The organism is Streptosporangium roseum DSM 43021 (assembly GCF_000024865.1).
GTDB lineage: Bacteria > Actinomycetota > Actinomycetes > Streptosporangiales > Streptosporangiaceae > Streptosporangium > Streptosporangium roseum.
In genome coordinates this window covers 2222300-2278361 of record NC_013595.1, presented here as the reverse complement: position 1 = coordinate 2278361, position 56062 = coordinate 2222300, and the positions used below count along the sequence as shown (strand labels likewise).

Annotated in this window: 55 protein-coding genes and 1 pseudogene (2 of these 56 cut by a window edge); 27 read left to right on the top strand and 29 right to left on the bottom strand. The window is 71.1% G+C overall.

Features of this window, described 5'->3' with window-relative positions; translation table 11 throughout:
* A protein-coding gene (locus SROS_RS10260; RefSeq protein WP_218919827.1) for a FadR/GntR family transcriptional regulator crosses the window boundary here: on the top strand, positions 1 to 295 show its end. 518 nt of this gene lie to the left of the window's left edge; 295 of the gene's 813 nt are visible here — the last part of the coding sequence; its start codon lies off the left edge, out of view; the stop codon is at positions 293 to 295.
* Positions 296 to 349: 54 nt separating this feature from the next.
* On the opposite strand, the gene SROS_RS10255 is transcribed toward SROS_RS10260, so the two are convergent.
* The 9 genes from SROS_RS10255 to rimP all read right to left on the bottom strand — a co-directional run bounded on the left by SROS_RS10255 (position 350) and on the right by rimP (position 9877).
* A complete protein-coding gene (locus SROS_RS10255; protein WP_012888851.1) occupies positions 350 to 1747 on the bottom strand; it encodes a leucyl aminopeptidase in 1398 nt (465 codons plus the stop codon).
* A 75-nt stretch (positions 1748 to 1822) separates the two neighbouring features.
* The gene (gene truB, locus SROS_RS10250; protein WP_012888850.1) at positions 1823 to 2722 is read right to left on the bottom strand and encodes a tRNA pseudouridine(55) synthase TruB; all 900 of its coding nucleotides are present in this window, start codon (positions 2720 to 2722) and stop codon (positions 1823 to 1825) included.
* 82 nt (positions 2723 to 2804) lie between these two features.
* A complete protein-coding gene (locus SROS_RS10245; RefSeq protein WP_012888849.1) occupies positions 2805 to 3803 on the bottom strand; it encodes a DHH family phosphoesterase in 999 nt (332 codons plus the stop codon).
* Complete coding sequence (gene rbfA / locus SROS_RS10240) at positions 3800 to 4282, bottom strand: 30S ribosome-binding factor RbfA (RefSeq protein WP_012888848.1); 483 nt, start codon at positions 4280 to 4282, stop codon at positions 3800 to 3802. The genes SROS_RS10245 and rbfA overlap by 4 nt, the downstream gene beginning before the upstream one ends.
* A 69-nt stretch (positions 4283 to 4351) precedes the next feature.
* Positions 4352 to 4651 carry a DUF503 domain-containing protein gene (locus SROS_RS10235; RefSeq protein WP_012888847.1) on the bottom strand — a complete coding sequence of 100 codons (300 nt, stop codon included), beginning with the start codon at positions 4649 to 4651 and terminating at the stop codon, positions 4352 to 4354.
* A gap of 124 nt (positions 4652 to 4775) precedes the next feature.
* Positions 4776 to 7931, bottom strand: coding sequence for a translation initiation factor IF-2 (gene infB, locus SROS_RS45850; RefSeq protein WP_012888846.1), 3156 nt, complete (start codon positions 7929 to 7931; stop codon positions 4776 to 4778).
* Positions 7932 to 8073: 142 nt separating this feature from the next.
* Entirely contained in the window at positions 8074 to 8373 is a 300-nt protein-coding gene (locus SROS_RS47310) for a YlxR family protein (protein ID WP_081453080.1), read from the bottom strand.
* Positions 8357 to 9352: a transcription termination factor NusA gene (gene nusA / locus SROS_RS10220; RefSeq protein WP_012888845.1), complete on the bottom strand. Its 996-nt coding sequence runs from the start codon at positions 9350 to 9352 to the stop codon at positions 8357 to 8359. Before nusA ends, SROS_RS47310 begins: the two co-directional genes overlap by 17 nt.
* Before the next feature lie 24 nt (positions 9353 to 9376).
* Entirely contained in the window at positions 9377 to 9877 is a 501-nt protein-coding gene (gene rimP / locus SROS_RS10215) for a ribosome maturation factor RimP (protein ID WP_012888844.1), read from the bottom strand.
* Positions 9878 to 10067: 190 nt separating this feature from the next.
* Between rimP and SROS_RS10210 the strand changes: the two genes are divergently transcribed.
* The 4 genes and pseudogenes from SROS_RS10210 to SROS_RS54190 form a co-directional block, all read left to right on the top strand.
* The gene (locus tag SROS_RS10210) at positions 10068 to 10556 is read left to right on the top strand and encodes an exonuclease SbcC (protein ID WP_012888843.1); all 489 of its coding nucleotides are present in this window, start codon (positions 10068 to 10070) and stop codon (positions 10554 to 10556) included.
* Positions 10553 to 11002 (top strand): ferritin-like domain-containing protein, encoded by a 450-nt coding sequence (locus SROS_RS10205; RefSeq protein ID WP_012888842.1) that lies wholly within the window; start codon positions 10553 to 10555, stop codon positions 11000 to 11002. The genes SROS_RS10210 and SROS_RS10205 overlap by 4 nt, the downstream gene beginning before the upstream one ends.
* Positions 11003 to 11087: 85 nt before the next feature.
* The gene (locus tag SROS_RS10200; RefSeq protein WP_012888841.1) at positions 11088 to 11279 is read left to right on the top strand and encodes a DUF4236 domain-containing protein; all 192 of its coding nucleotides are present in this window, start codon (positions 11088 to 11090) and stop codon (positions 11277 to 11279) included.
* A gap of 169 nt (positions 11280 to 11448) precedes the next feature.
* Positions 11449 to 11571, top strand: a pseudogene (locus tag SROS_RS54190) (hypothetical protein); the annotation flags it as partial.
* On the opposite strand, the gene SROS_RS54185 reads toward SROS_RS54190, so the two are convergent.
* From SROS_RS54185 to SROS_RS10175, 5 genes are all read right to left on the bottom strand, one after another.
* Positions 11535 to 12629, bottom strand: a complete 1095-nt coding sequence (locus SROS_RS54185; RefSeq protein WP_012888840.1) for a glycosyltransferase family 2 protein — start codon at positions 12627 to 12629, stop codon at positions 11535 to 11537. The pseudogene SROS_RS54190 and the gene SROS_RS54185 overlap by 37 nt on opposite strands.
* The gene (locus SROS_RS10190) at positions 12626 to 13642 is read right to left on the bottom strand and encodes an iron-containing redox enzyme family protein (RefSeq protein WP_012888839.1); all 1017 of its coding nucleotides are present in this window, start codon (positions 13640 to 13642) and stop codon (positions 12626 to 12628) included. Before SROS_RS10190 ends, SROS_RS54185 begins: the two co-directional genes overlap by 4 nt.
* A gap of 160 nt (positions 13643 to 13802) precedes the next feature.
* A complete protein-coding gene (locus SROS_RS10185) occupies positions 13803 to 14546 on the bottom strand; it encodes a class I SAM-dependent DNA methyltransferase (RefSeq protein ID WP_012888838.1) in 744 nt (247 codons plus the stop codon).
* A gap of 108 nt (positions 14547 to 14654) precedes the next feature.
* A complete protein-coding gene (locus SROS_RS10180; RefSeq protein WP_012888837.1) occupies positions 14655 to 16397 on the bottom strand; it encodes a proline--tRNA ligase in 1743 nt (580 codons plus the stop codon).
* A 67-nt stretch (positions 16398 to 16464) separates the two neighbouring features.
* Positions 16465 to 17097, bottom strand: a complete 633-nt coding sequence (locus SROS_RS10175; protein WP_043651721.1) for a hypothetical protein — start codon at positions 17095 to 17097, stop codon at positions 16465 to 16467.
* A 140-nt stretch (positions 17098 to 17237) separates the two neighbouring features.
* Between SROS_RS10175 and SROS_RS10170 the strand changes: the two genes are divergently transcribed.
* Positions 17238 to 18209, top strand: coding sequence for an acyl-CoA dehydrogenase family protein (locus SROS_RS10170; RefSeq protein ID WP_012888835.1), 972 nt, complete (start codon positions 17238 to 17240; stop codon positions 18207 to 18209).
* 51 nt (positions 18210 to 18260) lie between these two features.
* Here the strand turns inward: SROS_RS10170 and SROS_RS49405 are convergent, their stop codons facing one another.
* Positions 18261 to 18836 (bottom strand): hypothetical protein, encoded by a 576-nt coding sequence (locus SROS_RS49405; RefSeq protein WP_148269008.1) that lies wholly within the window; start codon positions 18834 to 18836, stop codon positions 18261 to 18263.
* 238 nt (positions 18837 to 19074) lie between these two features.
* On the opposite strand from SROS_RS49405, the gene SROS_RS10160 reads away from it, so the two are divergent.
* The 5 genes from SROS_RS10160 (at position 19075) to SROS_RS10140 (ending at position 25693) form a co-directional block, all read left to right on the top strand.
* Complete coding sequence (locus SROS_RS10160) at positions 19075 to 20142, top strand: LLM class flavin-dependent oxidoreductase (protein WP_012888833.1); 1068 nt, start codon at positions 19075 to 19077, stop codon at positions 20140 to 20142.
* Positions 20139 to 21242, top strand: a complete 1104-nt coding sequence (locus SROS_RS10155) for a class I adenylate-forming enzyme family protein (RefSeq protein ID WP_012888832.1) — start codon at positions 20139 to 20141, stop codon at positions 21240 to 21242. Before SROS_RS10160 ends, SROS_RS10155 begins: the two co-directional genes overlap by 4 nt.
* Positions 21243 to 21265: 23 nt before the next feature.
* The gene (locus tag SROS_RS10150) at positions 21266 to 22897 is read left to right on the top strand and encodes an AMP-binding protein (RefSeq protein WP_012888831.1); all 1632 of its coding nucleotides are present in this window, start codon (positions 21266 to 21268) and stop codon (positions 22895 to 22897) included.
* Positions 22898 to 23071: 174 nt separating this feature from the next.
* Entirely contained in the window at positions 23072 to 24370 is a 1299-nt protein-coding gene (locus SROS_RS10145; RefSeq protein WP_012888830.1) for an FAD-dependent oxidoreductase, read from the top strand.
* Between the two features lie 150 nt (positions 24371 to 24520).
* Positions 24521 to 25693, top strand: a complete 1173-nt coding sequence (locus SROS_RS10140) for a DUF6986 family protein (RefSeq protein ID WP_012888829.1) — start codon at positions 24521 to 24523, stop codon at positions 25691 to 25693.
* A gap of 22 nt (positions 25694 to 25715) precedes the next feature.
* Here SROS_RS10140 and SROS_RS10135 read toward each other — a convergent pair whose 3' ends face one another.
* The 3 genes from SROS_RS10135 to SROS_RS10125 form a co-directional block, all read right to left on the bottom strand.
* Positions 25716 to 26390, bottom strand: a complete 675-nt coding sequence (locus SROS_RS10135) for a copper homeostasis protein CutC (RefSeq protein ID WP_012888828.1) — start codon at positions 26388 to 26390, stop codon at positions 25716 to 25718.
* 43 nt (positions 26391 to 26433) lie between these two features.
* Positions 26434 to 27036: a GNAT family N-acetyltransferase gene (locus SROS_RS10130; RefSeq protein ID WP_012888827.1), complete on the bottom strand. Its 603-nt coding sequence runs from the start codon at positions 27034 to 27036 to the stop codon at positions 26434 to 26436.
* A gap of 213 nt (positions 27037 to 27249) precedes the next feature.
* Entirely contained in the window at positions 27250 to 27996 is a 747-nt protein-coding gene (locus tag SROS_RS10125) for a GntR family transcriptional regulator (RefSeq protein ID WP_012888826.1), read from the bottom strand.
* 135 nt (positions 27997 to 28131) lie between these two features.
* On the opposite strand from SROS_RS10125, the gene SROS_RS50865 reads away from it, so the two are divergent.
* Entirely contained in the window at positions 28132 to 28485 is a 354-nt protein-coding gene (locus SROS_RS50865) for a hypothetical protein (RefSeq protein ID WP_012888825.1), read from the top strand.
* Between the two features lie 281 nt (positions 28486 to 28766).
* On the opposite strand, the gene SROS_RS10115 is transcribed toward SROS_RS50865, so the two are convergent.
* Positions 28767 to 29144, bottom strand: a complete 378-nt coding sequence (locus SROS_RS10115) for a Zn-ribbon domain-containing OB-fold protein (RefSeq protein WP_245564599.1) — start codon at positions 29142 to 29144, stop codon at positions 28767 to 28769.
* 12 nt (positions 29145 to 29156) lie between these two features.
* Entirely contained in the window at positions 29157 to 30314 is a 1158-nt protein-coding gene (locus SROS_RS10110) for a thiolase C-terminal domain-containing protein (RefSeq protein ID WP_012888823.1), read from the bottom strand.
* A 213-nt stretch (positions 30315 to 30527) separates the two neighbouring features.
* Between SROS_RS10110 and SROS_RS10105 the strand changes: the two genes are divergently transcribed.
* From SROS_RS10105 to SROS_RS10080, 6 genes are all read left to right on the top strand, one after another.
* Positions 30528 to 31151 carry a flavin reductase family protein gene (locus SROS_RS10105; protein WP_012888822.1) on the top strand — a complete coding sequence of 208 codons (624 nt, stop codon included), beginning with the start codon at positions 30528 to 30530 and terminating at the stop codon, positions 31149 to 31151.
* On the top strand, positions 31148 to 32293 hold the full coding sequence (locus SROS_RS10100; protein WP_012888821.1) for an acyl-CoA dehydrogenase family protein: 1146 nt from the start codon (positions 31148 to 31150) through the stop codon (positions 32291 to 32293). The genes SROS_RS10105 and SROS_RS10100 overlap by 4 nt, the downstream gene beginning before the upstream one ends.
* 56 nt (positions 32294 to 32349) lie before the next feature.
* Positions 32350 to 33129 (top strand): SDR family oxidoreductase, encoded by a 780-nt coding sequence (locus SROS_RS10095; protein WP_012888820.1) that lies wholly within the window; start codon positions 32350 to 32352, stop codon positions 33127 to 33129.
* Positions 33130 to 33358: 229 nt separating this feature from the next.
* Positions 33359 to 34471 (top strand): hypothetical protein, encoded by a 1113-nt coding sequence (locus SROS_RS10090; protein WP_012888819.1) that lies wholly within the window; start codon positions 33359 to 33361, stop codon positions 34469 to 34471.
* Between the two features lie 194 nt (positions 34472 to 34665).
* Positions 34666 to 35400 (top strand): AfsR/SARP family transcriptional regulator, encoded by a 735-nt coding sequence (locus tag SROS_RS10085; RefSeq protein ID WP_012888818.1) that lies wholly within the window; start codon positions 34666 to 34668, stop codon positions 35398 to 35400.
* A 168-nt stretch (positions 35401 to 35568) separates the two neighbouring features.
* Entirely contained in the window at positions 35569 to 36867 is a 1299-nt protein-coding gene (locus SROS_RS10080; protein WP_012888817.1) for a DUF2252 domain-containing protein, read from the top strand.
* Between the two features lie 71 nt (positions 36868 to 36938).
* Here the strand turns inward: SROS_RS10080 and SROS_RS10075 are convergent, their stop codons facing one another.
* The 5 genes from SROS_RS10075 to SROS_RS10055 are packed head-to-tail and all read right to left on the bottom strand — an operon-like array spanning position 36939 to position 42681.
* On the bottom strand, positions 36939 to 37901 hold the full coding sequence (locus tag SROS_RS10075; protein ID WP_012888816.1) for an ABC transporter ATP-binding protein: 963 nt from the start codon (positions 37899 to 37901) through the stop codon (positions 36939 to 36941).
* Positions 37898 to 38917: an ABC transporter ATP-binding protein gene (locus SROS_RS10070; RefSeq protein ID WP_012888815.1), complete on the bottom strand. Its 1020-nt coding sequence runs from the start codon at positions 38915 to 38917 to the stop codon at positions 37898 to 37900. Before SROS_RS10070 ends, SROS_RS10075 begins: the two co-directional genes overlap by 4 nt.
* A complete protein-coding gene (locus tag SROS_RS10065; protein WP_012888814.1) occupies positions 38914 to 39795 on the bottom strand; it encodes an ABC transporter permease in 882 nt (293 codons plus the stop codon). Before SROS_RS10065 ends, SROS_RS10070 begins: the two co-directional genes overlap by 4 nt.
* A complete protein-coding gene (locus tag SROS_RS10060; RefSeq protein ID WP_012888813.1) occupies positions 39792 to 40856 on the bottom strand; it encodes an ABC transporter permease in 1065 nt (354 codons plus the stop codon). Before SROS_RS10060 ends, SROS_RS10065 begins: the two co-directional genes overlap by 4 nt.
* Positions 40857 to 40863: 7 nt before the next feature.
* On the bottom strand, positions 40864 to 42681 hold the full coding sequence (locus SROS_RS10055) for an ABC transporter substrate-binding protein (RefSeq protein ID WP_012888812.1): 1818 nt from the start codon (positions 42679 to 42681) through the stop codon (positions 40864 to 40866).
* A 174-nt stretch (positions 42682 to 42855) separates the two neighbouring features.
* Here SROS_RS10055 and SROS_RS10050 point away from each other — a divergent pair, with 174 nt between their 5' ends.
* The 3 genes from SROS_RS10050 (at position 42856) to SROS_RS10040 (ending at position 48673) form a co-directional block, all read left to right on the top strand.
* Entirely contained in the window at positions 42856 to 43626 is a 771-nt protein-coding gene (locus tag SROS_RS10050) for an SDR family oxidoreductase (RefSeq protein WP_043655184.1), read from the top strand.
* A 321-nt stretch (positions 43627 to 43947) separates the two neighbouring features.
* Positions 43948 to 45774, top strand: coding sequence for a sugar transferase (locus tag SROS_RS45840; RefSeq protein WP_052316909.1), 1827 nt, complete (start codon positions 43948 to 43950; stop codon positions 45772 to 45774).
* Between the two features lie 376 nt (positions 45775 to 46150).
* Positions 46151 to 48673, top strand: coding sequence for a M14 family zinc carboxypeptidase (locus SROS_RS10040; protein ID WP_012888808.1), 2523 nt, complete (start codon positions 46151 to 46153; stop codon positions 48671 to 48673).
* 294 nt (positions 48674 to 48967) lie between these two features.
* On the opposite strand, the gene SROS_RS10035 is transcribed toward SROS_RS10040, so the two are convergent.
* On the bottom strand, positions 48968 to 49801 hold the full coding sequence (locus SROS_RS10035) for an ATP-grasp domain-containing protein (RefSeq protein ID WP_012888807.1): 834 nt from the start codon (positions 49799 to 49801) through the stop codon (positions 48968 to 48970).
* A gap of 446 nt (positions 49802 to 50247) precedes the next feature.
* On the opposite strand from SROS_RS10035, the gene SROS_RS50860 reads away from it, so the two are divergent.
* The gene (locus SROS_RS50860) at positions 50248 to 50616 is read left to right on the top strand and encodes an STAS domain-containing protein (protein WP_169369279.1); all 369 of its coding nucleotides are present in this window, start codon (positions 50248 to 50250) and stop codon (positions 50614 to 50616) included.
* A gap of 776 nt (positions 50617 to 51392) precedes the next feature.
* A complete protein-coding gene (locus SROS_RS54390; RefSeq protein WP_043655176.1) occupies positions 51393 to 51659 on the top strand; it encodes a MerR family transcriptional regulator in 267 nt (88 codons plus the stop codon).
* A 450-nt stretch (positions 51660 to 52109) separates the two neighbouring features.
* On the opposite strand, the gene SROS_RS10020 is transcribed toward SROS_RS54390, so the two are convergent.
* Both SROS_RS10020 and SROS_RS10015 read right to left on the bottom strand, forming a co-directional pair.
* Positions 52110 to 52520, bottom strand: coding sequence for an ATP-binding protein (locus SROS_RS10020; RefSeq protein WP_012888804.1), 411 nt, complete (start codon positions 52518 to 52520; stop codon positions 52110 to 52112).
* Positions 52517 to 52804 carry a hypothetical protein gene (locus SROS_RS10015; protein ID WP_012888803.1) on the bottom strand — a complete coding sequence of 96 codons (288 nt, stop codon included), beginning with the start codon at positions 52802 to 52804 and terminating at the stop codon, positions 52517 to 52519. The genes SROS_RS10020 and SROS_RS10015 overlap by 4 nt, the downstream gene beginning before the upstream one ends.
* Before the next feature lie 172 nt (positions 52805 to 52976).
* On the opposite strand from SROS_RS10015, the gene SROS_RS10010 reads away from it, so the two are divergent.
* The gene (locus SROS_RS10010; RefSeq protein WP_012888802.1) at positions 52977 to 53825 is read left to right on the top strand and encodes a helix-turn-helix domain-containing protein; all 849 of its coding nucleotides are present in this window, start codon (positions 52977 to 52979) and stop codon (positions 53823 to 53825) included.
* A 12-nt stretch (positions 53826 to 53837) separates the two neighbouring features.
* Entirely contained in the window at positions 53838 to 54041 is a 204-nt protein-coding gene (locus SROS_RS10005; protein ID WP_012888801.1) for a DUF397 domain-containing protein, read from the top strand.
* Positions 54042 to 54151: 110 nt separating this feature from the next.
* Here SROS_RS10005 and SROS_RS10000 read toward each other — a convergent pair whose 3' ends face one another.
* Positions 54152 to 54562 carry a hypothetical protein gene (locus tag SROS_RS10000; RefSeq protein ID WP_148269006.1) on the bottom strand — a complete coding sequence of 137 codons (411 nt, stop codon included), beginning with the start codon at positions 54560 to 54562 and terminating at the stop codon, positions 54152 to 54154.
* 236 nt (positions 54563 to 54798) lie between these two features.
* On the opposite strand from SROS_RS10000, the gene SROS_RS09995 reads away from it, so the two are divergent.
* Both SROS_RS09995 and SROS_RS09990 read left to right on the top strand, forming a co-directional pair.
* On the top strand, positions 54799 to 55299 hold the full coding sequence (locus SROS_RS09995; RefSeq protein WP_012888799.1) for a SigE family RNA polymerase sigma factor: 501 nt from the start codon (positions 54799 to 54801) through the stop codon (positions 55297 to 55299).
* A 1-nt stretch (position 55300) separates the two neighbouring features.
* Positions 55301 to 56062: the 5' portion of a hypothetical protein gene (locus tag SROS_RS09990; protein WP_012888798.1), read on the top strand. 123 nt of this gene lie beyond the right edge of the window; only the first 762 of its 885 coding nucleotides appear in the window; the start codon lies at positions 55301 to 55303; the stop codon falls past the right edge of the window.

Sequence of the window (56062 nt, the reverse complement as noted above, 5' to 3'; positions counted from 1 at the left end):
GGCCGCCGACGCGGCCTTCCACGGCGCCGTGCTGGCCGCGACGGGCAACCCGAAGATCAGCGCGCTCAGCAGGGACATGCTGATGCGGGTGAGCCTCGGATTCCCCGTCGAACCGTACGGGGAGGACGACCCGGAGGACTACCAGCGGGCGCTGATCGAACACCGGAAGATCTACGAAGCGATCGCGGCCCGCGACGCCGAGCAGGCGGGCTCGCTGGCGGAGGAGCACTTCACGCTCACCTCCGACATGATGCGCGCCATGCTCGAACGCGCCCAGGAGCGGGCCGCCAGGTAACCCCGCCCGGCGAGGCCGGGCAGCCCCGGAAACGGGCCGCCCGGACGCCTCCGTCTAGGAGCGGCTCTCCAGGTAGCCGATCAGCGTGCGGACCATCGCCCCCGTCGCCCCCGCCGGGCCCAGGTCGGTGGCCCTGTCCAGGTAGGCGGTCGTGGCGAAGTCCAGGTGGGCCCAGGGCAGCCCGGCGGTGAACGGCCGCAGGAACAGCGCGGCGATCGTCGCGTCGGCCAGGCTGCCGCCCTCGTTCTTCGCGTCGGCCATCTCGGATTCGAGCCGGGCGGCGTACGGCTCCCAGAGCGGCAGCTCCCACATCGGCTCACCGGCCCGCGCGCCGGCCGCGATCAGCTCGCCGACCAGTCCCCGGTCGCTGCCGATCACCCCGGTGATGTCCTCGCCTAGGGCGTGCATCACCGAGTAGGTCAGCGTGGCCGCGTCGATCAGCACGTCCGGAGAGCCCTCAGCCAGGTAGGCGAGCGCGTCGGCCAGCACCAGGCGGCCCTCGCTGTCGGTGTCGGTCACCTCGGTGGTCCGCCCGTTGCGGTGCGTGAGAACGTCCCCGGGCCGGGTCGCGGAGCCGCTGACCATGTTCTCGGCGGCGGGCACCACCGCGGTGACCCCCACCGGCAGCCCCAGCCGGGCTGCGGCCTGGACGACCGCGAGCATGGTCGCGCCGCCCGCCATGTCGCATTTCATGGTGGACATCGCCCCGAGGCCCTTGATGGCGAGACCGCCGGAGTCGAAGGTGATGCCCTTGCCCGCCAGGCCCACCCTGCCGCTCACGCCGTCACCGGGGTGGCTCACCTCGATCAGGCAGGGCGGGTTCGCGCTGGCCGCGCCGACGCCGAGGATGCCGCCGAAGCCGCCCTCGCGGAGCGCGCCGGCGTCCAGCACCCGCACGCCCAGCCCGCACGCCTCGGCCATCGCCCGCGCCCGCTCGGCCAGGTCCATCGGGACCAGGTCGCCGGCCGGGGTGTTGACCAGGTCGCGGGCGAACGTCACCGCGTCGGCGACGATCCCGGCCCGCGCGACCCCCTCGGGGTCCTCACCGGCCAGGATGACCAGTTCGCGGAAGGCCCGCCCGCGCGGCTCGCTCTTGTAGCCGTCGAACCGGTAGCCGCCCAGCCGCACGCCCTCGATGACCGCCCGGACGTCGGGGAAGGCGATCGCCACGGTGGGGAAGTCGGCGAGCCGGGGCGCGACGCGGCCCACCGCCCGCCGTACGGCGTGCTCGTCGTCGGCGTCGCCGAGCCCGACCAGCAGGACCGCCGCGGCGCGGAAGGCGTCGCCGTCCCGGCGGGGCAGCAGCAGGTCCTGACCGGCCCCGCCGGTGAACCTGACCTGGCCGAGCACGCCGCCCAGGCCGAGTCCGGGGTCGTGCCCCTCGCGCACCGGCAGGACGAGCAGGTCTGCGGCGATCTCGGCGGCGGGGAGGGGGGAGAGGGAGACCTCCATGAGGCGACTCCTAACAGAGCTAAATGGTCCGGTTAACGCACCTTAAAGCACTGCCATGTCACATCGAACATCGGGTCAGGAGACGAACACCGCCAGCGACTTGGTGATCTTGCCGTGCTCCTCGACCAGCGCCAGCAGGGTGCCGTCCGGGCCGAACACGCCGATCGGGCCCTTGCCCAGCCCCAGCGAGGGCAGCCGCCCGCCGTGCGCGACGGCGCCCGCCTCCTCGGCGGTCACGTCGCGGCGCGGGAAGGCCGCCGCGACCGCCTCGGCCATCGGCAGGATCGTGCACTCGGCGGAGAGCTGCTCGATGGTGCGCGCCATCGACAGGTCGTAGGGCCCCACGCGGGTGCGGCGCAGGTAGGTCAGGTGACCGCCGGTGCCCAGGTCGGCCCCCAGGTCACGGGCCAGCGCGCGGATGTAGGTGCCGCTGGAACAGGTCACCGAGGCGTCGACGTCGATCAGGTCGCCGTCACGGCGGATGCCGGTGATCTCGAAGCCCGACACGGTCACCGGGCGCGCCTTGAGCTCGACCTCCTCCCCCGCCCTGGCCCGCTTGTAGGCGCGCTCGCCGTTCACCTTGATGGCGCTGACCTGCGGCGGGACCTGCATGATCTGGCCGGTCAGGGCGGCGACGCCCTTCCTGATCGCCTCCTCGGCGACCCCTGCCGCCGAGGAGGCCGAGATGATCTCACCCTCGGCGTCGTCGGTGTTGGTGGACTGCCCGAGCCGGATCGTGGCGTCGTAGCCCTTCTCGGTGAGCGCGAGATGCCCCAGGAGGCGGGTGGCCTTCTCCACCCCGACCACCAGCACCCCGGTGGCCATCGGGTCCAGCGTGCCCGCGTGACCGACCCTGCGGGTGCCCGCGATCCCGCGGAGCTTGCCGACGACGTCGTGCGAGGTCCACTCGGCGGGCTTGTCGACGATGACCAGCCCGCTCGGCGGCGGGGTGCGCTTGGCGCGAGCCGTGCTCATTCGAACAGTCTTTCTACGAGAGGGCGCGGAGATTACAGGGCGCCCGCGAGAGGGCGCGGACGCCACAGGCGAGCGCCGAAGACTACAGGAGTGCGCGGAGGCTCGCCATCGTCTGCTCGACGGGCAGATGGGAGGTGAAGCCCGCCGCCTTGGTGTGCCCGCCGCCGCCCAGCGCGGTGGCGATGCGGGAGACGTCCACCGCGCCCTTGGAACGGGTGGAGACCTGCCAGGCGCCGTCGTCGTCCTCCTTGAGGATCACGGCCATGTCCGCCTCGTCGGTGCGCCGGATCACGTCGATGATCCCCTCCACCTCGTCGTACGGCAGGCCGTACGCCGCCCGGTCGGCACGGGTGACGAACGTCCAGACCAGCCCCTCGCCCACCTCCGGCTCCAGCGTCACCCGGTCCAGGACGGCGCCGAGCACCCTGAGGTAGCCGAACGGGGAACGGTCCCACAGCTCCCGGGCGATCTCCTCCGGGTTCAGCCCGGTGGCGACCAGCCTCGCGGCCATGAGATGCACCCCGGGAGTGGTGGAGGAGTGCCGGAACGAGCCCGTGTCGGTGACCAGCCCGGCGTACAGGCAGGTCGCGATGGCCCGGTCGAGCGGCAGGCCGAGCCGGCGGATCAGCTCCTCGGCGAGCACCGCGGTGGCCGCGGCGGCCGGGTCGACGAGGTTGAGCGTGCCGAACCCGGTGTTGGACGGGTGATGGTCCACCACGATCAGCTCGCGGGCCTTGACCGCGTTGCCGGCGAGCATGCCGAGCCGGTCGACGATGGGGACGTCGAAAGTGATCATCAGCTCGGGCACGGCCGGGTAGTCGCCGGGCTCGGCCAGGAGCTCCTGCCCGGGCAGGAAACGCAGTAGCCGTGGCACTCTGAAGCGGCGTTCCCCGAAGGAGGCCGTGACCCGCTTGCCCGCCGCGCGCAGTGCCAGGCCGAGGGCCAGCATCGAGCCGAGCGCGTCACCGTCCGGCGAGATGTGACAGGCCAGCGCGATCTCGTCGGCGGACGAGATCAGGCCGACGGCCCGGTCCCAGTCACGGACCGGGACCGGGCCACCGCCAGGCAGGTCGGGCGTCACTTTGCGCGGTGTCCCGCGCGCTCTGACGGTTCGTCGTCGCTGTCGTCGAATTCGCCGTCGTCCTCGTCGGGCTTGCGGTACGGGTCCGCGTCCCCGGCGTGCTGCGCGCCCTCGGCCCGCTTGGCGATCTCGGCGTCTCTGGCCTTCGCCTCGGCGAGCAGCCCGTCGAGGTGGCGGGCGCTGTCAGGGAGCGGGTCGTGGGTGAACGTCAGCGTCGGGGTGTGGCGCAGGCCCGTCTGGCGGCCCACCTCCGAGCGGATCAGTCCCTTGGCGCTCTCCAGCGCCGTGGCGGAGTCGGCCCGCTCCGCCTCCGAGCCGAACACGGTGTAGAACACCGTGGCCTCGCTCAGGTCATTGGTGATCCGCGTGTCCGTCACGGTCACGAAACCCAGCCGCGGATCCTTGATGCGGCGCTCCAGCATCTCGGCCACGACCTGCTGGATCCGATCGGCGATCTTACGTGCGCGCGCGGCGTCCATATTCGCTCCCCCCTTCTCACAGTAACGACCGGACACGAAGGGCGGCTCCGCGACCGGTCGTATCTGTAACTAGTCCTCGTCCTCGTTGTAGAGCCGATGCCGGGCGGACAGCAGCTCGATCTCCGGGTGGAAGGCGATCAGGCGCTCGCAGTCGTCCAGCACCGCGCCGCAGTTGGCGGCGGTGGCGGAGACGACCGCGATCCCGATCTCGGTACGGCGGTGCAGGTCCAGATGGCCGGTCTCGGCGACGGCCACACCCGGGAACCGTCGTTGCACCTCGGCGATGATGGGACGCACCACGGAGCGCTTCTGCTTCAGCGAGTGAACGTCGCCGAGCAGGATGTCCATTGTCAGGGCACCTACGTACATATTGAGTCACTCGCCACGGATGTCGCCGTGCGCCGGCGGTGCCGGGGCCGCCTCCGGCCGGAGGGCCCACCCCGTGGGGTGGACGTCTCCGGCCGGCGAGCGGCCCCGGCACCGGACCAGAGCATCAGACGCGCGGCTTCTCCCGCATCTCGAACGTCTCGATGACGTCGTCGATCTTGATGTCGTTGTAGCCGACACCGATACCGCACTCGTAACCGTCACGGACCTCGGTCGCGTCCTCCTTGAAGCGACGCAGCGAGGACACGGTGAGGTTGTCGGAGATGACGACACCGCCACGGATGATCCGGGCCTTGCTGTTGCGGACGATCGTGCCCGAACGGACCAGCGCACCGGCGATGTTGCCGATCTTCGGCACCTTGAAGACCTCGCGGACTTCGGCGGTGCCCATCTGGACCTCTTCGAACTCCGGCTTGAGCATGCCCTTGAGGGCCGCCTCGATCTCCTCGATCGCCTGGTAGATGACCGAGTAGTAGCGGATGTCGACGCCCTCGCGCTCGGCCAGGTCGCGCGCCCGGACTTCGGGGCGCACGTTGAAACCGATGATGACGGCGTTGTCGTCGGCGACAGCCAGGTTGACGTCGTACTCGGTGATCGCACCGACGGCACGGTGGAGCACCCGCAGGCGCACCTCCTCACCGACGTCGATCTTGAGCAGCGCGTCCTCGAGGGCCTCGACCGAACCGGAGACGTCACCCTTGATGATGAGCTTGAGCTCGTCGACCTGGCCCTTCTCCATCTCGCTGAAGAGCTCTTCGAGGGTGCGGCGACGGCCGGACTTGGCCATGTCCGCGATGCGCTTGCGGGCCGCACGCTGCTGGGCGATCTGGCGCGCCATCCGGTCGTCGGTGACGACGATGAAGTTGTCACCGGCACCCGGCACCGCGGTCAGACCGAGGACCAGCACCGGACGCGACGGGTCGGCTTCCTGAATCGCCTCGCCGTTGTCGTCCAGCATCGCCCGGACGCGGCCGAAGGCCTCGCCACAGACGATCGAGTCGCCGACACGGAGCGTGCCGCGCTGGACCAGCACGGTCGCGACCGGGCCGCGGCCCTTGTCGAGGTGCGCCTCGATGGCGACGCCCTGGGCGTCCATCGTGGCGTTGGCCCGCAGGTCGAGCTCGGCGTCCGCGGTGAGCAGGATGGCCTCGAGCAGGTTCTCGATGCCGATCCCGTTCTTGGCGGAGATGTCGACGAACATCGTGGTGCCGCCGTACTCCTCGGCGACGAGGCCGTACTCGGTGAGCTGTGCCCGGACCTTGCCCGGGTCGGCGCCCTCCTTGTCGACCTTGTTGACCGCGACCACGATCGGCACGTCGGCCGCCTGGGCGTGGTTCAGCGCCTCGATGGTCTGCGGCTTCACACCGTCGTCGGCCGCGACCACCAGGACGGCGATGTCGGTGACCTTGGCACCACGGGCACGCATGGCGGTGAACGCCTCGTGACCCGGGGTGTCGATGAAGGTGATCTTCCGGTCTTCGCCCTCGTGCTCGGTGGCGATCTGGTAGGCACCGATGTGCTGGGTGATGCCACCGGCCTCGCGCGCCACCTCGTTGGTGTTGCGGATGGCGTCGAGCAGCTTGGTCTTACCGTGGTCGACGTGACCCATGACGGTCACCACCGGCGGACGCGCGACGAGGTCGGACTCGTCGCCCTCGTCCTCGCCGAACTCGATGTCGAAGGTCTCGAGAAGCTCGCGGTCCTCCTCCTCCGGGCTGACCACAAGCAGGTTGTAGTCGAGCTCGGCGGCCAGAAGCTGGAGCGTCTCCTCGTTGACCGACTGCGTGGCGGTCACCATCTCGCCGAGGTGCAGCATGATCTGCACCAGGGACGCCGGGATCGCGCCGATCTTGTCGGCGAAGTCCGCCAGGGAGGCACCGCGCGACAGACGGATCGTCTGACCGTTGCCGCGAGGAGCCTGCACGCCACCGATCGCCGGGGCCTGCATGTTGTCGAACTCTTGACGCCGCTGGCGCTTGGACTTGCGACCGCGGGTCGGGCGTCCGCCCGGACGTCCGAAGGCGCCCGCCGTACCGCCGCCGCGGCCACGGCCGCCGCCACCGGGACGACCGGCGAAACCGCCGCCGCCACCACCGGGACCACCGGTTCCGGTGCCGGGACGGCCTGCGCCGCCGCCACCACCGGGACGACCGGCGAAACCGCCGCCACCACCGGGACGGCCACCGCCGCCACCGGGACGACCGCCACCGCCGCCGGGACGGCCTGCGCCGCCACCCGGGCCGGGACGGCCCGCGCCGCCGCCGGGACCGGCGGGACGGCCCTGGGGCATCATCATCGGGCTGGGACGGGGACCACCGGGACGCGGACCGCCGGCACCGGCGCCACCGCCGGGACGGGGACCACCCGCACCGGGACCCGGACGCGGACCGGCCGCACCGGGCGGGCCGGAGCGGGCCGCGGGCGGACGGGGACCGGCGTTGTCACGCTGCCCCTGCTCGCGGGGACCGCGGTCCTCGCGGGGACCGGGACGCGGACCCCTGTCACCGGGGCCACCTTCACGGCCGCCGGGACCGCCGGGACGCGGCGGACGGGCCTGGCCCATGCCGCTGGCGTTCGACGAGAACGGGTTGTTGCCGGGACGCGGCCCACGCGGGCCCGGACGCGGACCCGGCTTGGGGCCGGGAGCGCCGGGAGCACCGGCACCGGGGCGGGGACCCGAGGGGGCTCCGCCCGGACCGCCGGAGGGACGGCCCTCCGGACGCGCGGCCTCGGGACGGGCCGCCGGACCCGGACGCGGAGCCGGGCGAGGACCCGGCTTGGGGCCGGGACCCGCGGGGCGTCCCGCGTCGGAGCGGGGGGCCTCGAAGCGCGGCGGCTGAACCGGTGAGGGCTGCTGCTGCTGCGGTTGCTGCGGAGCCTGCTGGGGCTGGGGCGCCGCGGGCGGCGGGGCCTGCGGCGCGGGGGCCGCGGGACGTGCCGCTGCGGGCCCAGGCCTCGGACCCGGCTTGGGGGCCGGTCCCGGCTTGGGAATCGAGGACGGCGCCGCGGGGGCACCGTTTCCGGCCTGGCTGTCAGCCGGCCGGGGGGCCGCCTGCGGCGGCCTGGGTGACCTGTTGCCACCCCTGTCGGACGATCCCCTGGGGGGACCGCCCAAAGCTTCCGTGAGCCTGCGGACTACCGGTGCTTCGATAGTCGAGGACGCCGAACGCACGAACTCGCCCATCTCCTGGAGCTTGGCCATGACGACCTTGCTCTCCACACCGAACTCCTTGGCGAGCTCGTATACCCGGACCTTCGCCACTGCACTCCCTTACTCGGCCCGGGAGGCAGTGCCGCCGGACCGTCGTTACGTAGACGTACTCATCGCCGCATGCTCATCAGGCGCTCATAGCTATCTGACCAGCCCATCAACTCGGCGTCCTACATGACAGTTGGTAACCATTTCACCCGATCCTTTCGTGATCCTCTTCCAGGTGCCCTCGCACTCGCGACGAGTCAAGCGGGCCCGCGACACGAAACGCGCGCGGAAACGCTCGGCGACGCTCGGCGAGATCGAGACAGCTCAGGGAGGGATGCAGTGAAGCACCACGCCCTGGGAGCCGTCGTCGCAGGTCAGGGACGATAACGCCCTCGACCACCACCAGGCGGAGCAGCTCGGAGGAGACCGTGCGAACCCGGCACCCCACACACGTTCTCAGTGGGGTGTCCTGGCCACCATATTCCAGCTTACCGTGTGGACGCATCTGCGGAACCGGCCGCATCCCCCGCTTGTGTGTCCGGACGGATGTCGATGCGCCATCCGGTGAGGCGATTGGCCAGCCGGGCGTTCTGCCCCTCCTTGCCGATCGCGAGGGAGAGCTGGTAGTCCGGCACGGTCACCCGCGCGGCCCGGCCCTCGGCGTCGATCACCTCGACATGGGAAACACGGGAGGGAGAGAGGGCATTCCCCACGAATTCCGCGGGGTCCTCCGACCAGTCGATGATGTCGATCTTCTCGCCGTGCAGCTCCGCCATCACGTTGCGCACCCGCGACCCCATCGGGCCGATGCAGGCGCCCTTGGCGTTCACGCCGGGACGCCGCGACCGCACCGCGATCTTGGTCCGGTGGCCGGCCTCGCGCGCGATGGCGGCGATCTCGACCGTCCCGTCGGCGATCTCCGGAACCTCCAGGGCGAAGAGCTTCTTCACCAGGCCCGGGTGGGTGCGCGACAGGGTCACCGAGGGGCCCTTGTGGCCCTTCTTGACCTGGACCACGTAGCAGCGGAGGCGCTCGCCGTGGACGTATTCCTCGCCGGGGACCTGCTCGTTGTGCGGGAGCACGGCCTCGATCTTGCCGAGATCCACCAGGACGACCCTCGGGTCCTTGCCCTGCTGGATCACACCGGCCACGAGCTCGCCCTCACGGCTGGCGAACTCACCGAAGTTGATCTCGTCCTCGGCGTCCCTGAGCTGCTGCAGGATGACCTGCTTGGCGGTCGTCGCGGCGATGCGGCTGAAGTTGCCCGGGGTGTCGTCGAACTCCCTGAGCACCTCCCCGCTCTCGTCGTCGATCTCGGCAGCGAAGATGGTCACGTGCCCGGACTGCCGGTCGAGCTCGGCCCGCGCCTTGGCGGCGGCGCCCTCGCTCCGGAAGTATGCGATCAGTAGCGCGTCCTCGATCGCCTTGACGACCAGGTCGAAGGAGATGTCCTTCTCCCGCTCCAGGCTGCGCAGGACGCTCATGTCGATGTCCACGAGGCTCCCCCCTTAGCCTTCGTCGCCGTCTTCGCCGTCGTCTTCGGCGTCGTCCAACCGGCGGAATTCCACCTGCACCCGGCCTCGGGTCAGGTCCTCATAATCAATGCGGCGCGGTGCGCCCGCAATGTCCAGCTCCACACCGGTCTCGTCGGTGGCGACGATCCGGCCCTCCACGGAGGTGCCGTCCCGAAGGTCGGCCTTGACCAGCCGCTTCACCGCGCGGCGCCAGTGACGCGGCTCGGTGAGCGGGCGGTCGACCCCCGGAGAGGAGACCTCCAGCACATACGGGGTGGCACCCATCGCGTCGTCGGCGTCGAGCGTGGCGGAGACGGCGAGGCTGACCTCGGCGACATCGTCCAGGCTCACGCCGCCGTCACGGTCGACGACGACACGCAGCAACCGCCGCTTGCCCGCCGGTGTGACCGTGACGTCCTCCAAGTCGAGCCCTTCGGCTCCGACGACAGGTTCCAGAAGCTTTATCAGGCGGTCGCGGGATGTGGCGCTGCCCATGCCGACCTCCTATTGTCACGATCTCAAGCCGGGCGGACCTCGCCCATGTGGTTCACCAGCCTATCCACACCAGGGCGTAGAAAGAGCGCCACTCGGCACGGCGAGCCCGTCCGAGAAGCGCGGTGAGTGCGATTCCAAGCCCGTACGATGCTAGAGGCGTCAGCAGCCCACCCATAACCGGAGGTCGTCCGTGCGTTCCCTGTCCCGGCGCGCCCTGTTGCGGGGCGGAGCTCTCGGGGTGGCGGCCGTGGTGGCCGCGGGATGCGCCGCCGAGGAGCCCGAGCGTCTCCGGGCCGAGCCGCCCGATCCGGAGACCGTGCTGCTCAGGCAGCTGATCGCGGGCAAGGAGCAGGCCGTCGCGCTCTACTCGTCGGCCGCCTCCGCCAAGCTGGCGCCCTTCAGGGAGAGGCACGAGGCCCACCTCGCCGAGCTCCGTAGAAGGCTGCCTCCCGACGCCACGCCCGCCCCGGCGTCCCCGGGCACCCCGTCCCCCTCGGCCTCCGGCACCCCGGCGCCGGGCGCGAAGGCGTCGCTGCGGAGCCTGCAGAGGCTGGAGCAGAAGGCGGCGGCGCTCCGTCCCCGCCAGCTCGACGGGGTCTCCCCGGCCCTGGCCCAGCTGATCGCCTCCATCGGCGCCTGTGAGGCCGCGCACGCCGTGGCCCTGTCGAGGCTGCTGTGAGTGCCGACCAGGGGCTCGGCACCGCCCTGGCGGCCGAGCACGCCGCCGTCTACGCCTACGGGGTCATCGGCGCCAGGTCCACGGGGAACCTCCGCGCCGTCGCGACGGACGCCTTCGACGCCCACCGCGCCCGCCGCGACCGGCTCCGCACGCTGATCATCTCGCGCGGCGGCACCCCGGTCGAGCCGAACGCGAGCTACGAGCTGCCGGTCACCCCGTCCACCGCCGCCCAGGCCGTGGAGCTGGCCGTGCTGGTCGAGCAGGGGGTGACCAGCGCCTACCTGGAGCTGACCGCGTCCGGCGACCCGGACCTGCGAAAGATGGCCGCGCTGGCCATGCAGGAGTGCGTGGTCCGCGCGTACGGCCTGCGTCCGGAGATCGAGGCCTTCCCCGGCATGCCCGCGCGGCCCGCTCCCACCCCCTCGGCGACGACCTCGTCACCGTAGTCGCGCGACCCATCCCCGTTTGCCCACGTTTGGACCGGCGCTGACGGGTAGCTGAACCTCCGCTGACACGTCAAGGGAGGAAGCAATGGGCTGGGGATACAGGAAGTCTCTGAAGTTCGGTCCGTTCCGTCTGAACCTGTCACGGAGTGGGGTCGGCCACAGCTGGGGCAACCGCGCCTTCCGGGTCACAAAGACCGCCGACGGCCGCCGCACCCTGAGCGTGAACCTGCCGGGCGGCTTCCACTGGCGCAAGACTCTCGGCAGCGGCTCCCGGTAGCCGGCAGCCCTCCCGCCGGGGCGGGAGGGCGCCACCGGCAGTACGCGCGGCGCTCCGGGAGCGTCCCGGAGGTCGCGTACGGCTCGCGGGAGCCCTCAGCCGGATCGCATGCGGCTCGGGCCGGCGGCGGGCGGCGTTTCTCGCCCGTGACGCCGGGCACAGTCTCCATGTGCGACACAAAACGGACAATCCGGTCACGGTGACCCCATGTGAAGACGGGCCGTTGCTGCTGCGGGGCCCGTTCACTCTGACGACTCAGGACGGGGTCGTCATCGATCCCGGCAGGGCCACGGTGGCGCTGTGCCGCTGCGGGCGCTCGTCGTCCAAGCCGTTCTGCGACGGCTCACACAGACCGGCCGGGTTCCAGGCCCGGAGCGAGCCCGACGCCCCGCCCTGACGGCGTGCTCTGAGCCGGCGGACCGAATGGGCGGAGACGCGCATCCGGCGCCCGGCGTAGGGCACCCCGCCGCGCAGGAACCGGGCCCCCAGCGCCAGCCAGCTGCAGGTGGCCCGCTCCAGCAGCCACACCGGGGCGAACAGCGCGGTGACGGCGGGGAAGACTCGCCGGCCGCCTGCCCTGCGGCGGCCGATCTCGGCCAGCCCCACCGACAGCCCCGCGCAGGCGAGGATCGTCCCGTACCGCCGCCGTGGCAGCCCGGCGGCCAGCGCGGGCAGGACGGCCAGGAAGAGCGCCATCCGGGCGGGCTGCGCCAGGTCGTCATAGGCCTGCCGTACGCGCTGGGACCAGAACCTCTCCGGATCGGGCGGAAGGCGGCGGACGTAGAGACCGCGCGGGCGGCGTTCGCACCCGCCGTGGGCGCGGACCGTGCGGATGAGCTCCAGGTTCTCGAACAGCACGTCCCCGTCGTATCCCCCCATCTCCAGGAAGGTCGACCGGCGCACCCCGAACGTGCCCGGGTAGTCCGCGCCGAAGCTGCGGTTGAGCAGCGCGCGGGCGGTGTCCCAGCGGGCGTGCCAGGGCAGCGGGTCGAAGTAGTTCTGCGGCCGGACCAGGTCGGCCCCGCACAGCAGGGCGTCGATCCCGGCCAGCTCGGCCTCGCCGTAGCGGACGTCGTCGTCGGCGATGATCACGTGTTCCGCGCGGGCCCGGCGCATTCCGGTGATCACCCCGTTGACCTTGCCGTTGGCGTAGGCGAGGTCGCCGTCGGGCCTCACATGCCGGATCGAACCGCTCCAGAGGGCGGCGTGCCGGTCGAAGAGCTCGGCCGGGGAGCCGTCGACCACGATGACCCGCACGCTCCGGCAGAGCCGGCGCAGGTAGCCGGTCAGCTCCTCCAGGCCCGAGTCGTCGTCCCAGCGCAGCGGCAGCACGTAGTCGAGGTCCATCATCGGCCGCCCACCGCCGGAGCGGCCGCGCGCAGCGAGGTGGTCCCGCGCGCCCAGCGGTCCAGGAGGCGCTCGGCGAAGATCCGGTCGAGTGCGAGGGCGCAGGCCGCCCCGTACAGGACGTCACCGGCCAGGGCGGGGTGCTCGGCGGCGAACCCGCCACACATGTCGTGTGCGGCGATCTGCTCGTGGACGGCGTCGGCCTGCACGTGCTCGTCGTAGAAGCGGCAGGCTGTCGCGTCGCCGCCCAGCCGCCTCAGGCCCCGGCCGTACTTGAGGTTGGGGAGCGAGGAAGTCATCTCCAGGGCCGCGAGGTGACCCAGCAGGGCGCCGCGGTGCCGCCGGTGCAGGCCGAACAGCGACATGACGTTGCCGATCGCCAGGGTGATCGCCGGGACCCGGTCGAGGTGGGCGCCGTAGGAATCGTCCAGGTCCAGCTTGCGCATCGTGGCCCGGAACAGCTCCGAGTGCATCCGTTCGAACCGGCCCCCGCCGTACTCGTCGGCCTGGATCTCCACGAGGGCGGCTTTGGCGCGGCCCCGTAACCGGGGGATCGCCCACGTGTGCGGGTCGGCCTCCTTCAGGTGGTAGATCGACCTGTGGGTGACGAACTCGCGGAACTGGCCGAGGTCGGCCTTTCTCTCCAGGAACGCCGCCAGGCAGGGCCCGTCGCCGTCGGCGGCCACCAGCCGGGCCAGGGCCCGGCGCATGTGCAGGGGCAGCGCGTGCGGCGCCGGGAACGGGCGCGGCACGGCCTCCGCGAGGCCCTCCTCGAACCGCCGCTCCAGCACCTGCCTGGCCGCCAGCAGCGACGGCTCCCACTCCCATCCGTCGTCCACCCCGTCGAAGCCCTGGTAGTGCAGCTCGTAGCAGGCGAAGAGCGCGAGCTGCAGATCCTCGTCCTCGACGGCCCGCCCTCCGGCCGGTCCGGGCAGCGGGCCGATCTCGTGCGGCGGGCGCGTCAGCGCTTCGAAGAGCAGCGCGGTGACGGGACCTCGGGGCGCGGGCAGCTGCATCGCGTTCTCCCAGTACGGCGTAGGGCTCGGAGGACGGGTCCGAGGCGTCGGCGGAAAGGCTCGGAGGACGGGTCGCCGGCGGCGGAAAGCCCGGCGGGCGGGTCGGTGGAAGGCGCGGCGGGCAAGGCCGGAGACGCCGGCGGAAGGCCCGGTGGACGGGTCAGCGGCGGTAGACCGACACGTGCGCCCGGCTGTCGTCGGTGAAGGGGGCGCCGCCCCAGTCGGCCCATCGGTGTTCGCGCTCCATGCCCGCCAGGCGCGCCATCAGGTCGAGCTCGGCGGGCCAGGCGTACCGGTGGTTGGCGGGCAGGAGCCGCAGGCCGCCGGAGGTCAGGTCGACCTTGGTCGTGTACATCATCTGGTCGGCCGGAGACAGCCGCGCCGCCTCCGCGAAGACCCGGTCCTCGCGCAACGACAGCAGGCGCAGCGCCGTCCCGTTCCGGAACGCCGCCAGATCGGGTATCCACGCCTCGACCACGAACCGGCCCCCGGGCCGCAGGTGGGCCGCCGCGTTGCGGAAGCAGGCGACCTGGGCGTCCTGCGAGGGCAGCGCGAAGATCGTGTTGATGGCCAGCACGACGAGGGCGAACTCACCCTCGACCCGGGTCTCGGCGAAGTCGCCCACCGTCACCGGGATGCGGTCGCCTCCGGGCTTGGCGCGCAGGACCTCCACCATCTCCGCGGAGCCGTCGACGCCCGCGACGGCCAGCCCCCGTGCCGCCAGGGGCAGGGCCAGCCGGCCGGTGCCGATCCCGAACTCCAGGACGGGCCCTCCTCCGGCCAGCTCGTGCAGCCGATCCACCGCGGACTCGGTGGAGGCGTCCGCCATGGTCGTGTCGTAGATGTCGTCGTAGACGTCAGCGATGGCCCGCCCGTATGCGGACGCGTCGAACACCTGTGCCATGGGGCCCCCGTTCCCTCATCCCCATGGGCTGACCTGCCCGTATGGCAACCGGCAGAAACACGCGCCGGCCCCGGCGGCCCGCGGCGCGCACGGCCGCGGGCCGGTGGGTCAGGCGCGGCAGGCGGCCACGACCCGGTCGGCGGCCTCGTCGATCGGGATCTCCTCCTTGACGCCGGTGACGCGGTCGCGCAGCTCGGCGACGCCCTGGGCGAGCCCCCGGCCGATGATCAGGATCGTGGGCATGCCGAGCAGCTCGGCGTCCTTGAACTTCACCCCCGGGGAGACCCCGGCGCGGTCGTCCACCAGCACGCGCAGGCCGCGGGCCTGAAGGTCTTCGGCCAGCCGGTTCGCGGCCTCGATCTGGCCGTCCTTGCCGGTGCCCACGACGTGGACGTCCACCGGGGCGACCTCGCGGGGCCAGACCAGGCCGAGCTCGTCGTGCCTCTGCTCGGCCAGCACGGCCACGGCGCGGGAGACACCGACGCCGTAGGAGCCCATGGTGACGCGGATCGGCTTGCCGTCGGGGCCGAGGGCGTCCAGCTTCGCGGCGTCGGCGTACTTGCGGCCGAGCTGGAAGATGTGGCCGATCTCGATGCCCCGGTCGATGGACAGCCCGGAGCCGCAGACCGGGCAGGCGTCGCCCGCGCGGACCTCGGCGGCCTCGATCGTGCCGTCGGCGGTGAAGTCGCGGCCGGCGACCACGCCGGCGGCGTGCTTGCCGGGCTCGTTGGCACCCGTCACCCAGGCGCTGCCGTCGACCACGCGGGGGTCGACGAGGTAGCGGATGCCGAGGTCCTTGAGCACCTGCGGGCCGATGTAGCCGCGGACCAGGCCGGGGTGCCTGGCGAAGTCCTCGGCCTCGAAGATGGCGGGCTCGCCGGGGGCCAGGGAGGCCTCCAGCCGCTTGAAGTCGACCTCGCGGTCGCCCGGCACGCCGACGATCAGCGTCTCGGACTTGCCGGAGCCGGGAGTGGTGACCTTGACCACGATGTTCTTGAGCGTCTCGGCGGCGGTGATGCCCAGGCCGTGGTGCTCGTTGACGTGGTCGACCAGCGACTCGATGGTCGGGGTGTCAGGGGTGTCGAGGACCCGCAGGGCCGGCCGCTCGCCGGTGATCGCGGCGGGGGCGGGGGTGGTGACCGCTTCGGCGTTGGCCGCGTAGCCGCACTGGTGGCAGGCGACGAAGGTGTCCTCGCCCGTCGCGGCGGGCGCGAGGAACTCCTCGGAGGCGGAGCCGCCCATCGCGCCGGAGGTGGCGAAGCAGATCTTGTAGCTGATGCCGAGGCGGTCGAAGGTCCTGATGTAGGTCTCGCGGTGCTGCTCGTAGGAGCGCTTGAGACCGTCGTCGTCCAGGTCGAAGGAGTAGGAGTCCTTCATGACGAACTCGCGGCCGCGCAGGATGCCGGCCCGGGGGCGGGCCTCGTCGCGGTACTTCGTCTGGATCTGGTAGAGCGTCACCGGGTAGTCCTTGTAGGAGGAGTACTCCCCCTTGACCATGTCGGTGAACATCTCCTCGTGGGTGGGGCCGAGGAGGTAGTCGGCCCCCTTGCGGTCCTGGAGGCGGAAGAGCGTGTCGCCGTACTCCGTCCAGCGGCCGGTGGCCTCGTAGTACTCCCGGGGCAGGAGGGCGGGGAAGAGCACCTCCTGGCCGCCCATGCGGTTCATCTCCTCGCGCACGATGCGCGTGACGTTCTCCAGAACCATCTTGCCGAGCGGCAGCCAGGAGTAGATGCCGGGTGCGACACGACGGACATACCCGGCGCGGACGAGCAACTTGTGGCTCGGGACCTCCGCGTCTGCCGGGTCGTCCCTCAGTGTTCGAAGAAACAACGACGACATGCGCAGCAGCACGGCTACTCCTAGCTAGCAGGGATCGATGGCTACAGGCTATCGACTGGCGCAAGCAGGTTGTCTGCCGTCAGAGACCGACGGCGAAGACGAAGTAGGAGGAAGCGATGATCAGCGCCACCAGCGCCGCGCGGAGCCGGCCCTTCCCCCGCCGCAGCGAGAACAGCATCGCCGCCGCCAGGGCGGTCACGACCAGGACGCTCTCCGGCCAGAATCCGGGGACGTGTTCCAGGCCGCCGGGCAGCGCCTTGTCCAAGCCGTCGATGGCGACGACCCCGGCGAGCGTACCGCCCGCGAAGTCGCCCCAGAGGTCGTCGCGCTTGGTGAAGTAGGACAGCAGGCCGAAGGAGGCGAGGGTGAAGAGCGTGAAGTTCAGCGTCGCGCCGTTGCTGCCGAGGCTCAGGAACTCGCCGCCCGACTTGAAGATCGAGGCGGCCAGCAGCGCGATTATCGGCCCGAGGGTGGCCAGCAGGCTGGTCAGCGCCGCCCAGCCGAGGCTGGCGGCGGTGCGTCCCACGATGACGACGAACAGCACGTAGGCGTAGGGCTCGTAGATCGCGTACAGCAGGTCCGGGCCGTCGGCGAGCACGGCCCCGAGCGCGCCGAGCAGCATCCCGCCGACGAACGAGAGCACCATGTGGAGCACGATCGCCCGCTCCTGGCGGTCATCGGCGATGAAAGTGGCCGTGTAGTTCTGGTCCAACGTGTAATTCTGGTCAACGGAAGCCACCGATCCCCCGATCTGCATTCGCTTGTGGCCATGTGAAGCATATGTGACCTGCAAGGATGCACAAAATGTGCCAAATATAGTCCAACAAGCAAACGCTTGGTTATGCTGTCCGGGTGAGCCTGACCGAAGAGCAGCGTGAACTCCGCGAGGCCGTCCGCTCCTTCCTCACCGAACGCCCCGGAGCCCCCTGGGGCCGCTTCGCCGCCGAACTGGGCGTGGCGGGCCTGGCCGTCCCCGAGGAGTACGGCGGGGCCGGGTGCGGAACGGCGGAGGTCGCCGTCGTGTGTGAGGAGCTGGGCCGCGCGCTCTCGCCCTATCCCTATCTGTCAACCGTGGTGCTGGCCTCGGAGGCGGTCAAGGCCGCCGGAAATCCGTCCGCCATGGCCAGGCTGCTGCCGGGTATCGCGGACGGCTCCATCACCGCAACCGTGCTGTTCCCCGATGACGCCGATCTAACCTTGAGTGACGGAAAGCTCACCGGGACCGCCCGCTACGCGCTGGACGCCGAGGTGGTGCTGGCCTTCGTCGACGGCGAGCTGGTCGAGGCCGTCCCCTCCTCCCGCGCCCCGCACGCGCCCCTGGACCAGACCCGCCCGCTCGCCGCGTTCGCCTTCGACGCCGTCCCGGTCGTGCGGGTGGGCGACGGCACGGCCTGCAGCCGGGTCCGGGACCTGGGCGTCACCGGCCTCGCCGCCGAACAGGCCGGGGGCGCCGCCCGCTGCCTGGAGACGGCCGTGGCCCACGCGAGACAGCGCCACCAGTTCGGCCGCCCGATCGGCTCCTTCCAGGCCGTCAAGCACAAGCTCGCCGACCTGCTCCTGCTGGCGGAGTCCGCCCGCTCCGCCGCGCTGGCGGCCGCCCGGGCCCCGGCGGAGGACCTCCCCGTCCTGGCGGCCATCGCCGGCTCCTACTGCACCGAGGCCTACCTGACCGCCGCGGGCGAGAACATCCAGATCCACGGCGGCACCGGCGTCACCTGGGAGCACTCGGCCCACCGCCACTTCAAGCGCGCCACCGCCGACGCCCAGCTCTTCGGCCCCCCGCACGCGCACCGCGCCCGCCTGGCCTCCGCCGCCGGCCTCTGACCCGGCGTACGGCCGTTCGCGCGTGAGGGCAGCCAGACCCCGCAAGCCCGGTCAACCCCCGAGGAGCACTTCCCAGGGCTGGCGGGAGGACGTCCTGCGGGTGGTGTCGAGGGCCTCGGCCATGCGCCAGGGACCGGGCCGGCCGCGCAGGCGCTCCCGGCCCACGGGGTCGGCCGCGCGCAGGACGAACAGGACCCCCATGACGTCGAGGGCGGCGGTGGCCGAGGTGGCGGGGCCCGCCGGGACGGCCAGGGCTCCGGGGAGGCCGGGGTCGCGGACGTGCTCGGCCAGCGCGGCGGCGACCTCGGCGGCGTGAGGGCCGTCGCGCCACTCGACATGCCAGCTCTGGTCGGCCCCCCGCCACCAGGTCAGGTCCCGGCAGGACTCCATGAGCTCGGCCTCGCCCGCCAGCGCGGCCATCACCCGTCCCAGCGCCTCGAACCGGCGCGCCTCCTCCGGCCGGGCCCCACCGGACGCGGCTACGACCTGCCGGGGCTCACCGGACGCGGCGACCTGTCGAGGCTCGCCGGACGGGGCAACCTGCCGAGCCTCACCGGACGGGGCGACGGCACGCCGGACCTCACCGGGCGCGGTGAGGGGATGCCCCGCCGCTCGCGGCTTCCTCACCTCCGGGGACGGGCCGTCCTTCTGGCGTCGCGCGCCGGTTTTCCGCCGTTTCTCCGCCCCTGAACTCACGGAGCCAACTGTGATCGGCGGGACCCGTCCCCGCAAGTCCCGGTTTGACCGCCGGGCGGGCGGGGTCGGCTTGTTGCCGCCCCACCAGGCTGGTAATCTCGCCAAGCGAGCGCTTGGTTAAGTGAAGGGCTCGCGACCGGGGACCGGATGTGACACAACGGAGGCGTGGATGACGTCCCTACGGATCAGCCTGGGATACGAGCTGGAGGTCCGCGGGCGCTCCCGCGAGGTCGAACAACAGGCGTTCCAGAACGTGATCGAGCAGGTGACCCTCGGCGACCGGCTGGGGTTCGACACCGCGTGGTTCGTCGAGCACCACTTCACCCGCGGCTTCTCCCACTCCTCGGCACCCGACCTGGTGCTGGCCGCGATATCCCAGCGCACCGAGCGCATCCACCTGGGCCTGGGCGTGGTGCTGCTGCCGTTCCAGTCCCCCATTCGCACGGCCGAGCGGGTCGCGACCCTCGACGTCATCTCCGGCGGCCGGGTGGAGTTCGGCACGGGCCGCGGCGCCTCCCCGCTGGAGTACCAGGCCTTCCAGAAGCCGTTCGAGAAGTCCCGGCAGATCTGGGAGGACTCCCTGGAGGCGACCCTCGCCATCTGGAAGGCCGACGGCGAGCCGATCAGCCGGTCCAACGAGTTCTTCGAGATCCCCGACGTCGCCGTCTACCCGCGCCCCGCGCAGGTGCCGCACCCTCCCGTGTGGGTGGCGTCGACCTCCCTGGAGGGATACCTGGCCGCCGCCAAGCACGGCTACAACCTGCTCGGCATGACGATGCTCAAGGGCATCGACGACGTCGCCGAGGACATCGCCAAGTACCGGCGGTGCCTGGCCGACAACGGCTTCGACCCCGACAGCCGCCGGGTCGCGCTGATGATCCCCTGGTACGTCGCGGAGACCCGCGAGCGGGCGTTCGAGATCGCCGCCGACCCGGTGCTGTGGTACATCCGGCGCCAGGTCAACCTGGTCACCCCGCCCGACTACTACGACGCCCGGCACGCCACCCACAAGGTCCTCGGCCAGCTCGCGGCCGGGCTGCCCCCGGAGGAGGCCATGGCCACGCTCCGCGAGCACCACATGGTCGTGGTGGACGACGTGGAGGGCTCGCGCAAGGCGGCGGCCCGCATCGCCGAGGCCGGGGCCACCGACCTGATCCTCCAGGCCCAGGTCGGCGGCCTCGCCCACGAGCACGTCTGCGCGTCGATGCGGCTGTTCATGGCCGAGGTGGCGAAATGACGGCCGATCGGGGCGACGGGGCGGCGGAGGGGAACATGACGGTCTGGAAGACCCGGAGCGACCTCGCCTCGGCGGGCCGTACCGCGACCGGCCTGCTGCTGGTCTCGGCGGACGCCGACAGCGTGGCCGCGGCGGGCGGCGACGCCGAGCGGACCGGGGCGTACGCCGCCGCGCTGGAGGCGGCGGGGGTGGGCGCGGTGGACCGCGTGGTGGTGGCGCTGTCCGGGGACGGCGAGCTCGCGGGCGCGCAGTGGGCCCGGGCCGCCGCCGGGGTGGCCCGTGCGGCCGCCTCCGTCGGGCCGCGCGGCCGGCTCCGGCTGCACCACGCGCTGGAGTCCCTGGGGGCGACCACCCTGGTGATCACGCCGACCGGGGCCATGGACCTGCTGGCCCGGCTGCACCTGGAGTTCCTGCTCGACCCGCTCGACCTGGGCCTGCGGCACATCATCCTGACCGGGGAGATCGCCTCACGGCGGACGATGCCTCACCTGGCGGCCGAGTTCGAGGCGGAGGTGACGGAGGTCTACTGCTCGCCGTTCACCGCGGTGCCGCTGGGCTGGCGGTCCTCGGAGCCGGCCCCGCTCACCCTGTTCGATCCGGGGTCGGTCGGCCTGGCCTCGCTGGAGAAGGACGAGTCGCTGGTCCCCCCGTACGCCCCCGGCCTGGCCGAGGTGGTCGTCGCCGATCCGGCGACCGGCGCGACGCTCCGCACCGGGCAGGTCGTCCGGGTGGCCGCCGGGGACGCGGTCCCCGCGCCGGAGCACACCGTCGGCGACCACGTGCTGGTCCGCGGGGTGTGGCTGTCGCTGAACCGGATCGAGAGGGCGCTCGGCAAGATCGACGGAGTCTCCGGCTGGGAGCTGGGCGTGTCACGGCAGGGCACGCTCGACGCCGTGACCCTGACCGTGACGTTCAACCGAGAGAGCCTCGTCGGCAACCCCATGTGGAAGTCACGCATCCGGCAGTCGCTCCGGGCGCTCACCCCGATCACGATCGACGTCGAGATCTCCCCACAGGCGTCGGAGGCCGCCCCCCGGGGCGTGGTGAACGACGCGCGCGGCCACCACCTGGGCAGGGACCGTACGGCCATCGCCCGCTGACCCCCTCCGGAGGCGCGACCGCCATGGAAGTACCCGACTGGGGGACGATCCCCCGGATGCTCCGCGACCAGGCCGGCACCCACCCCTCCGACATCGTGGTGGCCGGCGGCGAGGTACGGCTGTCGCTCGCCGGGCTGCGCGACCGGGCCGGCGCCGTCGCCCGCGGCCTGATCGCCCTGGGCGTGCGGCCCGGGGACCGGGTCGCGATCTGGGGCCTGAACGACCCGGACTGGGTGGTGGGGGCGTTCGGCGTCTGGGACGCCGGGGCGGTGCTCGTCCCGCTGTCGGCGCGCTACAAGGGCATCGAGGCCGCCGCGACGCTCGGCAGGACCGGGGCGAGCGTGCTGGTCACCGGCCACGGCCCGGACGGCACGGTCTTCACCGATCTGCTGGCCGGCACGGCGGGCGGCCCCGGGGCGGGGCGGCCCTTCGAGGGCCTGCCGGAGCTGCGGTGTTCGGTCGTGCCCGACGCGCTGGAGCGGCCGGGGACGGTGCGGCGCTCGCGGATGCTCTCGGCCGGGGCCCGGATCGGCCACGCCGAGGCGGAGGAGCGGGCGCTGGCCGTACGGCCGGACGACCTGTGCGAGATCATGTCCACCTCCGGCAGCACGGGGACCCCCAAGGGCGTCATGCTGGAGCACGGCCACACGCTGCGGGGCTACTGGGACTGGGCGGAGATCGTCACCCTCCGACCCGGCGACCGCTATCCGATCGTCGCGCCGTTCGCGCACGGCTTCGGGCTCAACGCCGGGCTGCTGGCCTCGGTGATGCGCCGGGCCACGATGATGCCGATCCCGGTGTTCGGCCCGGAGCTGCTGACGGAGCTGATCCACGACAGGCGGATCACGGTTCTGGCCGGTCCGCCGACGCTGTTCCACCGGCTGCTGGAGGGCGACGTCGGGGAGCACTCGCTCCGCGTGGCGATCTGCGGCGCGGCCTCGGTGCCCGCCGAGCTCATCCGCAGGCTGCTGGAGCGGACCGGCCTGGAGCGCATGATCAACGCCTATGGGCTGATGGAGGGCACGGTCGTCTCCATGACCAGGGCGGAGGACCCCGTCGAGGTCGTCGCGTCGAGCACGGGCCGCCCGGTGCCGGGCATCGAGGTCAGGATCGTGGACGACCACGGCGCGGAGGTCCCCACCGGAGAGCGCGGGGAGATCGTCATGCGCGGCTACGGGGTCATGCGCGGCTACTGGGACGACCCGGACAGGACGGCCGAGGTGATCAGGGACGGCTGGCTCCACACCGGCGACATCGGCACCTTCGACGCCGACGGCAACCTCGCGGTCGTGGACCGCAAGAAGGAGCTGTTCATCGTCGGCGGGTTCAACGTCTCCCCCGCCGAGGTGGAGGGGCTGCTGCTGCGGGAGGGCTCCCTGGCCCAGGCCGCGGTGGTCGGGATGCCGGACGAGAGGTCGGGCGAGGCCGGCTGGGCGTTCGTGGTCCCCCGGCCGGGTGTCGCCGTCGATCCGGAGAGGGTTCTCGCCTGGGCCCGGGAGAACATGTCCAACTACAAGGTGCCCAGGCGGGTGATCGTGGTGGACGTCCTGCCCGCCAACGCGAACGGGAAGACGGACAAGCGCGTCCTGCGCGCGCGGGCGGCCGGCCGGGCGCGGGGCGGGAACAGCGTTGCAGGGCCGGATACAGCGAGATAACCGCCACGAGTGGGTACGACGGATATATCCGGTGCAGCCTGAAATCCCCGCCAGGAACGGGGCCGCGCACCGGTAACGCGGATTATCTGGATCAACTCGGCCTGTCGAGGCTGGCAGGGCGAGCCCCGGTGATACAGAATCGCGTTCACGACAGCCAGCGCCCTAGGAGGCGACGTGTCACTGCGAGTCGCGATTGTCGGGTCGGGACCTGCCGGGATCTACACGGCCGAGGCGTTGACGAAGCAGGCCCCCGGGTCCGTCGAGGTGGACGTGATCGAGCGGCTGCCCACGCCCTACGGCCTGGTGCGCTACGGCGTGGCCCCCGACCACACCTCGATCAAGTCGATCGCGGACTACCTGCGCCGGGTGCTGGAGCTGCCGGCCGTGCGGTTCCTGGGCGGCGTCGAGCTCGGCAAGGACGTCGGCGTCACCGATCTGCTGGACTGCTACGACGCCGTGGTCTACTGCACCGGCGCGATGGTGGACCGGCGGATGGGCATCCCCGGCGAGGACCTGCCCGGCAGCGTGGCGGCCACCGATTTCGTGAACTGGTACTGCGGCCACCCCGACACGCCCGCCGACCGCTTCGTCCTCGACAGCCCGGAGGTCGCGGTGATCGGCGTGGGCAACGTGGCGGTGGACGTGGTGCGCGTCCTCGCCAAGACCGCCGAGGAACTGCGCGCCACGGACGTGCCGGACGAGGTGCTGACCCGGCTGGCCGGCAGCCAGGTCAAGGCCATCCACATGATCGGCCGCCGGGGGCCGGAGCACGCCAAGTTCACCCTGAAGGAGCTGCGGGAGCTGGGCGAGCTGGCCAACGCGGACGTGTGCGTACGGCCCGAGGAGGCGGTGGCGGACGTCACGGAGGCGTCGCGGCAGATCCGGGGGAACGTCGAGGTGCTGCAGAGCTGGGCCGCCCGCAGCCCCGTGGGCCGCCCCAGGCGGCTGGACGTGCGGTTCTGGATGCGCCCCGTGGAGATCCTCGGCGAGAGCCGGGTGGAGGCGCTCAGGCTCGAACGGACCCGGCTGGTGGACGGCCGCGTCGTGGGCACCGGCGAGTTCGAGACCCTTCCGGTCGGCATGGTCCTGCGCTCGGTCGGCTACCAGAGCGTGCCACTGCCCGGCGTCCCCTTCTCCGACGCCACCATGACCGTGCCGAACGTGGCCGGCCGGGTCCGTGACCGCGAGTACGTGGCGGGCTGGCTCAAGCGCGGTCCCACCGGGGTGATCGGCACCAACAAGTCCGACGCCGCCGAGACGGTCCGCACCCTCCTGGCCGACCTCGCCGGCCGTGAGCCGGTACGGCGCGCGGACCTGGACGCCGTCCTCGCGTCCCGGGGCGTCGCGCCCATCACCTACCGGCACTGGCTGGCCATCGAGGCGGCCGAGGAGTCCCTGGCCAGGACCCTGGGCCGCGGCGACCGCGTCAAGCTCCTCGGCCTCGCCGCGATGCTCACCGCCTCCGGCCGCTGACCCGCTCACCGCCTCCGGCCCCGCCGTCCCTCCCCGCACGACACGGCCCGCCGGCCCGCTCAGGGAAACCGGCGAGACCACGCGCGTCGTGTCCGGGGACGGCCGGGCATTGGGGTGCGACCGGCCCGACACGTCCATGAGGAGCACCCGATGCGCGTCACGCTCACCGACCCGCTGGCCCTGATCCCCGGCTTCGGGGAGACCCACCGCGAGCAGTCGGCGGCCTATCCGGCGGCGCCGCCGCCCTGGCAGCCGGTGCACACCGTCTACGTGCCGGCCGACCGGTTCGGCGCCGGGACGGTGGCGGCGTGGGGGGAGGCGGCGCTGGAGCTGTTCGGGCGGCACCTGCCCGCCGAGGACATGGCGGGGGTCTTCGGCATGGACGAGCAGGTGGCGGGGGCCGTGCACGAGAAGGTCGCCGCCAAGCTCGGCACGGAGCCGGTCGAGGACCTGCGGGTGGACTTCGAGGACGGGTACGGCCCGCGCCCCGGCGAGGAGGACGGCCACGTCGCCCAGGCCGCGGCGGCCGTCGCGGCCCTGCACGCGGACGGGACGCTCCCCCGCCGCTGGGGGCTGCGGGTGAAGTCGTTCGCCGACGGCGATCCGGCCCGCAGCGTCCGGACGCTGGACGGGTTCCTGACCGGGGTGATGGAGCGGGCCGGGCACCTGCCGGCGGGGTTCGTGGTCACCTTCCCCAAAGTCCTGATGAGGGCCTATCTCGGCCAGTTCGCCGACTGCCTGGAGGCGCTGGAGGGAGGGCTCGGCCTCGCCGGCGGCACGCTCCGGTTCGAGATGCAGGTGGAGGCCCCCCAGACGGTGCTGTTCCTCGACCCCTCCCTGGTCGCCGCGCTCGGGGGCAGGCTGGCCGCCGCGCACTTCGGGGTCTTCGACTACACGGCGAGCTGCTCCCTGCCCCCGCACGAGCAGCGGCTGGACCATCCGGTCTGCGACCACGCCCGGCACGTCATGCGGACGGCGTTCGCCGGGACCGGGGTGGAGCTGTCGGACGGCTCGCTGGCCGCCTCGCCCGCCTCCGGCGACGGGCACGCCGTGCGGGAGCTGTGGCGGCGGCACGCGGAGCTGGTCAGGCACTCCCTGAGCCACGGCTTCTACCAGGGCTGGGACATGCACCCCTCACACCTGGTCAGCCGTTACGCCGCGGTCTACCACTTCCACCTGTCGCACTACGAGGAGTACGCGCAGCGGGTGCGCGCCTGGGAGGAGCGGCGCGAGGCGGCGGGCGGCGTGATGGACGAGCCCGCCACGGTCCGGACGATGACCGCCGCCCTCCGCCGCGCCGACCTGGCCCTCGGGAAGACGTGAACCGGCGGATCCTCCGTACGCGTCAGTCGATCAGGGTCCGCCACTGGCGGACCAGGCGCGCGTCGACCGGGTCGGACCACGAGGCCCGCACCGCGCTGCCGACGTGGAAGGCCCGCACGCCGTACTCCAGCAGCGCCGGGACGTGACCCGGCCTGAGCCCGCCGCCCGCCATGATCAGCGGACCGTCGCCGGCCTCGCAGCGGGTCTTGAGCAGCGCCAGGCCGTCGCCCACGCCGTGGGGCGACCCGGAGGTGAGCACGGTGGCGAGGTTGGGCAGCAGGCGGACGGCCCGCCAGCCCGCCTGGATGTCGGCCGCGTGGTCGACCGCCCGGTGGAAGGTCCAGGGCAGCGGGGCGACGGCGTGGATGAGCGCCTCGGTGGCGGCCAGGTCGACCACTCCGGCGGAGTCGAGGAAGCCGAAGACGAACCCGGCCGCGCCCGCTTCGGAGAGGGCCCGGGCGTCACGCCGCAGGCCCTCCAGCGACTCGGGCGCGGCCAGGAACGAGGCCTCGCCGCGCAGCATCACCATCTGCGGCAGCGCGCACTCCTTGGAGATCGCCGCGACCGTCTCCACCGCCGGGGTGAGCCCGTCGGACGCCATGTCGACGACGATCTCCAGACGGTCGGCGCCGCCTTCTTCCGCCGCGACGGCGTCACGCACGTCGAGCGCGATCACCTCAAGCAAGGATCCGGTCATGGGGTGAGGCTATCGGATGACTTTGTCCCGGGATCGCCGTGGTTCAGACATGCTGCCGTACCGAAGATCCACGCCAGTCCACGAAAGGCATCGCGGTGCCGAGGGCGCGGCCTCGCAGGCCACCGGCCCGCTGGAACAGCGCCCCCGAGGCACGGTGCGGCAGATCGACCGTGCGGAGGTGAGCGAAACGCTGGTCCCGATAGTAGTCCTGCAGTCGCGTGTTGTCCTTGGAGCAGTCAAGCCGGAGCCATTTTCTGCCCATCGCCAGCACCCGCAGGCCCGCCCAGTCGAGCAGCGCCTCCCCCAGGCCGCGGCCGGAGTGGGCGCGCGCCACGGACAGCTTGTGGACGTAGAGCGCCGATCCCGGGTCGTCCCCGGCCGCCCAGAACTCGGGGTCGGCCTGACCGTCCAGGGCGAGGGTGGCGGCGGGCCCCTCCTCGCCGTCCAGCAGATACATGGTCCCCTCCTCGATCAGTGGGGCGATGCGCTCGGCCGGGAAGCCTCCGGCGGGCCACTGCCGTACGCCGCGGCCGTTCAGCCAGTCGGCCGTCTCCGCGAGGAGCGCGAGCACTCCCGGGAGGTCGGCGCCGGTCGCGGCGCGCAGTGTGAGCAGGCGCGTGGTGGGGTTGACGGTGTTCGAGTGCATGGTTCATCCCTTCGTTGCACTGGGTGCGTGAGGTGACACGGAAAGTGGCCGAGCGGTGGCGCACGGCATCCATGCCGGGCTAGGCGGAACGCCTAGGGGTCTGAGGCGAGCCGAGGGAAGAGGCGGCGCCTGTCCGTCCGGCGGGTGCGGCCCGATGGCCGCCCGCGGCGCGGACGTGAACGGGGCCGCCCCGTCAGGGCGGCCACGGGGACGTCAACGGCTTTCCAGCTCGTATCTGATCAGGTGCTTGTCGGCGGGGAGGACCGACACCGCCACACGCACGGGGGTGTCGCTCTCGTCGTATCCGACCCGGACGTAGACGACCACGGGCGTTCCCGACTGGAGCTGGAGCCGCTCGGTCTCCGAGCTGGTGGGCATCCGGGCCCAGATGTCGTCGACCACCCGGACCTGGGGGTGGCCGAGCTCCTCCAGCACCCTGTTGGCGCCGCGCGTGATGTCGCCGGGACGGGCGATCTCGGAGTCCGCGACCAGCGCCAGGGGGAAGTAGGAGTCGTTGGTGTTGTACGGCTGGCCGTCCACGAACCGCAGCCGGCGGCGGACCACGGCGAGCTCCTCGTCGGGCAGTTCCAGCCTGCTGGCGATCTCCTCGACCGGGTGGACGATCGAGACCTCGATCTCCTGGCTGGGGGCACGGCCCTCCTGGGAGACCGCCCAGGCGAACGCCTCTCTGGTCTCCTCCGGCTGCGGCCGGAGCTCGCGCTGGGGGTGGATGAGCAGCGGGCGTCGCTCCCTGACCACGGTCCCCCGGCGCGGGGTGCGGGTGACCAGGCCCTCGTTGACCAGCTCACCGAGGGCCAGCCGCACGGTGTTCCGGCTGACCTGGTGGGACAGCATGAGTTCCGCTTCGGTCGGCAGCTGATCTCCCGGCCCGAGCGCACCGGAGTAGATGGTCCTCCGAAGCTCGGAGGCCACCAGCTGATACAGCGTTGACCGTGCCATTTAGTCCCCTTTGTGCCAACAAAACTAGACGATCTGGTTCTAGCGGGGAACAGCCCCTTGACCTAACCTCCCGCGAGCCGCATTATCCAATCGTTGGTACAAATCCATCGAAAGGTCGGCGGGAGGTGAAGACCGGTGCTGTCGGTCCGCGCGGACATGCCGTATCTGCCCTGGCGCGACCCCTGCGAGGCAACACGTTTACTGCGCTACGCGTTGCATCGCCAGGGATTCACCCACACCTACCAGAGCAACGGGAACGGCATGTCCGTGCTTTCGGTGCTGACCGATCTGACCGTGTGGTGTAAGAACGGCCTTTTCGTATGGAGCGAAGGCGGCCGGGAGACGGTCCACCCGGCCGACGATCCGGTCGGGGCGGCACGTCTCATCTCACGGCACCACCGCGGACCGGCGGCCGGCGACGGCCCCTCCGGGGAGAGGGCGGTTCCCCAGGCCCACCCCTCTCCCCCCACCGACTCCGTGCGCGACTAGCCGGTGCCAGGACCCCAACCCTCGCCGGGGTCCTCACACCGCCGCGCCGGGGCGGAACGTGCCCTGGCGGGTCCCCCACGCCCGCCAGGGCACGGACCCGTCAGGGCGCGCTCTCGTCAAATCACGGACCCGCCAGGGCACGCTCTCGTCAGAACACGGACCCGCCAGGGCACGGCCCCGCCCGCACGCCGCAGGGCACGACCTTCGCAGGGCACGGACCCGTCAGGGCACGGGCCCGCCGGGACGACGCCGCACCGGGACGCGGTCCCGCCGGGGCCGCGTCACTCCAGCGGCCGCCAGTTGATCAGGGAGAGCTCCTCGTCGACGACGGTGAAGACCGCCTGGACGGCCTGGCCCGCGACCGGCGGCTCCCGCCGGTCCCAGTTGCCGTACATCACGCATTCGGGCGCGTCCGCCAGCCGTACCATCACCACGACGTAGGGCTCGGTCACCCCGGCGAGAAAGGGCTGGTGGCTGACGATCCAGCTCTCGACGCGGCCGGTGGGGCCGATCGGCTGCCAGTGCCACCGGCCGGTCCTGCAGCGGTGGCAGTAGGCGCGGGCCGGGAACCGCAGCGTGCCGCAGGAGTCGCAGCGCTGGACGACGAACTCGTGCCGGGCGGCCCGCTCCCACCATTCCGCCGAGTCGCGATCGGTCACCGGGCGCACGCTTCACCCCTTCCGGAGGATCAGTGCCGAGGTGGCAGGCAGGATGTAGCCGGGCTGGGCGGTGGACAGCGCCACCTCGGCGCCGTCCACCTGCCTGTCACCGGCGTCGCCGCGCAGTTGCGAGACGGCCTCGGCGATGTGGTTGACGCCGTGCACGTATCCCTCGGAGAGGAACCCGCCGTGCGTGTTGACCGGCAGCTCGCCGCCGGGCTCGGTGGCGCCGGAGGCGACGTACGGCCCGCCCTCGCCCTTGGCGCAGAACCCGTAGTCCTCCAGCTGCACGATCACCGAGTAGGTGAAGCAGTCGTAGATCTCGGCCACGTCGATCTCGGCGGGGCCGACGCCCGCCTGCCGGTAGAGGCGGGGGGCCAGCTCGGCCGCTCCGGTCACCGTGGTGTCCGCGCCGCCGCCGGACATGAAGGAGTCGCCGCCGCCCCACGCCGCCGCGGAGATCAGCACCGGCGGCCGTCGCAGGTCCCGGGCCCTGTCCGCGCGGGTGATGACGAGCGCGCAGGCCCCGTCGGTCTCCAGGCAGCAGTCGAGCAGCCGGAACGGCTCCGCGATCCACCGGCTGTCGAAGTAGTCGTCCAGGGTGATCGGGGTGCGCATGAGCGCGCGGGGGTTCTTCACCGCGTTGGCCCGCTGCGTGACCGCGAGCCGGCCGAAGTGCTCGGGCCGCGTGCCGTACCTCTCCATGTGGGCGCGGGCGAACATCGCGTACTGCTGCGGCGGCGCGAAGTATCCGTACGGCGCCTGGTACTGCACCTCCGGGCCGGCCGGCAGTCCCCGGCCCGTCCCGCCCATCCGGAACTCCGAGCGCGCGTTGATCGCCCGGTAGCAGACGACCGTCTCGGCCATCCCCGCCGCGACCGCGAGCGCGGCCTGCCCGACCACCGCGTGGGAGACGCTGCCGCCGCCGAACTGGTCCAGGTACCAGCTCGGCCGGTGGATGCCGAGCGCGGGGCCGACCACCGAGGGGGCGGCGGAGTCGCCGACCCGGTGGGTGGCGATGCCGTCCACGTCGTCGGCGGTCAGGCCGGCGTCCTCCAGGGCGGCCAGGACGGCCTCGCAGGCCAGGGTCAGCGTGCTGACTCCGGAGTTCTTGGACAGCCGCGTGTATCCGACCCCCGCGACAGCCGTACGGTCCCGGAAACCGCCCACGCGCACCCCCCGAATACAAGCAAGCGCTTGGCCAAAGGCTAGGCAGGGCGGGTCCCGGGTGTCAACGGAGAGTGCGATCCACCACTTTTTCCGGCACTCCCCTGTCATCCAAGCAAGCGCTTGGTAATATGAAACGAGACGGTGGGGAACACCGTCCGCCGCCGAACTTCCCTCGGGGGCCGACCTGGCGCGATCGAGGAGGCGAGTGCGACCATGAGCACCCATGCGGCCCGGCTGCTGGAGCCGGACGGCCACCTGCGCGTCACCCGCGACGGGCACGGCATCATCTCCAACGGAGTCGCCATGCACAGTGGCCTTCCCCAGGGCCTGTCCGACGGATCCGAGAACCACGTCCAGGCCGTGGACGGCAAGTGGTTCCGCTCCGTGCTCGGCCACTTCGCCACCGGCGTCGTCGCCATCACCGCCGTCGACCCCGACAGCGGCGAGCCGTGCGGCCTGGCCGCCAACTCCTTCACCTCGGTCTCGCTGGACCCGCCCCTGGTGGCCTTCTGCGTGGCGCACACCAGCACGAGCTGGCCGCGCCTGCGCGCCGCCAAGTCCCAGACCGTCAACGTGCTCGCCGAACACCAGGAGCCGGTCTGCGCCGCGCTCGCGAGCAGGGGCGGCGACAAGTTCGCCGGCCTGCACTGGACCGAGTCCCCCGGCGGCAACCCGGTGATCCACGAGGCGCTGGCCTGGATCGACTGCTCGATCGAGGCGGAGCATCCGGCGGGCGACCACGTCATCGTCGTCGCACGGGTCCACCAGCTCGGCGTCCACGGCGACGGCGGCCCGCTGCTGTTCTTCCGGGGCGGCTACGGCCGGTTCCAGGCATGACCCTGCGCGAGGAGATCCGCTCCTGGCTGGAGGAGCACCTGAGCGGCGAGTTCTCCGGTGCCCGGGGGCTGGGCGGGCCGGGCCGCGAGCACGAAGGCCACGACATCCGCCTGGCCTGGGAGCGCCGGCTCGGCGAGGCCGGCTGGACGTGCCTGGGCTGGCCCGGGGAGTACGGCGGGCGGGACGCGACGCTGGAGGATCAGGTCGCCTTCCACGAGGAGTACGCCCGCGCGGCGGCTCCGGCCAGGGTCGGGCACATCGGCGAGGGGCTGATCGGGCCGACCATCATCGACCACGGCACCGAGGAGCAGCGGCGGCGCTTCCTGCCCCCCATCCGGCGGGGCGAGGAGCTCTGGTGCCAGGGCTACTCCGAGCCGGGCGCGGGCTCCGACCTGGCCGGCGTCCAGACCCGCGCGCGCCTCCAGGACGGCGAATGGGTGATCACCGGCCAGAAGGTGTGGACCTCGCTGGCCCACGTGGCCGACTGGTGCTTCGTGATCGCCCGGACCGAGCCCGGCTCGCAACGGCACCGGGGCCTGTCCTATCTCCTGGTCCCGATGGACCAGCCGGGCGTCGAGGTCCGGCCCATCGTCCAGATGACCGGCACCAGCGAGTTCAACGAGGTCTTCTTCGACGGCGCCCGCACCGCCGCCGCCAACGTCCTGGGCGCTCCCGGCGAGGGCTGGCGGGTCGCCATGGCCACCCTCGGCTACGAGCGCGGCGCCTCCACCCTCGGCCAGCAGATCGGCTTCCAGCGGGAGTACGCCAAGGTCGCGGAGACCGCGAGGCGGACCGGGGCGGCCCGGGACCCTGTGCTGCGCGACCGGCTGGTCCAGTCGTGGCTGGAGCTGCAGATCATGCGGCTGAACGCGCTGCGCACCATGACCTCGCTGTCGGCCGGCGAACCAGGTCCCGAGGTGTCGATCGGCAAGCTCTACTGGTCGGAGTGGCACCGGCGGCTGGGCGAGCTGGCCCAGGCCGTCCAGGGCCGCGAGGGCCTGGTCGCCGACGGCCCGCCGTACGAGCTGAACGACCTGCAGCGGCTCTACCTGTTCAGCCGCGCCGACACCATCTACGCCGGGTCCAGCGAGATCCAGCGCAACATCATCGCCGAACGCACCCTGGGCCTGCCCAAGGGCTGAGACGGCCATGCCCGCCTGTCCCGCCGCGAGAACGCCGTCGCGAGAATGGAGCCCAGATGGCGACACCTCCCCCCTACCCCCGCGCCCACGGCCTGCTCGACGGGAAGGTCGCGCTGGTGACGGCGGCGGCCGGGGCGGGCATCGGCTACGCCACCGCCCGGCGCTGCGCCGAGGAGGGCGCGACCGTGGTCGTCTCCGACCGGCACGAGCGGCGGCTGGGTGAGGCCGCCGAGGCGCTGGCCGAGCTGACCGGGGTCAAGCCGCTCGCGGTGCCGTGCGACGTGACCTCCGAGACGGAGGTCCAGGCCCTGTTCGAGACGGTGGAGCGGGAGCACGGACGGCTGGACGTGGTGGTCAACAACGCCGGTCTGGGCGGTACGGCCAGGCTCGTCGACATGACCGACGAGCAGTGGGACATGGTGCTCGACGTGACCCTCACCGGCACGATGCGCTGCACCCGGGCCGCCCTGCGGCGGATGATCCCGCGGGGCTCGGGGGTGATCGTCAACAACTCCTCGGTGATCGGCTGGCGGGCCCAGGAGGGGCAGGCGCACTACGCCGCCGCCAAGGCCGGGGTGATGGCCCTGACCAGGTGCGCCGCCGTCGAGGCCGCCCCGCACGGCGTCCGGGTCAACGCCGTCGCCCCGTCGCTGGCCATGCACCCCTTCCTGGCCAAGGTCACCAGTGACGAGCTGCTCGCCGAGCTCACCGCCCGCGAGGCCTTCGGCCGATCGGCGGAGCCGTGGGAGGTGGCCAACGTGATCGTCTTCCTGGCGAGCGAGTACTCCACGTACATGACGGGCGAGGTCGTCTCGGTCTCCAGCCGGCATCCGTAGCGGGTGTCCGGCGCCGTGGCGGAGATCCGGCGCCGTGGCGGGTGTCCGGCGCCGTGGCGGGTGTCCGGCCGCCGGACCCGCCTTCGGCCCCTGCCCGCCGTACCGGTGCCGGGAGCGGACCCGCCACGCCGCCCCGATGACAACAAGTTGATGAATATGGCGATACGAAATCCATAACACCACCGGCGCCCTCGAAGATCCACCAGGAACTGCGTTACAAATTGACGCTATGCCAGACGCCTTCTCCGTCAGCCAGGATGCGATCCGACGTGCCGGTCTGAACGCGAAAGAAGTTCAATCCGATCTGAGCTCCCTCGGCGCCACGGACTTCGCCGGGCTGTCCGCTGGGGCACTGGGCATCATCGGCCTCCCGGCCGTGTTGCGCCACAACCTCGGCCAGGGAGACTTCCACCGCAGGGTCGGCACGGGGGCGGAGTCGGCGCGGAGCATCTCCTCGGGGATGCGCGCCACCGCCGAGGGATACGTCGCGGCGGAGGACGCCGCCATCCAGGCCCTGCTCGAACGCGCCGGCCGGACGAGCAGGCTCGACATCTACTCCGACGAGATGAGGCGGCGGCTCCACCCCGACCGGTGGCCGGAAGGGCAGCCGTGGAAAGGGGGCGCGCTGGTGGTCGGGGGCGTCGCCTCGGCGGGCCTCGCCGTGGGAGCGTCCGGATTGTCGCGGGCGTTCGGCGAGGACATGGAGAGGTGGAGCCCGGGCTCCACCGAGCTGGCCCGCCTGCAGAAGATGAGCGGGCGGACCCACGCGATGCTCAGGGTGGCCTCCACGACGAGCTGGAACGCCGCGATCGCCTGTGTGGTCTGGATGACCGCGATGACCTTCGACGACGACAGCGTCAACCGTGTCATGTCGGCATGGCAGGACAGGGCCGAGCGGCTCGGCGTCATCTTCGGCGCCGGCGACCCCACGGACCGGGAGGCCCTCGCCAGGGCCTGGGAAGGGGACGCGAAGAACGCCGCCGACCGCAAGCTCCGCGACTTCGTCACCGCGGGCATCCAGCTCGCCGACCGTGCGGTGGCCAAGGCCCACGGCCTTCAGGAGGCGGTCCGGCATCTCAACCGGGCGCACGACCTCGCCTTCGCGGTAGTGGTCAAAGAGGTCTGCCTCATGCTGGCCCTGAGCCTCCTGAAGGCGTTCCATCCGGGGGCGCGGATCGGGGCCGAGATCACCGGCCGGCGCCTCGCCATGACGATCGCCTCCGTTCACGGCGTCATCGCCGGTGTCATGGCCTGGAAGATCTTCACGGACGTGGGCGTGGACTTCACCGAGAAGCAGCTGCCGGGGGTCGCTCCGCAGGACTTCCCGGTGATCGCCATGTGACCCGCCGACGCCGCGCCCGCCTCCGGATCCCCCCGCTCCGTCTGCCATCACACCAGGTCAGAGCTGATTTCGCGAAGCAGGGGCGGCTCGACATCGCCCGGGCGGGTGTCGGACAATGGCCGGAGAAGGGAGAAGGTGGAAGGGCTGCCCACCGCACGACTCTGTTCCCCCGAGGTCGAGGGCACGGGAGGACCATGGAGAGCAGCGATCACCCTCCGCTACGGGTCACCCTCCTGGGCGGCTTCCGGCTGCTCGCCGGGGACGACCGGGTGGCCGTCTCGGGCGGGTCCGAGCGCCTTCTGGCGTTCGTCGCCCTGTGCGGCCAGGCCGTGTCCCGGAACCTGCTGGCGGGGACCCTCTGGCCCGAGGCGCCCGAGCGGCGCGCGTGCGCGAGCCTCCGGTCGGCCCTGGTCCGCCTGAACGGCGCCGGGCGGCGGCTGCTCAGTGTCGGCACGACCGAGATACGCCTGTGCCCCGAGGCCCACGTGGACTTCCACGACGCCCGGTCCCTGGCCTACCGCATCCTCGACCCCACCACGCCGACCGGGAACCGGGACCTCAGCGCGGAGGCCGTCGGGCTCCTGTCGAACGGCCTGCTGCCCGGCTGGTACGACGACTGGGCCGTTCTCGAGGCGGAGGAATGGCACCAGCGGCGGCTGCACGCCCTGGAGGCGCTGACCGACGACTTCGTCGCGGCGGGCCGGTGCGCCGACGCGGTCGCCGCCGCCGGCGTCGCCGTACGCGCCGAGCCGCTGCGCGAAAGCGCCCGCGCCGCGCTCATCCGGGCCCATCTGGCCGAGGACAACCAGGCCGAGGCGCTTCGGTGCTTCGAGCGCTACAGGCGTCACCTCCAGGCCGAGCTGGGCCTCCGGCCGACGCCGCGCCTGTGCGAGCTCGTCGCCGGGCTGCGCTCGGAGACACCGCCGTGACGGCGGCACCCCACCGGCGTCACGGCGGGGTGACGCGGGGCCGGTGACGACGGGACCCGGAGGTCAGGGCGGACCCACGGCAGCCGGACGATTTTTCGCTGGCACGTTCCACATCCGTGACGTCCCGCATCTGGCGGAATTCCGGTCTTTCCCTCTAGCGTGCGCATCATGACCACCGATGGGCGCTCGGCGCACATTCTCGACGTCCTGATCACCGAGTTCGGTGACTCCATCAAGCGCGACCCCGCCGCCTTCCGGCGCAAGTTCCGGAAGATGGCGGCCTCACCCTTCGCCTTCTACCGGGGCAGCGCCAGCCTCTTCTACGCGGACATGACCGGGGCCTTCGCCGACGACGCCTTCCTCGACGGGCAGACGGGCCGGGTGTGGATCCACGGCGACCTGCACGCCGAGAACTTCGGCACCTACATGAACGCCTCGGGCGTGCTGGTCTTCAACGTCAACGACTTCGACGAGGCCTACGTCGGGCCCTACGTCTGGGACCTCAAGCGGTTCGCGGCCAGCGTCGCGCTCATCGGGTACGCCAAGGCGCTGTCGGACGGAGTGATCACCGAGCTGGTGTCCGGGTTCGCCCACGCCTACCTCGCCGAGCTGACCGCCATCTCGGAGGGCGGGGACGACGCGATCGGCTCGCTGACCCTGGAGACCACCACCGGCGTGCTCCACCGGGTGCTCCAGGTCGCCCGGCTGAACACCCGGGTGGCGCTGCTGGACGCCGAGACCACGATCGACAACTTCGACCGCAGGTTCGCCGCCATGGACGGCCGCTTCCCGGTCGACGAGGAGATGCGGCACACGGTGGAGGCGGCCTTCCAGGACTACCTGACCACTCTCCCCGCGGTCTCCGAGATCGAGCACAAGATCAAGGACTTCGCGCTCCGCACGGGTGTCGGCATCGGCTCGGCGGGTCTGCCCTCCTACAACATGCTGCTGGAGGGCCACACCCAGGCCCTGGAGAACGACGTCATCCTCTATATGAAGCAGGCCCAGGTCCCGGCGGTGGCCCGGCACATCACCGACGAGAAGGTGCACGGCTACTTCAGGCACCAGGGCCACCGCACCGCCGAGTCGCAGCGGGCCCTGCAGGCCTACGCCGACCCCTGGCTCGGTTACACCACGCTGAACGGCGTCGGCCAGCTCGTCGCCGAGGTCTCCCCCTACTCCGCCGACCTGGACTGGGGCGACGTCAACGAGCCGGACGAGCTCGCCTCGGTGATCCGCGACCTCGGCCGGGCCGTGGCCCGCATGCACTCGGTGGCCGACGACGAGTCCAGCCACGACCTGGTCGACTTCTCCACCGAGGACGCGATCGTGGCCGTGATCGACGGCGACGCCGACGGCTTCACCGGCATGCTCGTCGACTTCGCCCACGCCTACGGCGCGCAGGCCAGGACCGACCACGGGCTCTTCGTCGACCTGTTCCGCAACGGCCGTCTCCCCGGCCTCTGACCAGGTGCCGGAACGGCGCCCCCGGCCGCCCGAGCGGGCGGGGGGATCGCCCGGGGACGCCGCAGGCGCGGCTACCGCCGGCGCGCTCCGGCGTAGTGGCAGGCGACCTGGGAGTCCGCCGAGGAGGAGAGCACGGGCAGGAGCTGTGACCTGCACCGGCCGTCGACCCCGGCCCCGGCCGCCGTGCCCGCGGCGAGGACCTGGCAGCGGGGGTGGAAGCGGCAGCCGTGCGGGATCCGGGTGGGGTCCGGCGGCTCACCGCCCAGCACCACGGGCGACGGCGACTCCGGCAGGACCGACAGCAGCGCCTGGGTGTAGGGGTGGGACGGCGACTTCAGGATCTGCTCCACGGGCCCCGACTCGACGATCCTGCCGAGATACATCACCGCGACGCGGTCGGCGATGTTCCAGGCCAGCCCGAGATCGTGGGTGACGACCAGGGCGGACAGCCCCAGCTCGTCGCGGAGCCGCAGCATCAGGGCGAGGATCTCACCGCGGACCGAGGCGTCCAGCGAGGCCACCGGCTCGTCGGCGACCAGGACCCGGGGGTCCAGCGCGAGGGCTCCGGCGATGACGACGCGCTGCCGCTGCCCGCCGGACAGCTCGTGAGGGTAGGAGTGCAGAAATCGCTCCGGCGGGCGGAGCCCGGCCCGTGACAGCGCCGAGGCGACCCGCTCCTCCTCGTCGGGCATGCCGTGGATGCGCGGCCCCTCGGCCACCGCCTCGTAGACGGTGTGCCGGGGGTTGAGCGACCCGGTCGGGTCCTGCAGCACGAGCTGCACCTCGCGGCGGTAGGCCTTCAGCGCGCGCGAGGAGTAGGACAGGGGGGCTCCGCCGTACAGGACCGATCCCGAGGTGGGCCGCTCCAGGCCGAGCAGGGTGCGGGCCAGCGTCGTCTTGCCGCAGCCGGACTCGCCGACCAGCGCGACGATCTCCCCCTCGCCCACCTGGAGGTTCACCCCGTCGACCGCGCGGGCGCGCCGCCCGCGCGAGGAGAACTCCACGTGCAGGTCCCGGGCTTCCAACAGGCTCATGCGTCCTCCTTCGCCGGTCGCATGACCGAGATGCCGGTGCTTTCGGTCTTCTCGTCCGCCGACAGGACGTGCACGCAGGCGGCGGTACGGCTCTCGCCCGCGGGCCACAGCTCGACCTCGCGTGAGGCACACGAGGGCAGCGACACCGGGCACCGGGGGTGGAAGGAGCAGCCTCCCGGCAGGCGCATCGGGTCGGGCGGATCGCCGCCCAGCCCCTTCGGCGCCAGCCGGGAGGCGGGGTCCCCGACCGTGGGGAAGGCCTCGGCCAGCGCACGGCTGTAGGGGTGCCGGGGCCCCCGGAAGACCTCGTGCGCGGGGCCCGACTCGACCACCCGTCCGGCGTACATGACCGCCAGCCGGTCGCACATGGAGGCCAGGACCGACAGGTCATGAGAGATCATGATCAGGCTGATGCCGTGCTCGGCGATGAGCGAGCGGATCAGCGCGAGCACCTGCGCCTGGATCATCACGTCCAGGGCGGTCGTCGGCTCGTCGGCGATGATCAGGCGCGGCGAGCAGGCCAGCGCCATGGCGATCATCACCCGCTGGCGCTGCCCGCCGGACAGCTCGTGCGGGTGGCTGCGGGCCCGCCAGGCGGGCAGGCCGACCTGCTCCAGCAGCTCCGCCACCTTCCTCCGCGCCGCGGCCGGGGTCGCCAGCCCGTGGACCAGCAGCGGCTCGGCGATCTGGTCCTCGATCCGCCGGACCGGGTTCAGGGCGTGCTGCGCTCCCTGGAAGACCACCGAGGCCGACGCCCACCGCACCGCGCGGAGCCGCCCCCACTTCATGGTGAGGACGTCCTCGCCGTCCAGCAGGATCTCGCCGGTCACCCGCGCGTCCTTGGGGAGCAGCCGCAGCAGGGCCATGGCCAGCGTCGACTTGCCCGACCCCGACTCCCCCGCCACGCCGAGTGCCCGGCCCGCCGCCAGCTCCAGCGAGACCCCGCGCACGGCGGGCACCTCGCCCGAGGCGACCCGGTAGGTCACCGCGACGTCGCGCAGCTCCAGCAGGCTCATCGGGAGACCCCCCGCAGGCGTGGGTTGAGTACGGCCTCCAGCGCCCGGCCGCACAGCGTGAACGCCATGACGACCGCGACGATGCAGAGGCCGGGCGCGAGGACGTACCACCACGCGCCGGAGGTGGCGGCGCCCCAGTCGTAGGAGCCGCGCAGCAGGCCGCCCCACGAGACGTCGCCCGAGTCGGCGCCGAGAAAGGCCAGGGTCGACTCGGCGACGATGGCGCTGGCCACCTGCAGGGTCGTGTTGGCCAGCACCAGCGGGGCGACGTTCGGGAGCACGTGCCTGGTCATGATGTGCCAGTGCCCCGCGCCGAGGGCTCTGGAGCGTTCGATGTACGGCCTGGCCTCGACGGACAGGGTCTGCGCCCTGATCAGCCTCGCCGTGGACGCCCAGGAGGTCACCCCGATCGCCAGGATGATCGTGGAGGTGCCGCCGCCGAGGATGGCCGCGAGCACCAGGGCCAGCACGAGCGACGGCAGGACCAGGAACCAGTCGGTGATCCGCATGAGCACGGCCGACACCCAGCCGCGGAAGTGCCCCGCCGCGATGCCCATCACCGTGCCGATGGTCATGCTGAGCAGGGCCGACATGAAGCCGATCAGCAGCGAGACGCGCGAGCCCCACAGGACCATCAGCAGGATGGAGCGGCCCGACTCGTCGGTGCCCATCGGGAAGTCCAGGCTCGGGGCGGACATCTTGGCGCCCGTCGCCTTGGTGACGTCCATGCCGGCCGGGTCGGTGATCAGCGGGGTGAGGAGGGCCAGGACGACGGCCGCGACGAGAATCGCCGCGCCGTACAGTCCGGCCCGCTGCCTGCGGTACTCCCGCCAGAAGCGCGAGAACGCCGCCTTGCGGCGGGTCCGGGTGATGCTCACGCCGACCTCACCCTCGGATCCAGGACGTGGTAGGCCACGTCGGCCAGCGTGTTCATGACGATCACCGCGGTGCACACCACCATGAACGTCCCCTGCATGACCGCGAAGTCGGGGCCCTTGATCGCCTCGTAGAACAGCAGGCCGAGGCCCGGCCAGGAGTAGACGGTCTCCACCGACACCGCTCCTCCCACCACGAACCCGATGTGGATGAAGACCAGCGTGACGGTCGGCAGGAGCGCGTTGGGCACGGCGTGGCGCCGCCGTACCTCGTCGTCGCGCAGTCCCTTCGCCCTGGCGGTGGTCACGTAGTCCTGGCCGATCTCGTCGAGCAGCGAGGAGCGCATGACCAGCAGGTACTGCGCGTAGACCACGGCGACCAGGGTGAGGCACGGCAGCACCAGGTGATGGGCGACGTGGAGGAGGTACAGCGGCCCGCCGGGCGCGTCGACGTCCTCCATGCCCCGGGTGGGGAAGATCCCCGGTATCGGCCCCACCCCCGCGGCGAAGACCATCAGGAGCAGCAGCCCCAGCCAGAACGTCGGCACCGACCACAGGACGAGCGACAGGCCGGTGGAGAAGCGGTCGAACCGGCCCCCGTGGTTCCACGCCGCCCTCGTGCCCTGCCACAGGCCCAGGCTGACCGCGATGACCAGCCCGGTGCCCACGAGCACCAGGGTGGGGCCCACCCGGTCGGCGATGAGCTCGGCGACCGGGCGCTTGTACTCGTAGGAGGTGCCGAGGTCCAGCCGGAGGGTCCGCGTCACGAAGTCGAGGAACTGCTGCGTCAGGGGCTTGTCGAGCCCCATCTGGCGGCGGAGCAGGTCGAGCTGTTCGGGGCTGAGCGGCACGTCGCGCGTGTAGGCGATCGCGGGATCACCCGGGATCAGCCGGAACAGGAAGAACGTCGCGACGATGACCATGCCGATGCTGAGCGCGGCCCCGCCGATCTTCGCCAGCGCGTAGCGCAGCACCGGCCGGTGGGCGCCGCGCTCCTTCCCGGGGCCCGCCGCCGGGAAGGCGGCGGGCTCGGGGTCGGAGAGGGTGTCGGGAGGGACTGTCATCGAGACGTCACTCGCGCTCGTCCGCCACGGAGCGACGCCGCCTGGCCAGGAGGAACCCGCCCGCGCCGACGATCACCACGGCCGCGGCGACGCCCACCGCGAGGCCGGTGCCGGAGCCTCCGCCGGCCGAGCCGGCCGGGGCCGCCACCGCGTCCAGGGAGTAGAAGGGCCAGTAGCCGCTCCCGCCGTACAGGATGCCCTTGTCCTCGGGGATCGGGGTGATGCTGGTGATGCGGTCCTTGCGGTAGCCCTCAAGGTTGTTCGGGTAGTAGAGGGCGATGACCGGGGCGTCGGTGTAGAGGCGCTTCTGCATTTGCTTGATGATCTCGGCGCGCTTGGGCCGGTCGAGCTCGCTCAGCTGCTCCTGGTAGAGCTTCTCGTACGCCGGGTCGCAGTAGAACGACTCGGTGCCGCCGCCCTCGCCGCTCGGCGTGGGCCTGCGGCTGCACAGGTGGGTGGCCAGGACCTCCTCGGGGTCGGGGTTGACCGACCAGCCGCTGATCGCGATGTCGAACAGGCCGGTGAAGCCGGTCTCCTCGGTGAACTTGTTGGCGTCGAGCTTCCTGGTCGAGAGCGCGATGCCGATCTCCTTGAACCAGCCGGTCAGGAACTGCCCGAGCTTGTCCTCGACGGGCGTGTCCGTGTGGATGCTGAAGCGCATCTCCAGCTTGCGCTCGCCGTCGGGCATCGTCCTGATGCCGTCGGCGCCCTTCTTGTAGCCGGCGTCGTCGAGGATCTCGTTGGCCTTGGCGACGTCGTGGGTGACGAGGTCGTCGCCCTCGGCCTTCCAGAAGAACTCCTGGTACATCGGCGGGACGATCGACCCGTCAGCCGGCACGGCGAGACCGTTCACCACCTGGTCGGCCAGGGCCTTCTTGTCGATCGCGTAGTGGATGGCCCGGCGCACCTTCGGGTCCTTCAGCGCGGGGTGCCCGTCGCCGACCGGCTTGTTGTCGATCGTCTGCGCGCCGTGGTTGAGCTGCAGGTAGGCGGCCCTGCGCCCCTGGGTGTTCCACTGCACGATGTTCGGGTCGCCCGCCAGAGCCTCGAACTGGGGAGCGGCCAGGCGGCCGATCAGGTCGATGTCGCCCTTCTTCAGGCCCGCGTTGGCGGCCTCGGGGTTCTCGTAGAAGATGACGTGCAGCTCGTCGATCTTGGGGGCGCCGCGCCAGTAGCCGGGGTTGGCCTTCAGCTTGACGTAGGCGTCCTTCTTGTGTTCGACCGCGATGTACGGGCCGCTGCCGACGGCCGGATACGTGTCGTTCTCGAACTTGCCGATGTCGCCGACGGCCTCCCAGACGTGCTTGGGCACGATCGGGATGGGGTTCTCCAGCATCGAGGCCTGCGGCTTCCTGGTCTTGATGACCAGGGTCCGGTCGTCGGTCGCCGTGACGCTCTCGAAGTTCTCCACCGCCGGGCCGTTGGCCTGCTTGGCCGCGTCGACGGTCATGACCGTGTTGAAGGTCCACGCCGCGTCCTGGGCGGTGACGGGCTTGCCGTCCGACCACTTGGCGCCGGCGCGGATCTTGAAGGTCCAGGTCAGCTTGTCGTCCGACGTCTCCCATGACTCGGCGAGGTCGGGGCTGGGCTGCAGGGTCTTGGGGTCGGGGACGGTGAGGGACCCGTACGTCCAGCGGTGGATCGACGAGGAGACTATCCGGACCGCCAGGAACGGGTTCATCGAGTCGACGGCCTGGGTCACGCCCAGCCGCACGGTCTTCTTCCCCGGTTCGGGCGCCTGTCTGGCCAGTGCCTGCGTCTCCGGGAGTATCGCCAGCAGCAGCGTCAGTCCAAGCGCAGCCAGCCGCGCGCCCATTCTCGTCATGGTGGTGCCCCATCTCCGAGCCGGTGAACCGTTGTAGACGAAGGCACACCATGGTGACGCCGCATGTCAACGACTGATGGAAGATTGTTTCATTCTTGTTTCTTTGTATGACATTATTTTTCAACCAACCGCTCGGTATGGACGGGCCGTCGGTGGTACGGCATGCTGCAGAACATGACTCTGTTCTCGGTGGAAGGAAAGATCGTCGTCGTCACCGGCGGATCGCGCGGGATCGGCCGGATGATCGCGGCCGGGTTCGTGGCGGCCGGGGCGACGGTCTACATCTCCTCGCGCAAGGCCGCCGAGGTCGGCAAGACCGCGGCCGAGCTGGGATGCGTGGCCGTACCGGCCGACCTGTCGACCGAGGAGGGCGTCTCCGCGCTCGTCGACGCCGTCACCGCGCGGGAGTCACGGCTGGACGTGCTGGTCAACAATGCCGGAGCGACCTGGGGTGCCCCGCTGGAGGAGTATCCCGGGCACGCCTTCGACAAGCTCTGGGGGATCAACGTCAAGGGCGTGTTCCACCTGACCCAGCAATTCCTGCCGCTGCTGCGTGCCGCCGCGAGCCCCGGCGACCCGGCCAGGGTGATCAACATCGGGTCGATCGACGGGATCCGGGTGCCCTCCATGGAGAACTACGCCTACTCGGCGGCCAAGGCCGCCGTGCACATGCTCACCCGCCACCTGTCCCAGCGGCTGGCCCGGGAGTCGATCACGGTCAACGCCATCGCGCCGGGCCCGTTCGAGTCGAAGATGATGGCCTTCGCGCTCGACGACCCGGCCACCCGCTCGGCGATCGAGTCCCACGTGCCGCTGGGCCGGATCGGCGCCCCCGAGGACATGGCGGGAACCGCGATCTTCCTGTCGTCGCGGGCGGGCGCCTACCTCACCGGGGCGATCATCCCGGTGGACGGCGGCATTTCCGCCCACAGCCAGCCCTTATAGCTCGTTTCAAATGAGCGGCGTGTCGGCTGGTGACGGCCGGCACGGGTGAGACAGATCGGTCGCGTGTCCTGCCCCGACCTCGTTTCCGACGATCTGACCGACTCCGGACCTCATTCTGAAACCATCAGTGATGAGCGGCCACAGATTCCGCCGGAATAGCTGATCCGTTAGAGTTGCGCGAGCGTTCGCTGTGAATCATGGGGTTGAGGAGACATCGCCACCAACGACCTATCCCCCGCAGGGGCCCTGCAATTCAACCCGGAGATCTGGGTCAGCGCGGGGAAAGGCGTCCGAGAGGCCTCTGACGATCTGGCCCGGGGCGTGGACGCGTTCTGCCGGGCGATGGATGAGCGACCCTTCGGTCAGGACGATCTGGGCCGGGCGCTGTTCGAGGGCCATCCCGAGGCAGGCATACCGGGATTCGCCCGGCTACGTGACGACCTGCTGAAAGACCTGGTCGTGGCGGTGAACCTGCTACGCGGGATGGCGGCCGGGCTGGTCGTCACCGGGGACAGGTATGCCACAGCCGAGGCGGCGAACACCGGGATCCCGTACGCGCAGCCGTGCCCGGAATGGCTGAAGGATCCGGAGGAGTACAAGCCTGAGCCGGGCCCGAGTGGCCTGCCGACGACCACGCCACCACCTGACTTCGTGAGCCAGGCCATCTGGTTCCTCGAATCTGTAGGATTCGGCGCCACGTGGCCCGATGCCGATCTCGACGGTGTGATGCGGCTGCGCGACGCCGCGACGGCGCTGGGACGCGTGGTCGGCGACGTTCAGGAGCAGATCGCCGGGCAGGCGGGGCGTGCGACCGGGGCCGGGTTCGGGCCGACCACGGCCGCGTTCGGACGGGCCGCGCGGGTGGTGCACGGCGAGAAGGGGCAGCTGGCAGACCTGCGGCGGCGGTGCGAGCATCTCGCCCACTGCGGCCAGGTCGCCTATGACGCGATCGTCAAGGCCAGATGGCAATTCGTGGCATCCGCGATGTTCGTGCTGACACTGATGCTCCTCGCAAAACTACTGGCCCCCCGGCTCGGCCCGCTCCTCGACGTTGTGGTGAAAAAGCTTCTCCGGGCGGAGGGCCTGGCACTGCGGATCATCTTGCTGATCATCCGGCAGGCCGCGCTGGGTGCGATGTTCTCCGGTGGACTGAGCGCGATCAATCAGTTGTTCACCACCGGCGACATCGATGCGGCGAAGCTGGTCCGGAATATGGGTCACGGAGCGCTCGCCGGCGGGTTGATGGCCGGTGCGCACGCCGCGCTGCCCGCGCTCCTGCGCCGAGGCGGACCCGCCTTCACCGGCCTGGCCGAGGCCATGGAGTCGGCCACATGGGAGCGGGCATTCTCCCGGATCCTGGCCGGCGGGGCGGTGAGCACAACCGTGCTGGCGACCGCGGGATGGGCCAGCGGTGCCGGCTGGAATTGGAAGCACGCCGCTGAGATGGGATTCGGCATGGCCGTTCTCAGCACCGGCGCGGCACTCTCCTCCCGGGCCTGGCCTGCCCCAAGCTATGCGAGCCTGAAGGGCAGAGCCTGGAAGCAGAGTCCGGCCAAGCGGTGGCATGATGTCAAGTGGGCCTTGGGGCTTCTCACGATCACCGCTCCTGCGGTCTCCGTCTTCGCGCTCGCAAAATTTGCCGAGGACGGAAAGAATCCCTTCTTCTTACAGAAACGGGTTGGCCAGTTCGGCCGCGAGTTCCAAATTGCCAAGGGCCGTTCGATGAACACGACCGACGGCAAGGACAGCAGCCTCGGTTCATCGGATTCGCGGCGTACGAGAGTCGGCAAAGTTTGGACGAAGACCAGTCTCGACGAGTTTGTCCAAATGGCTTACAACGTCCTCTACAAGAGTGACATGTCGGTCATAAACGACCGACCGCTCTTGAGCGCCACCAGACAGGAGACGATAGCGGCCCTTGGCCCCACCCTGGGTCCGCGTTGGAACGAAGCGGATCTGGCTGGAAAGCCCGGGATGTTCGGCCCGTTCTCCAACAAGATCCTCGAGATCGGTCTCAAGCCGAAGACAGATGCGTTCGACGTTCAACGAGGCTACACGGGCATCTGGCATGACAGAACCGCGAGCCTGCATTCGGACCGGAATATCCTTTGGGAGGCCATTTCCGCTTACATGAAGCGCATTTCCTAGCCTCGATCTTTCGCGCGACCGGCAGAACAGGGAGGCGAAGTCGTGACGTAGCGGTGGATCTTGCTGTCCGTAAGCTCAGGGTTTTCGCCGGCCAACTCCCTACCTAAGAAACTGCCAGACCAGGCGCTCCCACGGAACAGCGACGGAACAAGAGCAGAGCTTGGAGGCGGCTGCGGCGATGCCGAAGAAGGGCTCGCGCCTCATCACCGTCTACCGCCGGCGAGTCCGCCACAAGCCGACCTACCGCCAAGGCAACAGCCGGACCCCGCCCAGCATCGATCGGCCGCCCTGGATGGTAGCTGTAAAGCCCCGCCCGTAACACAAGTGTAAAATTTCACATCTTGTTGTCATTCGTCCCAGATGACAGCGTGATCGCATGGTGAACCGCCTCAAGGTGATCGCAGCGGCCGTCATGGCCGTCGCCATCGCCCTTCCCGCCGGGGCCGCTCAGGCGGAGCCCACCCCGGCCACATCCCCCGCCACCACCTGCGACGCCACCCTGACCACGCCCGTCTACCACGGCAAGGTGCCCACGCCCAAGAGCGTGCTCGGCTTCGACCTCGGCGAACGCGAGGTCACCACCGCGGAGTCCGACACCCTGCTGACCGCGATCGACCGGGCCAGCGACCGGGTCACCTCCGGCACGCTGGCCACCAGCGCCGAGGGACGCGCGCTGAAGTACGCGATCGTCGGCACCCCGCGCAACCTCCGCAACCTGCGCGCGATCGAGGCCTCGATCAAACTGCTGCGCAACCCGCTCACCCCCGCCCCCGCGGCCAGGGTCCTCGCCAGGAACACGCCCGCGATCCTCTGGGTCGCCGGAAACGTGCACGGCGGCGAGGAGAGCGGCACCGACGCCGCCCTCAAGACCCTCTACGACCTGGCCGGACGGGACGACTGCGCGGCCGGGCGCATCCTGGACAACGCCGTCGTGGTGATCCTGCCGACGCAGAACCCCGACGGCCGCGAGGCCGACACCCGGCGCAACGCCTACGCCTTCGACATGAACCGGGACTGGTTCGCCCGCACCCAGCCGGAGACCGACGGCAAGATCGAGCTCATGCGGAAGTATCCGCCGCAGCTCTTCATCGACGCCCACGAGATGGGCGGCACCGAATACTTCTTCCCGCCGAACGCCGACCCGGTCTACCACGACATCGCCGAGCCGACCGTCGACTGGATCAACAACACCTACGGCGCCGCGATGATCGGCGAGTTCACCCGGCGCGGGATCCCGTTCTTCAACCGCGATGTCTACGACATGTTCTACATGGGCTACGGCGACACGGTCCCGACGACCGGCTTCAACGCGGCGGGCATGACCTTCGAGAAGGGCAACGCCTCGCCGATCGCCGCCCGGACCTTCGAGCAGTGGCTGACCCAGTGGGTCTCCCTGTCGGCCGCGGCCGCCAAGAAGACCGAGATCCTCACCACCTGGCACGCGATGTACGCCGACGCCCTGAAGCAGGGCCTCGAAGGTCGGCTGGAGCCGAACAAGGTCTACAACCCGGGCAACGAGGTCATCACCCAGGTGCCCGACCGCAAGGTACGCCACTACTTCCTGCGCGCCGACGACCCGGCCAAGAAGGCGGAGACCGACCTCGTCGTCCGCCGCCTGCAGCGCATGGACGTCCAGGTGTACAAGCTGGCCAGGCCGCTGACGGTCAAGGACTTCAAGGCGTACGGCAGGCCCGAGGCGCGCACCACCCTGCCCCGGGGCACCTACTGGATCCCGCTGGCCCAGGGCCAGAAGCACTGGATCCAGGGCATGCTGAACGAGGACACCTACACCCCGTTCCCCTACTTCTACGACGTGACCGCCTGGAGCCTGCCGCTGCTGGGCAACGTCTCCGGCGGCTCCTCCGGCCAGGTGCTGCTGCCCGCCGCGACCCCGGTCCAGCCGGTGGCCGCCCCCTCGGCCCGGCTCACCACCCCGCGCAGGGTCGGCGTGCTGCAGATGGCGGGCGCCGCGCAGAACGCCGGCGAGTCCAGCGGCTGGCTCCGCCACCGCCTGGACCGCGACTGGAAGCTGCCCTACGAGGTGCTCGTCCCGGCCGACGTCGCCGCGGGCAAGCTCGGCGACGTGGACGTGCTGCTGGTGCCGGACGGCCCGGCCAACGCGGCCGCGACCGCCCTCGGCGAGGCGGGCCGTACCGCGCTGAAGGACTGGGTCGGCCGGGGCGGCCGGTACGTCGGCTGGTCGGGCGGCGCCCAGCTCGCCGCGCTGACGGGGGTCTCCGGCGTGACACTGGCCGAGCCCTCCTCCGACGTGCCCGGCTCGCTCCTGCGGACCACCGTGGCCGGAGGGCCGCTGAGCGAGGGCGTCGGGTCGAGCGTCATGCAGTTCTACGCCTACGACCTGGTGATGCGGGCCGCCGACCCCTCGCACGTGGTGGCGTCCTACCCGGCGGCGGACTCGCCCGACTGGTTCCTGTCCGGCTTCGCGCTGGGCGCCGGGGAGCTCGGCGGGACGGCGGCCGTGGTGGACGAGCCGGTGGGCAGCGGCCACGCGGTGCTGTTCGCCGCGGAGCCGAACTTCCGCGCCTTCACCGACGGCACGGCGAAGATCGTCGCCAACGCGATCACCTCCGACCTGCCCGCCACCCGGGCGCGGGCGCTCGTCCCCGTGCCCGACGCCTCCCGTGCCGCGGCGGCCATCCCGGACCGGGAGTCGCCGATCCGCCTCACGGTCCCCACCGCAGACGGGGACAAGGTCCGCGCGGCCCTGAACGGCTTCGGGGCCACCTGGGCCGAGCAGGCCGCCACCGGCGGCGCGGTCCGGTTCACCGTCGCCAACCCCGGCGGCCTCGGCCTGCACGAGCACCCCTGGGCGGGCAGGCTCCCGGGCGCGCTGCGCACCGCCGGAGTGTCCCCGCTCGCGGTCGTCCTGCCGCAGTGACCGGTACGGCGTGCGCCCTGGAAACGGGGCGCACGCCGTACCGGCACATCCGCGTGCCGTACGGCGCCGCACGCGGGTGACGGCATGTCCGCGTGCCGTACGGCGCCGCACGCCGGTGACGGCACATCCGCGTGCCGTACGGCGCCGCACGCGGGTGACGGCATGTCCACGTGCCGTACGGCGCCGCACGCCGGTGACGGCATGTCCGCATGACGTACGGCGCCGCACGCCGGGGCGGCGCGTCTGTGCGGCTCCCCTGCGGCGGCCACGGCTGGACGCGCCGTGGCCCTGCGGTCAGAGCGCCTCGGCCAGCGCGCGGGCCAGGTTGGCCGCCGCGTCGGGCGCGTAGCGCAGGAACAGGTAGGGCTCGGTGAGCTCCAGCTCGATGAGGGCCGGGCTGCCGTCGGGGAGGCGGACCAGGTCCACGCGGGCGTAGAGCACGTCGGGGAACTCGGCGAGCACCTGCTCCGCCAGCGCTACCTGGTCCGGGTCGGGGGTGCGGAGCTCGCCGTGGCTGTTCCCCTCCCCCGGCGCGGTGGCGTTGCCCGCCAGCATCGGGTTGCGCCGGATGGCGTGGCTGAACCGGCCGCCGAAGTAGAGCAGCGAGGTCTCCCCCTCGGTCTCGACCATGTCCAGGTAGGGCTGGATCATCGCGGTCCGCCCCTCGGCGGCCAGCCGGGCGGCGTGGGCCGTGGCCTCCCGCCGGTCGCCGGTCCTGATCGTGTCACGGGCCCCGGCCGACACCGTGGGCTTGACCACGTACTCGTCGAGGACCGGGAAGTCCACGGCCTCGCCCGGCCCGACCCAGTAGGTGGGGATGGCCGGGGCCTTCAGATCCCGCAGGTAGGTCTTGTCGGTGTTGCGTTCCAGCACGGCGGCCGGGTTGAGCAGCCGGGTCACGGAGTCGACCCGGCGGGCCCAGTCGAGGAACTCCGCCCGCCGGTCCACGTAGTCCCAGACGCTGCGGACCACGACGACATCGAACGCGGACCAGTCGACCTCGGGGTCGTCCCAGCGCACGACATGCCCGGTGATCCCGGCCCCGGCCCAGGCGGCGAGGGTGGGCTCCTGCTCGTCGTCGACTCCGTCCGAGTCGGCATAGGTCACGTACGCTGCGGAAACACTCATGGAATGCCCTCTTTATGTCAGTACCAACTGAATACGAGGGACCTTACACAAGGGCACATACCTAGACATTAACCGCATCCTGTGGATCGTCGGCTCAGGCGTTTTCCTTGATCTGTTGGGATTGACCGGCCATAGCGCAGCCAATCCCAACAGATCAAGGAAACCCCGTACGGCACCGCGTAAATGGACGGCCCCCGGCCACCCCACCAGCTCTCGCCGCACCTGTGACCTTCCACCCCGCGGTGATGCGTTGCCCCCATGAGACCGCCATCGATTTTCGGACGCCTGTCGTCTTCTCGCCCCTGCCGCTCCGGAGAGGATCCCTCTCGCCATCTGGCGCCGCGTCGACGAAGTCCTGTTTCATTCCGTCTGCGGCGTTGAGCGTCGCCGCTGTTCAGCGGGGTATCGCAGGGCTTCGTCGGCGACAGGCAGGAGAAGGGGCTGAGGTGAATCATTACCAGCAGGAGTTGCGGGTGCGGGTGATCCATCGTGGGCATTGCAGCGTGCTGGAGGTCGGTGGGCACCTGGACTTCATCACCGCGCCCACGCTCACCGACCACATCGACACGCTCTGGGAACCGAGCGCGGGCCCGCGCCTGGTGCTGGAACTGTCGCAGCTGACCTTTTACGACTCCACTGCCCTGGGAGTCCTGGCCCATACCCTGCAGCGCGTTCAGGCCACCCCCACCAGCCGACTCCTGCTCGCAGGCGTCCCGGACGGTCTGCGGCATCTGCTGGAGCGCACCGGTCTGCTGGCCCACTTCGGGCTGCGCGACAGCACCGAGCAGGCTGTCGCCGACCTGCTCTCGGCGTGAAGCGTCATCTCTCGCGTCCTCGGGATCGAAAATCTGCAGTGACTGAGGTAGACATCCGTGCCGGGTGGGGATAGAGTTTCTGACATCGCAAGGAACGGATCCACGAGGGCAGAGCAGGACCCAGGTATCACGACGAACTGCCCGGGCGGACGTGGATAGCAGTAGAAGATGCAGTAAAGAGGGGCAGAAGGTCGGACGTGCCAGGGCCACCGCAAGTGAAGGGCTCCGGCCGTGGACGCGCTGCCACAGCAGTAGCAGTGAACGGCAGAAGGTCGGACGTGCCAGGGCCAGCGCAAGTGAAGGGCCCCAGCCGTGGACGCGCTGCCACAGCAGTAGCAGTGAACGAGTTCGAAGAACAAGCAGAAATAAACGAAAGGAGTGTTGAACGCCATCAGGATCGCCCGTCGCCGGCTGAAGTTCGCCGCACGGGTACCGCAGTTCCACGGATTGGATGGTGGTCTACGGTCACGCATACGCGATCCCCGCATCCCCGCCCCCACCGGGCGGCCACATGCGGAAACAGGTAAGTCGGCCACATGGCCGGTAGATGGTGTTGAACCTCGTGGGCCCCGGCGCATCATGGCGCCGGGGCCCCTATTGGCATTCGGGAAGGTTATATGGATCAAGCACCGATGGCGTCGACCGTCCGATCGAGTCCCACGCTCCGAGACACCGCCGACAGAGCCCACCCGGCCGAGGAGGCCGACAGAGCCCCCGCCGCATCCGGTGACAGCTCCGGTCACCGATTCGACGACGAGGACTACCCTGCCTACAGCATGGGCCGGGCCGCCGAGATGCTCGGCGTCACCCCGGCTTTCCTGCGTAGCCTGGGCGCCGCCAAACTGATCGAGCCGCAGCGCTCCGACGGTGGTCACCGCCGCTATTCGCGCTACCAGCTGCGCCTGGCCGCCCGCGCGCGAGAGCTCGTCGACCAGGGCACCGCCCTGGAGGCCGCCTGCCGCATCATCATTTTGGAAGACCAGCTCGCTGAGGCCCTGCGTATCAACGCCGAGCTGCAGCACACCCGCGACCAGCGGCCCTAGAACGCCGGCCGCCGCTCCGCATGAGGGCCGACGATCACGGCCCTCATCAGCCACTCGGTAATTCACGGCAAGGGTAGAGGCCTACGCTGCGGAACAGCTTGCGGATCACTGGGGCGCTCGGCCGCGGATGCCGTTGCCGGCGGAACCGCTCCGCCGCAGCCGGCGTAGGGCTACTGCGGGATGCGCCAACCCGTCGCCGGATCATCACCATGATTGTTCTCAGCGCTGACGACTGTCCGCAGGTTCCTCAACTCCGACTTCCGAAAGGAGTGCAGGGCTGGCCACCGTAAGGGGGCCGGTCTGATCGTCTGCCCGGGAACGTATCGCGGAAGCGCCTCAGCGGCGTCCACTCCCCGGCAGGCGGTCTTCGGCGGGCGCGGACGTGCCCGCCGTGCCGTCCGCCACGTGGAACCAGACCGCGTTGCCCGCCTCGTCGTCGTGGTGCGTGCCCTATCCGGACGCCATCGTCTCCACCAGGAACAGGCCGCGCCCGCCGTCGCTGTCGGCGTTGGCGGCGCGGATGAAGGGAACGCTCGTCGCGGACCCGTCGTCGATCACCTCGACGTGGACCATGCCGCCGCCGACGCCCAGGCAGACCATCACCGAGCCGCCGGGCGTGCGTCCCGAGTCGGAGTGGACGACGGCGTTGGTGACCACCTCGCTCAGCAACAGCACCACGTCGTCGAGGACGGCGTCGGCGATCCTCCCGGACAGGAGCTCGCGCACCCACAGACGCGCCGTGGAAACCGAGTACGGCGTGCCGGGGAACTCCGCGTGGGCGAGCAGGCGCAGAGCGCTCCAGCGGGCGGAGGCCGCCTGTTGTCGTTCGTAGCGGCAGACGGTCTGCCGGGACGCGCTCATGCGATTACCGCCGAGACGATGACGTCGGCCGCGTTGTCCGCCTCGGCCCATATCCACTGGCCTGGCCGCCGCAGCCGCGCCCACCAGGGGCGCCAGATGAAGGCCCACCCGCAGGCACGGCGGATGACCGTGATGCGAGTGCGGGTCTCACCCGCCGACCTGATCTCCAGGACCGGCCGCCCGCCGACGGGCACCACCAGCGAGGTACGGACACCGAGACCTCGCAGATCCAGGCCGAGCCGCACCAGGTGGATGAACTGTTCTCTCGGATCACATGCGCTCATGCCGTCGCCCTCTCGCCGTACGCCGAGTGTTCTACCGATTACGTTCCGGCGTCATCCTGTACCGTGACAGCCAAATTTGCAATGCCAATATTTGACGTTCTCCGATTGGAGTTTCAATGTCCGATTCAGTCAGATGCCCTACGATCACAACCGGCGACAAGGAGACGCGGTCATGACCACCAGCAGGCAGAGTCCTACCGTCAGGCGCCGTCGCCTCTCGGCTGAGCTGCGCCGTTTGCGCGAAGCAGCGAACATGACCGCCGACTTGGTCGCCGAACGCCTGGAGTGGTCACGGGGCAAGCTCAGCCGGATCGAAAACGCCCAATGGCAACGTCCCAACCCTCGTGATGTACGGGACCTGCTCGACGTCTACGGCGTCATCGACCCCGGGCAACGCGAAGCGATGATCACCCTTGCCAGGGAGTCCCGCCAACGCGGTTGGTGGACCACCTACAAAGACGTATTGGCCGGTAGCTACGTCGACCTGGAAGCCGAAGCCTCGACCATCTCCACCTTCGAGCCCCTCGTGATCCCCGGCCTGCTGCAAACTCCCGCCTACACGGCGGAGATCACCCGTGCGGCACTCGTGCGCGATCCCGCCGAGGTCGAACGGCGCGTGGCACTGAGAATGAAGCGCCAGTGCCTTCTCACTCAGGAAGACGCGCCACGCTTCTGGGCCGTCATCGATGAAGCCGCGCTGATCCGCCCGCTGAGCTCACTGCTCGTCGTCCGGGAGCAACTTCAACGGCTCATTGAAACCGAACCCTTGGAGCACGTCACCATCCAGGTCCTCCCACTCGCCGCCGGCCTGCACGCGGGCATGGCCGGTCAGTTCGTCATCATGGAATTCCCGGAGGACCCGAAGATCGTCTATGTGGAGACCGGAACAGATGGCCTCTATCTGGAAAAGCCACAAGAGCTTGCCCGTTATACGCTGGTCTTCCAGCATCTGTGCGCAACGGCTCTTGCTCCCGACGCGTCCCTCGCCTATCTGTCCGACATGATCGACAAATTGAAGTGAGGCACCCCCCTCATGAACTTCTCCCAGGCCACCTGGCGGAAGAGCTCACTCAGCCAGGGAACGACCGACAACTGCGTTGAGGTCGCCCTTGTCTCCGACCTTGTCGCCGTCCGCGACTCCAAAGACCCCGGCGGTCCCAAGCTCGTCTTCTCCTCGGCGGGCTGGGCCGCCTTCCTCGGCCAGGTGAAGGCCGGAGACTTCGACACGCGTCCCTGATCGCCGAAGAGGGGCCGTCACCCTCGTCCCGGGGTGCGGTGCCCGTGCGTCCAGCACCGCGCCCGCCGTCCGCAGCGGGTTCCCGATCTCGTGGCACGGGACGCCGCCGATCAACGCCGTACCCGCAGCGGAATGGTCGAGCCCGAGGTGATCCGGCCTGGGGCGATCGCGTTGGCGAAGATGGTCGGCACGGCCCGGGCGGCGGCGGGAGAGTTGACTTCGCACAAGGTGGCCCACTTGTTGACCGAGCAGGTGCGTTGGGATTTGGATCTGCTACTGAAGGCCGATGCCGGGCTGGGGTGCACCCGGTTGGAGTGGCTGGCCAAACCTGCGGTGGAGGCCTCCACCACTGCGGTGAAGGCCTCGATCGACAAGCTGATGTGGCTGCGCGCGATGGACGCCGACCAGTTGAACCTGTCGGCGCTGCCGAACGAGCGGCGCCGGTTCCTGCCCCAGGTGGCGCGCCGCTCCACCAACCAGAGGAGACGCTGCGCGAGGCCAACACCTGCGTCGTTGATCACCACCCAGATGTTGCCGCCGGCCGGGAGCCTGATGGGCGACGCGCGGCGGACATGGGTTGATGTACCGGATAAGGGGCTGTTATCCGGTACATCAGAGTCTGTGCGGCCCCTTCCTGCCGCATTCCAAGCCGCACCCCGATATCGACCTCCGGAAAGCCAGCAGGCCCAACAGTCGGCAGGACGCCATAGATGCATGGCCTCGGTCGCATCTAAACGGATGAGACCCGAGGAGAGCCTTGCATCCCGACCAACAACGCGAATTCGCCGAATTCGTGGCCAGCCGATCGGACAGCCTGATCAGGCTCGCCTACGTCCTGACCAACGACCAGCACGCCGCCGAGGACCTGCTGCAGACGGCGCTGATGAAGACCGCCGGACATTGGCGGAAAATCCGCGGCAATCCCGAGGCCTACGTGCGGCGGGTGATGTACCACGAGCAGGTCGGCCGCTGGCGAAGTCCCCGCTGGGGCCGCGAACGGGTGGTCCAGGCACTCCCCGAGCAGGCGATCGCCGACCGCACCGGCGAGGTCGAGACCCGCCTCACCCTGCAACAGGCGCTGCGCACCCTGCCGGTGCGCAAACGCGCGGTCCTGGTGCTGCGCTACTACGAGGACCTTTCCGAATCGGAGGTCGCGAAGATCATGGGCTGCTCGGTGGGAACCGTGCGCAGCCAGACCCATCAGGCGGTCGTCCGGCTCCGCGAGCTGGTCGGCGAACCCATCACCCTGGAGGCCTGACATGACCGTCAACGAGCAGAAGATCGCCGACGAACTGCGGCGGATCGCGGGCGAGGCCCGGCCGGTCGACGCGCTCGCCTACGCCTCCCGGGCGGCCACCGGATCATCGAGGCGCCGTCGGCTGTCGTGGTCGCTCGCCGGACTCGCGGTCGCCGCGGCTTCCGTGGCCGGCGTACTCGTCGTCATCCCCTCCGCCGGAGGTCAGGACACCGCCGCCAAGATCATCGAACTGCCGCAGAACACCCCCGAGCAACTGCGGGCGGTACGTGAGTGCATGCCCATGGGAGGCCCGGTACACGGCATGGACGGCAAGCAGCGGATTCCCGAGCACGGCAGGGCCGAGGACTTCCGCGTGCTGGTGGAGTACCGGGACGCGGTGGGGTCGACGGCACTCGTCGGCAGCACTGCCGGCTTCGTGTTCTGCACGCCGCAGAAGTACGAGGCGTTCGCCGAGCGCGCGGTGTTCACCTATTGGGGCTACAAGCCTCCCGGTGATCTGGCGGCTGGCCTGTCCGGAAGCCTCACTGTGGATGCCTACGAGGTGCAGACGGACTCACACGGCATGCGGGACGACGACCAGAGCGGCGGCTCCTACCGGGTCGTGGCCGGGCGCGTCGCATCCGGCGTGCGGCGGGTGGAGATCGACTGGGCAGGCGGGCAGCGCACCGATGCGCAAGTGGCCAACGGCTTCTTCGTCGGGCGGGTGCTCGGAACGACGGCTCCAAGTCCTGAAGGTGGCGTAGACGCCTCGGGCAAGCCCACG

Bases quoted from the DNA above. Each gene is read 5' to 3' on its own strand.
- SROS_RS10060 (WP_012888813.1), bottom strand. From the start codon at position 40,856: ATGACAGTCCCTCCCGACACCCTCTCCGACCCCGAGCCCGCCGCCTTC.
- SROS_RS10140 (WP_012888829.1), top strand. From the start codon at position 24,521: ATGCGCGTCACGCTCACCGACCCGCTGGCCCTGATCCCCGGCTTCGGG.
- rimP (WP_012888844.1), bottom strand. From the start codon at position 9,877: ATGGGCAGCGCCACATCCCGCGACCGCCTGATAAAGCTTCTGGAACCT.
- SROS_RS10095 (WP_012888820.1), top strand. From the start codon at position 32,350: ATGGCGACACCTCCCCCCTACCCCCGCGCCCACGGCCTGCTCGACGGG.
- SROS_RS10125 (WP_012888826.1), bottom strand. From the start codon at position 27,996: ATGGCACGGTCAACGCTGTATCAGCTGGTGGCCTCCGAGCTTCGGAGG.
- SROS_RS54185 (WP_012888840.1), bottom strand. From the start codon at position 12,629: ATGATGGACCTCGACTACGTGCTGCCGCTGCGCTGGGACGACGACTCG.
- nusA (WP_012888845.1), bottom strand. From the start codon at position 9,352: ATGAGCGTCCTGCGCAGCCTGGAGCGGGAGAAGGACATCTCCTTCGAC.
- SROS_RS10155 (WP_012888832.1), top strand. From the start codon at position 20,139: ATGACGGCCGATCGGGGCGACGGGGCGGCGGAGGGGAACATGACGGTC.
- SROS_RS10080 (WP_012888817.1), top strand. From the start codon at position 35,569: ATGACCACCGATGGGCGCTCGGCGCACATTCTCGACGTCCTGATCACC.
- SROS_RS10150 (WP_012888831.1), top strand. From the start codon at position 21,266: ATGGAAGTACCCGACTGGGGGACGATCCCCCGGATGCTCCGCGACCAG.
- SROS_RS10010 (WP_012888802.1), top strand. From the start codon at position 52,977: ATGACCACCAGCAGGCAGAGTCCTACCGTCAGGCGCCGTCGCCTCTCG.
- SROS_RS10185 (WP_012888838.1), bottom strand. From the start codon at position 14,546: ATGGCACAGGTGTTCGACGCGTCCGCATACGGGCGGGCCATCGCTGAC.
- SROS_RS10100 (WP_012888821.1), top strand. From the start codon at position 31,148: ATGACCCTGCGCGAGGAGATCCGCTCCTGGCTGGAGGAGCACCTGAGC.
- SROS_RS10015 (WP_012888803.1), bottom strand. From the start codon at position 52,804: ATGAGCGCATGTGATCCGAGAGAACAGTTCATCCACCTGGTGCGGCTC.
- SROS_RS47310 (WP_081453080.1), bottom strand. From the start codon at position 8,373: ATGCGTCCACACGGTAAGCTGGAATATGGTGGCCAGGACACCCCACTG.
- SROS_RS10160 (WP_012888833.1), top strand. From the start codon at position 19,075: ATGACGTCCCTACGGATCAGCCTGGGATACGAGCTGGAGGTCCGCGGG.
- rbfA (WP_012888848.1), bottom strand. From the start codon at position 4,282: ATGGACGCCGCGCGCGCACGTAAGATCGCCGATCGGATCCAGCAGGTC.
- SROS_RS10020 (WP_012888804.1), bottom strand. From the start codon at position 52,520: ATGAGCGCGTCCCGGCAGACCGTCTGCCGCTACGAACGACAACAGGCG.
- SROS_RS10075 (WP_012888816.1), bottom strand. From the start codon at position 37,901: ATGAGCCTGTTGGAAGCCCGGGACCTGCACGTGGAGTTCTCCTCGCGC.
- SROS_RS10200 (WP_012888841.1), top strand. From the start codon at position 11,088: ATGGGCTGGGGATACAGGAAGTCTCTGAAGTTCGGTCCGTTCCGTCTG.
- SROS_RS10055 (WP_012888812.1), bottom strand. From the start codon at position 42,681: ATGACGAGAATGGGCGCGCGGCTGGCTGCGCTTGGACTGACGCTGCTG.
- SROS_RS10035 (WP_012888807.1), bottom strand. From the start codon at position 49,801: ATGAGTGTTTCCGCAGCGTACGTGACCTATGCCGACTCGGACGGAGTC.
- SROS_RS10235 (WP_012888847.1), bottom strand. From the start codon at position 4,651: ATGTACGTAGGTGCCCTGACAATGGACATCCTGCTCGGCGACGTTCAC.
- SROS_RS54390 (WP_043655176.1), top strand. From the start codon at position 51,393: ATGGGCCGGGCCGCCGAGATGCTCGGCGTCACCCCGGCTTTCCTGCGT.
- SROS_RS10255 (WP_012888851.1), bottom strand. From the start codon at position 1,747: ATGGAGGTCTCCCTCTCCCCCCTCCCCGCCGCCGAGATCGCCGCAGAC.
- SROS_RS10040 (WP_012888808.1), top strand. From the start codon at position 46,151: ATGGTGAACCGCCTCAAGGTGATCGCAGCGGCCGTCATGGCCGTCGCC.
- SROS_RS10005 (WP_012888801.1), top strand. From the start codon at position 53,838: ATGAACTTCTCCCAGGCCACCTGGCGGAAGAGCTCACTCAGCCAGGGA.
- truB (WP_012888850.1), bottom strand. From the start codon at position 2,722: ATGAGCACGGCTCGCGCCAAGCGCACCCCGCCGCCGAGCGGGCTGGTC.
- SROS_RS10130 (WP_012888827.1), bottom strand. From the start codon at position 27,036: ATGCACTCGAACACCGTCAACCCCACCACGCGCCTGCTCACACTGCGC.
- SROS_RS10135 (WP_012888828.1), bottom strand. From the start codon at position 26,390: ATGACCGGATCCTTGCTTGAGGTGATCGCGCTCGACGTGCGTGACGCC.
- SROS_RS10105 (WP_012888822.1), top strand. From the start codon at position 30,528: ATGAGCACCCATGCGGCCCGGCTGCTGGAGCCGGACGGCCACCTGCGC.
- SROS_RS10085 (WP_012888818.1), top strand. From the start codon at position 34,666: ATGGAGAGCAGCGATCACCCTCCGCTACGGGTCACCCTCCTGGGCGGC.
- SROS_RS10070 (WP_012888815.1), bottom strand. From the start codon at position 38,917: ATGAGCCTGCTGGAGCTGCGCGACGTCGCGGTGACCTACCGGGTCGCC.
- SROS_RS10190 (WP_012888839.1), bottom strand. From the start codon at position 13,642: ATGCAGCTGCCCGCGCCCCGAGGTCCCGTCACCGCGCTGCTCTTCGAA.
- SROS_RS10050 (WP_043655184.1), top strand. From the start codon at position 42,856: ATGACTCTGTTCTCGGTGGAAGGAAAGATCGTCGTCGTCACCGGCGGA.
- SROS_RS10090 (WP_012888819.1), top strand. From the start codon at position 33,359: ATGCCAGACGCCTTCTCCGTCAGCCAGGATGCGATCCGACGTGCCGGT.